The following is a 57,671-nucleotide window of genomic DNA, read 5'->3' as shown; positions in this document are numbered from 1 at the left end:
CCATGATTTAGGCCTTATTGCGCGCATGAAATATCGCACTTTTACTCTGCGTGAAGGACGTATGCTCGGTGGAGAACGTTCTACTGCTGGTGGGGAGACAATACGATGAGTAAAAAAGTGAATATTACTCAGAGTAAATTACCTTTAAGCGGTCGTATTGTGATGTTTTTTATTCGCCATGTGCAACAAGGCATGTCGAGTATGGGCGAACTTTGGCGCAGCCCTGTTTCATCCATTATGACCATGGCAGTATTGGGCGTGAGTTTAAGTTTACCGGCGGCATTGCAGGTACTGGTAAAAAATGCTGAAAACATCACTCAATCTTGGAACAGTGCCGCTGAAATTTCGTTATTTATTAATAAAGGCCGCAGTGAGCAATCCATTCAAAGTTTGTTGTCGCGTATCAAAGCATTCCGCGAGGTTGAATCGGTCACTTATATTAGTCGCGATCAAGCATTAGAAGAGTTTCAACGCTTATCTGGTTTTGGTGAGGCGTTGTCATATTTAGATGAAAACCCACTACCTGCAGTTGTTACTGTAACGCCTTCGCTTAAGTATTCTAGTCCCACAGGGGCGCGTGAGTTACTGGTAAAATTAGAACGTGAATCCGAAGTTAACTTTGGTCGTTTAGATATTGAATGGTTAGAGCGTCTGCAGGCATTACTTAAATTACTTGAAAAAACGGTGTTGGCTATTGCTGCCTTGCTGGTTCTTGCGGTGGTATTAGTTATTGGCAATACCATTCGGCTTGCGATTATGAACCGTCGAACCGAAATTGAAGTGATGAAGCTAGTGGGTGCAACCGAAGCCTTTATTCAACGTCCGTTTTTATATACTGGAATTTGGTATGGGGTCATCGGTGGCATTTTGGCTTGGCTCATTATTAATGTGTTAGTGTGGTATCTCGATGGTGCCTTAGCAGAGTTACTGGGATTATATGGCAGTGAATTAACCATCCAGTCATTAACATTTTCAGAGTTGATTAAACTGGTGTTATTGGCATCATTCTTAGGCTGGTTTGGCTCATATTTATCTGTACGACAACACTTACGTAGCATTGAACCGTCATAATTGCAGGCGTATGATGAAGCTTAAGCCTTAATAATGAACGTTTGTTCACTTGCATTGCGATAGCCTTGCGGTAAAAATGTTCATCTAGTAGAACCTTATTTGACATATGATGTCATATAGTTGATAGTTTATCGGCTAAATCGAGTTAGCTCTCTTGTGTTGTGAACCAAGAGACCTTATTCATCGTACAGAATAATCGTACCGAGTTAGCTGAAATATATTTTTGAATGTAGTAGGAGAGCGAATGACTTATCAAACGCAATCAATGGCGCTGGCGGTTCCGCATAATGCTAGTAGCCTAGAAGCGTACATCCAGTCTGTGACCAGCATCAATATGCTGGACGCCGATACAGAGTACGACATCGCCAAGCGTTTACAAGAAAATGGCGACCTACAAGCGGCAAAGCAATTAATTATGTCACATCTTCGTTTTGTTGTGCATGTTGCGAAAGGTTATTCAGGATACGGTTTACCACAGGCAGATCTTATTCAAGAAGGTAACATTGGCTTGATGAAAGCGGTTAAACGCTTCGATCCCGATGTTGGTGTTCGCCTTGTGTCTTTTGCTGTGCATTGGATTAAAGCTGAAATTCATGAATACGTGTTGAAAAACTGGCGTATCGTGAAAGTAGCTACCACGAAAGCACAGCGTAAATTATTCTTTAATATTCGTAAGTCTAAAAAGCGTTTAGGTTGGTTTAGTGACGCTGAAGTGACCATGGTTGCAGAGAATTTAGGCGTATCGAAAGCTGATGTGACCGAAATGGAATCACGGATGGCAGCCCAAGATCCGGCCTTCGACTTAACCAATGACAGCGATGACGATCATCATGATTTTGCCCCAGCATTATATTTAGAAGATCATTCTTCAGATGTGGCGGATCAGGTTGAGCACGCCAATTGGGAAGCAGACTCTCAAACACGTTTATTATCGGCCATTAAAACCTTAGACGAACGTAGTCAGCATATATTACGTGCGCGTTGGTTAGATGATACTAAAGTGACTTTGCAGGAACTTGCATCGACTTATGAAGTCTCTGCTGAGCGAATCAGACAGTTAGAAAAGAATGCCATGAACAAGCTTAAATCTTGTATGGAGTAACACTCCAGCGTATTCGATTTTGATAGATTAAAACCTGCTACGGCAGGTTTTTTTATGGCTGGAATTTGATAATTTGGCTGCGAAGCTTTATCAGCACTCATTGATGTTGAACTGAGATCAATCCAATGTAGACCCATTCACTTTAGAGTTAGCCAGTGTCGTATAGGCAAATTTCGAATAAGCGAATTTAGTGCCATCAAATAAGCCCGAAGCCACCGATGGTTAAGCGTTGTTGAGCAATCAATATTATTATGGTGCTATTTTTGCTGCGTCTATCTGGGTTTGAATGGCGTTGATGATGCTTTTTCTTGGCACTTTTAAACCACTGGTGACGACGTCTTTTGGCCAACCAAAAAATTGTCTAGGCCGCTTGAAACGCGCCAGTGTTGATTCAACTAACTGACTCAGCTGCAGGTTAATGTTGTCGACATCAATGGCTTTTAAATCAACAGTCTTTAAGTCAACAGCCTCCATGTTAACGGTCTCGAAATCAATTGAATTGGCATTAACGGTTTCGAGTTCAATTGCATTAGTACTATTGTCTGCGACACAATAATCAATAATGGCAGCAGGTAAGTGGCCAAAAATTGTATCGTCCAGGGCAAATACAATTGCTTGTGCGACATTAGGATGGGTTAATAACACCGCTTCAAGTTGTTCTGGATGAATGTTCTCACCGCCACAAATAAACATGTTATCCATGCGGCCTAAAATACTCAGCTGTCCCTCTGGATCTAATAGTCCTTTGTCGTGGGTACAAAACCAACCTTGATCATCTAATGGCAAGCTTAACCCCTGGTCGGTTAAATAGCCTAAAAATAAACACTCACCTTTTACCCAAATCACCCCGTCTTTCAACCTCAGTTGTCTTGAAGGCAAAGGACAACCATGATGGCCTAATAAATTGGCTTTAGCGGTGGTAATTTGTGAGCTCATCTCTGTCATACCATAGCTGGTATAAGCATTAATGTGCAGGTGTTGTAGTGCATCAATAAGAGCCGGTTCTATGGCTCCGCCGCCCAACAGTAATGCGCTTACATTGGCAAACGCCGCGGGATGTTGCTGGAGTATCTGTATCGCCTGGGTTGGCACTAATGACACATGGGTAATATGGCTACTTGTTAGCTGTTCGGCCAGTGTCAATGCGGGATCTCGCAATACAATGCAGGCTCCAGCCAAAGTGCAACGATGAATAATGGCCAACCCACCAATATGAAACAGTGGTAACGATAATAGCCAAGCGTCAGACGGCGCTAAAGCAATAAACGTTGCAGCCCCTTTGGCGCTGCTCAAATGGTTAGTTAAGCAATGTACCGCAGCTTTGGGTGTTCCACTTGAACCAGATGTGAGAATAATATTGGAAGCTTGATGTGGTGATACCTCAACAGCTTGGTTGCTTAGTTGATCTACTTTTTGAGGCAGTTCAATATCGAGCCAGTGGGCAATCTCAATCGCGGTTTTTCTGCTGACGTTATCGGTCCATAACCATTGGAGATCAAAGCGTTTGATAAGCTGATTAATCTGCACATCAGCCAATCGAGGTGACAAAGGTAAAAATATCCATCCCGCATCAATGCATGCCCAATATAGGCAAATCATGTCAATATTATTGTGTGACACACAAGCCACAATATCGCCATGCTTAACACCTTGTGATTGCAATTGTTGCGCTACGCAGTGAACTAAACCACTTAACTGAGCATAACTGACGCGAGTAGTGGGGCAAGTATTGTTGCAAGTCTTATTACCAGTAGTGATGCTCGGATTGACGGCTTTATGGCTACTTTCAATAGCAATAGCATCTGGATGATTTAATGCTGCTTGATGCAAAGGTGACATCATTATATATCAGCCTTGCCTGAGTCTTGTGGTTGGCCGATGTGAGTCAGTAATTGCAACACTTGATGATTTAGCCGTGGAGATAACCCAGAGGTGGCTAACAGCAAGGGTTTGCCAAAGGCGCTTAATGTATCAAGGCCTGGTGGTTCATCTGGTGTTAGTGCCTGGCTCACTATGCGTAAGTCGCTGATACCGAGGTCAGCTTCTAAGCTTGAACTTACTATACCGCGCACACCAGCAAGATGAGCTTGGCTAATCATGTTTTGCAATTTTTCCAGCGAACCCAATAACATGGGTTTGATAATTAATGCGCCTAAACCGGGTTGTTGTAATGCTAAATCGAGATCAAATTGAGATGAATTTAATGACTCATCTAAAGCATATTTTATTCCTAATTGCCGGTGTATTTGGGCATTATCACTGGGGTTAATACATGGCTCTTCAATATATTCAATTTTGTGTTTTGGTAAACACGCTAAAAAGTCGATAGCCTGTTCAAGACTAAAACCACGATTAGCATCTAAGCGTAATGTTACGTGAGGTGCGATTGCCAGCACTTGATAAATAAATTCGATTTCGCTTTCCATACTGGTTTGAGCGACTTTAATTTTTACGCTGTTGATGCTGCTCAGTGCCTGTAACTTTTGAGTAATAACGTGTGCTGACATTCCATCGTAAAGTAATGGCACCACAGCTAACTGAGTCTGTGGATTTTCGATGCGAACAGGCAATCGATGGGTTAGTTTTGCATCCAATAAGCTCAATGAGAATGCCAATGATGGCAGCGACATCTGCTCGGCAATATTGGCTAAAATCGCTAAGGGTTGATCGATCAAACTCGGTAATATTGACAACAGTTGTGATGTCACCTCTTCAAGCGACTCTTGGCTAAACCCTGTTATTGGTTGGCTATCAATATCGATGCCTGATAATGGGGCAATTTCAACCCAAGCCACTTGTTGATTACTGAGCTGGATAGCAAGCACTAACCCTTTACGAAAATCAATTCGTTGTATACCTACAGGTAAACTAGGGTTGAGCTCAATTTGATATTGATACAGAGTACAGCTGGTTATCGTTGAGTTATCTGATGACATTGTTACTCCTTTGGATCCGTTAACGGATCTAAGCACAATAACCCCAGTAAGGTGTCGGTAAACAATTGAGGATGCAGGCTGTGAATATTATGTCCTGCGGCGTGCAAAGGATGTAACTGCAAAGTGCCTAAACCAGACTCTGCCAGTGTCGCCTGCCAATCTATAGCCACATGAGCAAATTTTTTGTCATCAACCCCATACATAAAATGACATGGACACGTTAGCGACTCAAGTACAGTGCGGCAGTCTTGCTGCAAACTAAGAGACGTTGTCATGTAACAATTGGTTAAGCGTTGTGGATCATTGCTGCGGCGTATTGCAATAAGTTGCTGCTTTTGAGATTGACTCAAGTCATTAAAAACTGCTTGTTGATACCAAAGACTGAGAAAGTCCGCTATGGGCATATGCTGGAGTTTTTTCGCCCAGATACTATCGCTTTTAGCTCGCGCGGCTTGTTGCTGAGCATCTTGCAAGCCAGGATGAGCGGATTCGAGCGTTAAGCTCAAGAGCGAATCAGCATAATCATCTGCAATATGCAGCGCTATCCGTCCGCCGAGTGAGTAACCCAATACATGAAACTGCATATAACCCATGCTATGCATTTTACTCACAATAAGCTCTGCCGCTTGGTGTAATCCCGGTGAGTTTAAAGTGTCTACGTTAGCGCCATGGCCTGGTAAATCAATACAAATACAATGAAAATATTGGCTTAAACGTGGCATTAAAATAGACCAGTCGTCTTTACTACCCAAAAAACCATGCAGCATTAATAATGCTGGTAATTGTGGTTGGCCAAAGCGACTGATCATTACCATTAGTGTTGTTTCACCCATTGACTGATTTGTGCTATTTGGTCGCTGGCTTGAGTTGGGCTGACATTGACTTCAATCACTGAGGCACAATTAAACTCAAAGGCTTCTTGATACGCTTGATTAAACGACTCAATATCATCTGCTTGTCGATAGGCTAAACCAAACATAGCAGCGCCATAACCAAACTCTAAACCGTGGCTTAATCGATAAAAATCATTGCGCAGGCTTTCATTGGGTACAGGTAATAGATTAAAAATATTACCGCCATCATTATTAATAATAACCAGCACAAATGGTTGAGTCATTTGTTTTAACAGTGCCAGAGAATTGAAATCATGCAAACAGGATAGGTCGCCCATCACTAGGGTTGTAGGTGCATTTTTGTCTGCGGCTACGCCACAAGCGGTTGCAATTAGTCCATCAATGCCCGATGCCCCTCGGTTGGTATAAATTGCCGGTGTATTGGTGGCAATTGGTGCGTACATATCGTAGAGCCTGATAGGTAAACTATTACCGATAAACAGTATATGTTGATCTGTTTGAGCCAATGCTATGGCACGCACAACTTGGGCTTCACCAAAGGTTGTATTGTCGATTTGTTGTTTAAACAGGGACTCCAATGACTCATTTAGCGGTAATAATTGTAATGCCCAGTTGGCTTGTGATGAGCGTGGCCAAGGTAATTGGCATACCGCTTGAACACTTGCCTGATAAAATTCTTTAGATTGATGGCTCGGGTCTAAACGATCGCCGTATTTACTTACATGCCAGTAGCTATGCCAAGATTGTTGGGCAATATATTGAAGTAAACGTTTAGAAATAAAACGCCCACCAAAGACTAATATCCGCTCAGCTTGCTCGAGTTGTTTGTTGGCTTTCGGGTTTAATAATAACTGGTCAACGTGGCCTATTACGCCTGGATGCTGACGCAACTGTGATTGTGCATCAACTAATACTGGCCAGCCAAGCTTCTGTGCTAACGCGACGATTTGCTGTGGATTATCTTCAGGAGCTAAGGTACCAACCACTATCACGCCTTTACCGTGAACAAAGCGCATTAAGGTGTCTGTAGTGGGTAACTCTGCAGTCGTTAGGCTAGCATAGCGCGTCAGTGGTTTAGTGTTTTCAAACCACTGGTTTAATAGTGCAAGATAGGTTGCAGTTGTAAAGCTCGCGGTTTTTTTTACGTGAGCCAACGTCACCAATTCTGTTGGGTATAGCGGCTCACGGTACATACAGTTTATGTGAACCGGCTGGTGTTGGTTAGCTACAGCATGATCGATAGTACTCAATAATGCATTAGCCGGATAACCAAGATCAGGCGTTGGTAAGTTAACTTGTTTAGCATATTGAGCAAAAATAGCGGGCTGAATTATCGCTTGATTCGCACCACAATCAATCAGCTCTGGTGGTCTGTCACCAGATAAAATAATCAGCGGCACATGGGTTAACCACGCCTCAACAATGGCTGGATAAAGATTGGCCACGGCGGTGCCTGAAGTGGTAATGATGGCGACTGGCGCATTGCTGGCTTTTGCCAATCCAAGGGCCATAAACCCTAAACCACGCTCGTCAAAATGAATATGACGAGTGAGCTGGGTTTGACTAGCAGCGGCCAATGTTAGCGGAGTTGAGCGAGAACCTGGTGCCATACACACATGCTTAACCCCTAAGCGTGCAAGCTCTTCCAAGATCAATTGACCCCATAACAAATTCATATCGGCGCTGGTCTGTTGTTGCATATTGGCTCATATTACAAATAAATAAACGAATATTAGTGTAACGCCAAGTTAGCGTTATATCTAAGATTTAGCGCAGATTTTTATCCAAAATCTGCGAAATAAGTTGTTAAGGCTACAATCAAATATCAGCCTCATCCTCTCTTGCTTTATTTATGTTGTGCTAATGTTATTAATATGATTTATTTATTGTATTAAAAATAATAACAAGGACTCTCGTAATATGGAATCTGCTGCATTATTAAAAAGAGTTGATGAGTTACCTCGCTTACCCAAAGCGGTTAGTGAATTGTTAGATGCGGTTAATAATGAAAATACCACCGTAAAGAGTATTGCAGCCAAAGTGGCTCAAGATCCTCTTATTAGCGCTAGAGTATTGAGGTTAGCTAATTCAGCTCATTTTGGTCGCAGTCGTGAAGTGGGTTCTATTGACGAAGCTGTGATTCGATTAGGCATGCAAACGTTGCGGACGTTAGTGATTGCTTCTGCGGTTATTGGTGCAATTCCTAATGCAGAAGGGATTGATCTCGCCCAATTCTGGGGTGAGACTTTTGAGGTCGCCCTGTATTCACAAGAAGTAGCCAAACGTTGTGGCGTTGCACCAGATGAAGCTTTTACGTGCGCAATTTTACACAATATTGGTGATTTACTGATTGCCGTTGTTGAGCCTTCGGTCGCAGCACAAATCAGAGCCGCTGTCGCTGAAGGGGCAGATAAGCAACAGCTTGAAACGAGCTTATTAGGTTTCGACTCACCCTCTGTTGGTGCTCTATTAGCTAAAGCGTGGAAATTTACTCCTTCATTAGTGCAAGGGATCGAGCATCAACGCGCACCGCTTAATGCCAAGCCGGTTTCTAAGCTGGCTGCCGTTATCTATTTGTCGCACGAGGTGTTTGCCCATTGGGATGATCAACGAGATGACGAATCTTTTACCGCTTGGTTGGCAGATATAACGAATCACAAAGCCGGTATCATCAAAATGGATATGGCCGGATTAGCCGAAAAGCTCCTCGCGCTTAGAGGTAAAGGGTTAGAAATAGGTAAGCAATTAGCCTAGTAAAGGCACTTAACCATTGAGCTCTGTTTATACAGAGCTTTTTTATGCTTGGTTGTTTATCCATTCGCTCATGACTACATGGGTTTTAATTTTGACGATGTCAGCTTGAGCATCAATAAATTCGCGGATTTCATGTAATCGTTGCATAGAATTGGCATGCACATAAACCAATAAATCCATGTCGCCGGTAATGCCTTGGCAAGTTATCACTTCCGGTATGGTGGTGAAAATATGGATGACTTCGGCGCAACGGGCGCAACGATGCTGAATTTCAAAGTATGCCGACACGCCTTGTTTTTGCGACTCACTCAGTAAAACCTGATAGCCACGGATAACCCCCGTTTGTTCTAATTTCTTAATTCGCTCGGTGACAGCACTGCGCGATAAATTCACTTGCTCAGCAATAAACGAAATACTCTGTCGAGCATTGTGGCGTAATTCGTTTATAATCGCTTTATCAAATTTATCCAATGATTTATATCCCGATAATTGTGTGTCACACCTACATACTGTCATTATGACGGAAAGTTGCCTTTTATCCGTCATATTGTCGGTTTAGCAAAGCAACTTGAGCTCATTAACCCGCAGAATGTTTTACTGTTTGGCCTTATAATATCGCAATATATCACAGTAAGAATAAGATAATGAATCAAATGACCGCAACAATAGGACGCTGGCAAGGCGCTGGCTTAATGGCCACCACATTGCTAGGCACTGGGGTATTTATTTTACCGCAAATGACCATAGAGGTAGCAGGCTCAGGTTCGCTATTAGCATGGTTGTTATTAACGGTAGCCATTATTCCAGTCGCATTAGTATTTGGTTTGTTAGCGAGTCGATTCCCGCATGCAGCGGGTCCAGCTTACTTTATTGAAAAAGCATTTGGTGCTACAGCAGGCCGAACAATTGGGCTGATTTTTTTATTAGTGATCCCCATTGGTGCACCTGCTGCAATTTTAATGACCTTTCAATTTTTAGAAGCATTAATATCGATTTCTGGGCTAGGTCAATTAGTCGCAGAGTTATTGATTGTGGCTGTGTTATTGCTGCTGAATATTAAAGGTATTCAGGTGTCGGCAAAATTACAGTTTGCGTTAACCTTGTTGATTGTATCGGTAGTCGCAATATTATTTGGTGCCAGCGGGTTAAATGTCGATCAGCTACAAACCTTTGCGCATGGCAGTCATCCGCAGTTTAGTGGGGTGATGCTAGCAATGGGTATTGGTTTTTGGAGTTTTCTAGGCATTGAGGCCATGACACATCTTGCCAGCGACTTTCGCCAACCCGAAAAAGATTTGCTGCCTGCAATGATGATGGGCACCGTATTAGTGGGTGTTATTTATTTAGCCTGTACTTTTTTATTGCTAATGGTACCAACCGAGGGTGACGGCTTAGCGATGATATCGGCATTTGATTATTTGTTATCAAACACCTTTTTGGGTGGATATGGCGCGTATATCATCGGAGTATTAGGTATTGCCAGCGGGTTAGCAACCGTGAATGTGTATGCTGCTAGCGCCGCGCGTTTATTGTGGAGCTTCAGTAAAGAAGGCATTTTACCGCGCTATTTTGATAAATTAAACCCACACGGTGTGCCCTTTAGAGCCTTGTTTGCCATTTTGGGGGCTATGGCGGTGGTGATCATCGTGACCTTTTATAGCACTCAAGAATTAGAAGACTTAATCGCTTGGAGTAATGGCGTGTTTGTGATTATTTACTTATTGGCGATGTTGTCTGCAGCTAAGTTACTCAGCAAGCGGTATCTACCATTAGTGATTGCAGGTTGTTTGTTTTGTGTTGGTTTGGGCATCGCGCTTGGCAGTAATATGATTTACGCCATTGTATTGGTGTTGGTTATCGCCCCTTTTATGTGGTGGCAAAAAGCTCATCTTACGCGTAAGTATTTACTCAATAATAGCCAAGGCTAATTGGCTATTATTTAGCGAGTTTCCATGGCGATATTGCGCATTTGAATCAGTTCACTGTGCTTTAAATGCAGTAAATCAGCTGTACGGCGAATAATTTGGTCTTCATATTGCGACAATTCACCATCGGCATAAGCTAATTGCCACATTGACAGCAGTAATTTTTGTTTGTCATCAATACTAAATTGAGCATTGATTTCGGCGGTAAACTCAAATAGAGACGTAGCATTTTTACGGCTTTGATTTGCTTCTTCTATAAGGGTTATCGCTTCTTCTGGGTTAATGCCTAAAGTGCTGATGAGCACTTCGGGCAGTAAAGCAGCTTCAGCAGCAGCCAAATTTTCGTCGGCGTACACAACCTCTTGCAATAGGGTTGCCGCGGCTAGGTTGAGGTTTTTCTGTTTCTCTTCTGGGCTACTTTCTTGAGTATGCGATTGGAGAAATTGCTTTAGTTTGGCGATCATAATTATTCTGTCCAATGTTACTATTCATTTTTATGCTAGCAAAAATGCTAATCCCAAGCGAATGGCTTGGGATTAAATAATGTTAACGCGGGTGTTAGGGTAGCTTTAAGCCGTCTTAATAATGATTATAAGACTGAACCTAAGCCTTTCATTAATAAATCAACCGTACCGTCACCACCACTCTGTTGGAGATAGTTTTTAGCGATATCAACCATAGGGGTAATATATTCTTTTGAGATACCAAGCTTTTCAAAAGCATCATATACCATTGCGCTACCTTGTAACGCAGAGCCTAAATCACCTGCTTGTGACAATAATCCTGACATGCCATTGCCTGATGATAAAGCAGGAACTGCAGCCAGTAGACCGTCCGCATTTGGGATGCTGTTGCTTAATTGGCTAAAATCATTTTCACCTAAATTGGTTTGAGCCAAGCTAAGTAGTGAGCCTAACCCGCCTTCAGCTTGGGTTTGAGATAAGCCAAGTTGAGACATAACGTTACCCACTAAAGCACTTGATTGCTCAGTTGTTTCAGACAGTGCAATGGTTTTGGCTTGTTCAGTTGCTGGTTTTTTAGTTATTTCAGCAACGTTGTCTAACCAGCCCGCAGTTGCTGGCGCTGAGAATACGAAGACGGTAAACAGTACCGGTAATGCAGAAGCTAATTTCATAATGAGTGTCCTTTGATGTGGCTCAATGTCTAAACTTATGCATCATTTTACCCTGATTTACATAAATGCGACAGATGATCGCGATTTTTACACATTAGACTTGTGCAAAATGCATTTTTTTTGGGTATCCTAAGCGCAATATTCGTTGTTAATAGATTACTGGAACCCACATGTCATTGTTTGCAATTTTGACTGAAGCATTTAACTTTTTTCGAAACCACATCCGTCAGCTTGCCGTACTGACGCTGCCATTACTGTTAATCCAAGTCGCTATTCAACTTTGGCTAGGTAATGAAATGCTACAGGCTGATGCTGAAAACCCACAATTCGGTGCAGTACACGCTGCAGCAATGATGGTGTTATTGTTGGTGTTTTCGTTTTTAATTGCCGCATTAACTTTGTATTTAGAGCTACGCTCTCAAGGCCATGATCTTGCCCCGGCACAAATATTAAAGGCTAGTTTGCCTTTTGTACCGCCATTATTACTGGCTGGAGTATTTTCTGGTTTAGCCATTTTAGCGCCGGTGATGATCTTTGCTGCGTTTGGCCCACTATGGTTGATTGGCTTAATCGTGAGCTTGTACTTGTTTTCTCGCCTCGCCTATGTGAACTTTATGGTGGTGGTTGAACGTTTAACACCTTTAGAAGCGATTAAGAGTAGCTTTAAATTTAGCGGCCCTATAACGATTAAAACCATTGCGGTATTAATGCTGTACGTGCCATTGTCTCTATTAGCTGGCATGTTTTCACAAGTCGCGATGCAAGTTGGTTTTCCATTGCAACTGGTGGTTGAAGCAACGTTTTCGTTCTTAGGTTTGTTTGTTAATATTGCGTTATTTAGATTGTATATGGTTAATCGTAAAACACCGGATGCCGATAAAGCAGAGGGATAAATATTCAATCAACTCGCTAAAAGGAGAAACCATTGTTAAATGATATTGAGTTTATTAATGGTTTCTCTGCTGAGTTAAGCGACGATTACCGTTTAGCTAAAAGTTATGTACGCGATATTCCTACCCAAGCGTTAGTCTACATTCGCAGCTTTACCCATAAACTCGCCGCTCAATTAGCGGTGCAGCATGGAGTAACGTTTACCTCAGCAAACTTATATGATCGTATTGAGCAGCTGAATCAGCGACGTGTTATTGATGTTGCCGCAGTGCGGGCGTTACACCGATTACGCAGTGATGGTAATCGCGGCGCACATCCTGAAAAATATCATTTAACTCAAACTCAGCTTGTTAACATCGCGGAAAAGTCGATCCATCAAATTCTGCAGATAATTGAAAAGCTATATCCCTCTCTGCATCCAGGTGTTGCTCCGCATTATCAATTTGAAGCATTTGATTCATTTGCTGGCCGCGATTTATGTTATCGCGCAGTGATGAAAAATGATCCTGAAGCACAGTATTTAGTGGGGATGTCACTTAAAGTCAAAGGATTAATGCTACAAGAGCAAGAGCGCGCGTTGGCACACACCACTGACGATTCACTCTTAGCAAGTTCAAGTTCGGCATCATCAAGCTCAACATCCTCAAGTTCAAATTCAAATTCAGCAGAATCAAACACTCCAAGCCCAATATCAACCACGGTTGAACAAACGTCAGCGGATGTATTTGCCCAAGCAGCACATTGGTTTCATATTGCATCAGCTCATCATCAAGCGGCATTGTTTGAACATGGTGTGAGCTTATTGCACGGCTATAGTGGTGTGGAAAATCCTGCGACGGGCGAGGCGTTTATTGCGCAAGCGGCAGCACAAGGTATTGTTAATGCGCAGGCCTTGTTAGGTTTCTTTTATCTGGTGGGCAGTGATCAATTTGAAGTGGATATTAATCAAGCCGAAACATTGCTGACATTAGCCGCTAATGCAGAAGATGCTGAAGCAATGTCAAACCTTGGGGTGCTGTTTTATCAAAACCAACAATTTGAACAAGCTTACTTATGGGTAAATAAAGCAGCGCAAACCGGTTACCCGCATGCACAATATCATTTGGCACTGATGCTTGAACAAGGTGAAGGATGCCAAGTTGATATCGCTACGAGCCAACAATGGATGCAAGAAGCCGCCGAGCAAGGCCAGTTGGATGCGATGTTACGTTGCAGCAGTGATATCTTGCACGATGATGACGCTAGCCAAGAGCAACTTAATATTGCTGAACACTATTTGCATGAAGTGATTAAATACGGCCGTAATGTCACCGCGATGATTGAACTGAGTGTCGCCTTAGCCGACGGAATTTTAGGCCGTATCGATGTGGTACAAGCAGCATATTTACTACAACAAGCTAATTTGCACGCCAACGAGATTCAGCGCCAGGTCATCGAGCCGCTTTGGCAGTCGTTACTGATGCAAATTGACAGTGTGATTGCGCTTAATCCAACGGAAGATGAGTTAACTACCTTGCAACAGGCAAAGTGCTTACTCGCGTAAATGACATTTGCTTTGTTATGGTTGTTTTTAAGTTGGGGTTGTTACTCAGTGATGACTCACGCTAGATAAGTGTGTAGCGTGTCTCTTCAATTCGCTTTAGTTAGAAACAATGCCTAATATTTAACTGATATATATTCAACATATCTCAACCTGCTTTGAAGCGCTTTGTGGAAAAACTTCACAGCAAGCCTAGCCTTACCATGCTCATACCAATAGAAAAGGTTAACGACAGGTGACAGCAATTAATATAACGACTTTGCCACAGCTTCCTGATGCGCATGCACTGGCTGTGTTATTGCTTGTGTTGCTTGCCCTGTTTCTATTTACCAGAGAATCTATTGCCATTGAGACGTCGAGTCTGTTTATTCTGGCAATGCTGAGCATCGGTTTTACTGTTTTTCCTTACGTCAATTCGCAGGGGCAACATCTTGAGGCGTTGCAGTTTTTCAGTGGTTTTGGCCATGAAGCGCTGGTGGCAGTGTGTGCCTTAATGATTGCCGGAAATGGTTTAGTGCGCACCGGAGCGCTAGTACCTCTTGGTCGAATTCTGGCGCGCTTATGGCTTGTAAGCCCCGCATTGAGTATGTTGCTGACCTTGCTGGTTGGCGCTTTTCTGAGTGCATTTGTTAATAATGTACCTATAGTCGTATTGCTGCTGCCTATTCTAATCAGTGTATCGCTGCGAACCGGAGAGCCAGCTTCGGGGATGTTAATGCCAATGGGATTTGCCACTCTGGTGGGAGGAATGAGTACCAGTATTGGCACCTCGACGAATTTGTTAGTTGTTTCAGTTGCTGCAGATATGGGCTTAAGAAGACTGCAGATGTTTGATTTTTTTGTACCGGCAGCAATCGTTGCCGCTATTGCTATTGTTTATTTATGGTTGATTGCGCCACGCTTACTGCCTGCTCGTAAGGCCATACTCAGCGATACCTCCCCAAGAATATTTACTGCCCAACTGGTTATATTGGAAGACGGTTTTGCAGTCGGTAAGACATTGACCGAACTGATTGAAAAGAGCTCAGGTTTGCTGGAAGTATCACGCATTATGCGGGGCAGTGGAACCTATGTTGTACCGTTGCCCGATGCGCAAATTCAGGCTGGGGATCGGTTGATGGTGAATGACACTCCGGAAAATTTGAAGGAACTGGAAAGTGCTCTGGATGCCATGCTCTATGTTGGAGATACGCCTGTTGATGAAGAACATCCATTATCCGGTGAGGGACAGCAGATTGCCGAAATAGTCGTCATGCAAGGTTCACCTTTGCTTGGTATGACCTTGAGGCAGCTTAACTTTTATGATCGTTATCAATTAATGGTGCTGGCAATACATCGAGAGGGAAACTCAGTAGAGACGCTGCGTGAAAAAATAGCACAGGCCCGTTTGCGCATTGGTGATGTTCTTTTAGTTCAGGGAGATCAAGATACCATAGGCGAAATTAAACGTGCTGGTGAGCTATTAGTGCTCGATGCAACAGCAGATCTTCCGTACACGGATAAAGCGGTAACGGCTTTACTGATTATGGCGGCAATTATTCTTGTGTCGGCATTTGGGGGCGTTCCCATTGCGATAAGCGCCGTAGGGGGTGTGCTGCTTATGCTGGTCACACGCTGCTTAACCTGGCGTCATGCTTCTATGGCGCTAAGCACTCAGGTCATTTTGATTGTGGCGGCGAGTTTGGCGATGGGGGCGGCATTATTAAAAACCGGTGGTGCAGAGTATTTAGCACAAGTCTTTGTCGCGTTAACCGCAGGGGCTTCTCCGGCGGTTATTGTATCTGGACTGATGTTGCTAATGGCCATTATGACCAATATTGTGTCTAATAATGCTGCTGCAGTCATAGGCACTCCTATTGCTATCAGCATTGCGCAGCAACTGCAGGTTGATCCCGAACCCTTTGTTATTGCGGTGCTGTTTGGTGCCAATATGAGTTATGCCACACCTATGGCTTATAAGACTAACCTACTGGTAATGCATGCTGGCGGCTATAAATTTACCGATTTTGTCCGAGTGGGCGTCCCACTAACGATTATCGTTTGGGTGAGTTTATCGCTATTACTGCCAGTCATGTATTCGCTTAGCTGGTAATCTTTGATGTGGCGTAGTTATTTTTAATGTATGTAATGTGTTTTTTATTGTTCATAAATTATTTATATCAATAAGATATTAGGCAATGAAAGATATTGAGCAATAACTTAAATGGCCGACTTTATCGAGTGAACCGTCCAATTAGTTGTTGAATTAATAGTTGTTGAATTAAGCTGTAGCACAGAGCAATATGAGAATTCAGTTGAGTGTATTATGCTCATTGAATCAGCTAGAGTGAGAAAGATGTGATGGAGCACAATAATGACGATGGATTTTAATAAGAAACTTACTGACAACTCAGTATCAGTTATTGCAAATTTACTCGGTAACCCAGAGTCCACATCAACAATTAAATTCCTATTAGCAAATCAAACCAATTAACCTAAGCTAGCAATCGTTTAGGTTTAACAAGAGATTTGTGCTTTATAAACAATCCAATGCACAAATACTACAACGTAAGTAGCCAGAAAAGGTGTAAAGTAAATATGGACGTTTGGAAAAGATTATTGGTTATTTTTTTAGTGACGCTGTCATGCGTAGGTTGTGATCAAGGCACGAAGTTATTAGCGGCAGAACATCTTCCTAAATTTCAAATGACGAGCTACCTTAATGACCTTCTTAGAGTGGGTTACACAGAAAATATTGGTGCATTTCTAGGCTTAGGTAATAATCTATCTGAACAAGCTCGGTTCTGGTTTTTTGTTGTTTTGGTTGGTACGTTTTTATTGGCTTTACTGGTTTATTTAATTTCAAATGCCAAACAGCACCTTGTCCCTTTAATTGCATTATCTTTAGTGTTTTCAGGTGGTATGAGTAATTTCTACGACCGTGTTGTTAATAATGGGGCCGTTATCGATTTTCTAAATATTGGTATAGGCTCGATTCGAACAGGCATTTTTAATGTCGCAGACATAGCAATAATGTTTGGTGTCTTTCTGCTTATATTTGCTCAAAGTAAGCATAAACCTACGGTGTAAAAGTCGACTAACCGGTCATTCATTTGGTTTTGGTTAAGCCTACATGGATATGTTCGAGGAAGACCTATCAGGCTCACACATTCTGTTGTAAAGAGTCTTCAACGGCCTCAATTTCAGAGTTGAATTTGTACATTTTCAATTAAGGAAAACACGATGAAAAGGGATTTCAATGAAAAACTTACCTACTACTCAACATCAATTGATAAAAACTGCTCTGTAGCCCAGAGCCAGCATCAAAAAAAGCAAATACCAAAAGCATAAAGTGTACCTATAAATCTGGATTCGGTATCGGCCAAGTCCAACAAGCTGTTTATGCCATGCAAACAGCGCAACGCATAAATACTAAAACGTTAGGCATACAAGGAGATAGTGTGGATAATCTTAAAAATGGATTCTTATGGGGTTTAGGTTTTGGTCTATCAATAACCATCATCATTTTAATTACTCAATATGTTAATCCAAGTGAATATGAGAAAATGCAAAGTTACAATCCTACAAAAATAGAAAGTTTCGAGGTAACTAGTAAAGTCAGCCGCCTAGAAGGTTCTAATTATGTCGTCGCGGGTGAATACAAGATTACTCAGATGACTAATTTTGAAATGTATAAGATTGAAGTGGTAATTCGTGATGAAAAGGGAGTATTCCTACAGAGATGTAGCTCTGATGTAGATAAATATAATATTGAAACAGAAAAAACTTTCACAAAAGTAGTCGTCTGCCGTGATTTTTCTGATTCTAGCTCTGTATCATCAATAGAAATAAGCTTGATGGGTTACAAGTAGCACCTATCAAATAAGGATAGGCCGCGCGAAGCCGCGTCCTATCCCAAGTGTTGAACAAGCCCGCACACATGAGATGTTACTCTTTATTATGTCAATAACAGTTCGAGAAAACGCGCTGTTTGATGTAATTGGTATCTACCACTTTTCTGTAGTCAGCAATTTCCCTTAGCCTCTTTGCAAATTATTTAACTAGCTATATTTCAGTATCTTAAATTAATCGGTAATCCTCCCCTAAAAAACGGCCAGCGTTGTGCTGGCCTTAATGTTGTTTAAGTGTTTAAGTGTTTAAGTTTTTATGTGTTTATGGCGTTGTTAGGCGAATGCCTACTGAATGGATTAATTTAGGATATCAGTGAGGGATTTACTGCCATTAAATAATTCAAAGACTTTGCCGCCTAGCTGTAGTTTTTCTACAGCGTAAGTCAGTGCGCGAGCAACATCTTCTCTGTGAATGGTCATTTTTTCTTTGCTGCTCGGCCGTTGGGTTTGGACTTTACCTGTGGCACGATCATCGGTTAATGAACCCGGTCTAAATATAGTGTAGTTAAGCCCACTGCTGATCAAGTATTCATCGGCCATGTGTTTGGCAACTAAGTAAGGCTTCATTTGTTCTGAGCCTTGGTCGGGATCGTCAGCGCCGATAGAGCTGACCATAATGAAATGTGACACATTAGCCGCTTTTGCGTAATCAATGGCTTTACAGGCCGCCCATAAATCAATGAGCATAGTTTTGTCTGCACCTGTTTTACCACCTGAGCCAGCGCTGAAAATGACCTGATCGCAATCGTTAAATGCTTGGCTAAAGTCCTGTTCTAAATCCGCTTCAACGATGTCTAGCTTCTTATCGCTGGCGATATCAGCCAATTTATTTTTATCTCGCACTAACGCTATGACTGATTGGCCATCTGCTAATAGCTGCTTTGTCGCCATGTTACCGATCTGTCCGCTTGCGCCTAAAATGAGTGTCTTGTTCATTTTATCTTCTCCTCAGTATCGAATTTTTGGCTTATATTACTGGCAAATGTGGCAGCATCGTTTGCTACTCTATTTGCCCGCCTTCTAATAACATTGGGGTTTGATCTGCGCGATTCAATGCCTAAGAGGTGACTAGTGTTTAGCCGCTCTTTATGTTTTACATAAATAATAAACATAGCCAGCCGATATTTTTGGCGAATATTTAAGGTTTTACCGGCTTAGATATCGTTAATAGCTTGCAGGAATGACGACTAATGACGGTAATCTTAAGATAAACATAGCCAATACCAATTTGGAAAAATGGCTAGAATCGGTAAGGTTGTCACTAAACGCATCTAACGGTTAGTTAATCTGCCTGATGCTCAAATGTGCGACCAGTGTGTTGAGTTTGATTCGATTTAGGTCGGCTAAACATATCTGCGTAAGGTGCTGCTTGTTCGCGCTGAACATCAGCGCGGTCTTGGTAGATATCACCTTGTTGGGCTTGTGACTGGTTTCTTTGCAATATTTTTTTACCTAATAGCTGTAAAGTAATAAAACTTAATAAGCCCAGTAACAATATAAAGGGCAATAGCACAATCGTGGTGAATGCGATGCTAAAAAACATCAGTAATGCCAAAATGGGATTCATAGCCGAGAATCGACTTTTCAAATTGGCAGTGTGGAATGATTGATTAAATTTCATGGTAGCTCCTGAATGCGCTTGGTCTGAATATGGGTGTCTAAAGACGTTACCTATAAATTAGTAACGATGACTTAATATACAGCTTGCAACGTTTTGACATAATATGTCACGTTAAACCTAGTTAATGTTTTAAGTTTGAGAGCGAAAGTTATTGCCCACACAGACAATGCCAAAGGGTTAATCGAGACTAGATTTAGGCATACTGTTTATAAAATGCTTTTAGTGATGGTTACTTTCGCGGTCATGTTATAACGACTGCATGATGGTCAATAGGTGAGTCAATACTAACCTGTTATTTTTTAACTTTAGTTACGATAGTCCTGCAGATTTGGCATGACTCAAACGAGATTTCTGATTCGAGTTTTCTCGTTCAATATTTGGATGATCATGATAAATATCATCTTTGGGATTAGCTGTTGAAAGGGGTGATGATGCAGTACGATGCTGGCGCATGTATTGGCGGCTTAACAGTGTCATACCGATGAAACCTACAGACACTAACAGTAATATTAACGGTACTATTAACAGTAATATTAACGGTAATAATAGCAAGCCGCCGATCAAGACTGTGGCAACCGTTGTAAATGCTGCCAATGGTCGCATTTTTTGCAGACGTTGCATTATTTTGTGAGTGTAAATTGAACTGAACATCCTCTGATCTCCGAGGGTTTACCCTATTACATAATCCATCAGGTTGGCTTGATGGATTATTTGTCATCTAATCGTTTTATTTGAGTGTTGCGCGAGCTAAAAGTTCAATTTAGGCTCAATGTCAGCCGTTGTGTTTACTAATATGTTGGTTCGCGATGGCTTTATCGACGCTGCTGAAAATAATATTGCGAAACCATTGATGTCCAGGCTCTTGATTATTTCGTTCATGCCATAAAAACACATAAGCCATAGGCATAAACTCAAAGGGTAAGGGAATGGGCACCAGCGAATATAGTTTTTGTGCATGGTTAGCAAAGCTAGAGGGCAAGGTAAAAATTAAATCGGTATTGGCACAAACGCTGGCAGCACCATAAAAATCTGGCACTGTGGTCGATAGGTTACGATGTAAGCCCAAGTTGGCTAAGTGGTAATCTAGTGCCCACCAATCGTTACCTTCACATCTTACCTGTACATGAGACATGTTAAGGTAGTGAGCTTGATCCCAGCGACCATCTTTTACAGCCTGTAAAATAGGATGATTTTTACGCACTAAGCAAACTTGATGGTCGTTAAATAAGACTTGTGATTCAATGCCTTCAGGTACGTTGTCAATATTGACGTCGGTTTGAGGCAGAATATCTCGACCTGCAATGCCAAAATCTATTTGTCCTTGCTGTAGGTCTTGCATGGATTTTTCGGTCCAAACATAGGAATCTAATTTTATTAACGGTGCCTGTTGTAATAATGGTCCGATAAAATAGGGAATTAAGGTTTCATAAGCACTTTCGACCATCGAGAATGAAAATTGGCGGTTACTGGTCGCCGGATGAAAAGTTGGCGGTTGCGTAAGTTGATACAAGTTTTGTAATACTAACGGCAGTTGTTGTCTTAATGCATCAGCATGTGCGGTTGGCTTTAAGCCGTGTGCTGTGCGTTGAAACAGTGGATCGTCTAATGTTTCTCGCAACCGATTTAAGCTTTTACTGACAGCAGATTGACTCACATGCAAGCGATGGGCAGCCCGAGTGACGCTTTGCTCCTCAAGTAATACTTGTAGAATGACTAATAGATTAAGATCGATTCGAGCAAGATTGTCTAAATTCATGTGATATTCTCAAATGGAAATTCACTTCGGATTTTATATCATTTTCATTCATACCTCCATTTGACTTATTATAGCGCCCTATTAAGGGTGACCTTTGTGCATTAAAAATTTGAGAGAAAGAAGTTTATGCGTCGTAACTTATTGCCACTGTTAATGTTTATGGTGCTTTTGAGCCCGTTGGCTATTGATATTTATCTACCGTCTATGCCTGCAATGGCATTGGAGTACGGTGTATCAAACAGTGAAGTACAGTCCACCTTAGTGTTATTTTTATTTGCGATGGGCGTAGGGCAAATTTTAATTGGTCCACTCGCGGACCGTTTTGGCCGTAAACCTGTCGCATTATTTGGGATTGTACTTTATGGCATTAGTAGTTTATTAGGGGCTTATGCGGTTGAGTTTGAATGGTTGCAGGTTGCCCGTGTGTTTCAAGGCTTAGCGGCTTGTTCCACCTCTATTGTGGTATTTAGTGCGGTACGTGACTGCTATTCGCGCAAAGAAAGTGTGTCGATGTACAGTTATCTAAATGGTGCAATTTGTGTGGTCCCGGCACTGGCACCTACATTTGGTGGCTTATTAGCATTACAGTTTGGCTGGCGTTCTACCTTCATTTTTATGGCTTTGTATGCCATTTTTGTGTTGTTTTTGGTGGGGTTCCGTTTTCCGGAAACACGTCCGTTAAATACCGACAGTACAGGGCCTTTATACCGTTGGAGCCGCTATAAGCCGGTTATTGGCGACCCTCATTTTATGTTTTATGCCAGTTGTTGCATGATCGCGATGGCATCAATTTTATGTTACGTGTCTTATTCACCAGTATGGTTAATTGGTCATTTAGGCATTTCAGAATTAACTTTCAGCGGTTTATTTGGCCTTAATGCTGCGGTAAATATTGCCGCATGTTTTGCTGCCCCAGTGTTGGTTAAGCGTATCGGTAACCGTCCGGGAGTAGTAGTGGCATTATCGTTGATGTTGATTGCTGCTGTTATCGAAGCCGCGATGTACTTTGCTGGCCCTCAAGAAGGATTAGCCGCCGCAATAGCCTTTATGGCTCCGATGATGATTTTATGTATTGGCTTTGCTATTTTGCTTGGCCCAGCAACCAGTATGGCGTTGTCGGCTTTCGGTGAGCGCGCTGGTACCGCGACGGCGATGTTAGGTTGCATTCAAATGAGTGGGGCATCAATACTGACGGCGTTGATCCAGCTAACAGATATACCTGCACCTTATGCGATAGCGGTTGTTATGGGGGGCTTTAGTGCAGTATTGCTGATCATTATGGCAATGAACCGTTTAAGCCATCTGCATCAAGAACAGTTACAACATGACTAATTAGCTTTAGTAATATCACCTTTAACCCGCAGAATGCTAACCACATTCCGCGGGTATTTTTTTGCCTCAATATGATGAAATTTAGAAACGGGCGTTAATTGCTATGCCAACATTAGTTTCTGAATCACTATTATACTCACCATTATCGAAATAATGTTCTAGTGAAAACTTAGCCGAGAATACATCTGAAAAATGCCAGAAGTAACGTGTATTTAAACCCGTTTCAGTGATGTTGTTGCTGTGGCTACTTTTATTTGAGTCATCAATATTACTGCTGCTGAAATCAGTATTTACATCTGTCCGGTAGTAAGTCGCACCCACTGACCATGCGTTATTGATATACCAATCTGCAAACACTGCAACAGTATAAATGTCATTTTCAAAGTTTATTTTAGAATCTTGCACTATAGTCGGAGTTGAGCCATCAACTTGAGTGAGCATTTCGTTGTTGATATATTGTGGGTTTTGATAACCTACAGCCCCAGTTATAAACACTCCAGCGGTTGATTGTAATGGAATAAAATGTTCGTAAGTTAACGTGATAGCATCAATATTTTGGCTAAAATATGATTCAAATTCATATTCTAAATATGCGCCATTGTTAGATTCTGATTCTGAGTTGGTCGTGTAGTTCAAGGATAACGTTGAGTGTTCGCTAAAAAAATATCCAGCACTAATCTCGTATGTTGTGATGTCAAATACAGCATCATCTGCATTTAACTGGTTGACTCCAGCCCCCAAAAACCATTTTGAGTCAAAAACGTATTCTCCAGCGATGTGATATAAATCTTGGAAGTCAGTGGTGGCATAACGCGCAGAAACAGTTGAGCCTTGATTAAAGAATCCCGCCAATGCGTATGGCTTATCTGCTTGTTCAACCGCTTTAAAGTAATAGCGATAATTGGCGTTAACTAGGCCATCCGCTTCACCTGATGAGTCTAAAAAACCGATTTCTGCTTCGTGGTGATAGGTATTATCTTGGGCTGCATATGCAGGGATTGTGGCCAATGCGAGCATTAATGCCACAGACATCTTTGTTCTAGTCATAGTAATGGTTCTTCCTTGAGGTATTATGGTGTAGAGCGAAGTATATTGAACTCAACTTTACATATTTGCAACAACAGATTTGCAACAAAAATAAGACAAAAAATGAGCAGAAGTTATTGTATCCATTGTCAATACCCACAGTCGGCTTGCGTGTGTCATGCGCTCAAACCGGTGACGTCAAATACCGAGGTTGTGGTGATGCAGCATCCATCTGAAGTGGATCATGCTAAGAACACCGTGAGGTTATTGAAACTGGTGATGCCGCAGATGAAAATTTACGTGGGTGAATCTGCCGCGGACTTTATTGAGCTGCAACATTATTTAGCTGCGCAAACGAAGCCGATTTATGTGGTTTATCCAAATGAGCACAGTCAAACTGTAGCCGAGGCTGGAGCGAGTGAGGCTGCGATAATTATTTTAGTCGACGGTACTTGGCGTAAAGCATACCGAATGTTGCAGCTCAATCCGTGGTTACTTAATTACCCGTCACTGCATCTAGAATGTGAAGATGAGTCGCAATATATCATTCGTAAAGCGAAACGTAGCGACAGCTTGTCGACTCTGGAAGCGGTTGCCCACACGTTGATTGCGTTAAATCCCGCGGCTGATATCGCGCCAATATTTGCAGTGTTTAACGCAATGGTGCAACATAAGTTAACGGCTATGCCTGCTGTGGTTCGTGAGCGTTATAACGGCGATAAAATCAAAGGATAGACAAGATGAAACATCGGCTGATAAGCTCAGTTATTTTGCTCGTTACGGCGAGTACATTGGCATTTTTTACAGTAGCTAATGATAAGCCACATAAAACAATGACCTTGGCTGAAAAAGGCGAGCAAGCGCGCCAAGAGTCGGCTGAACTTGAGCAAACGCAATTGCAAAAAGCGCGTGAGGCAGCCAAGGCTACCTCGGAACGTGAGCAAGAAGTATTAGCTAAGTCGCAGCCAAACGATTGGGAAGCGCAGCAGCTCGAAAAAGCCCGTGCTCAATCGGATGAGCGTTTAACCCGTCAGCAAAAGTATTTACAACAGGCGCAAGAGGCCGCTACTCAAACCCGTAAAATCCCTAAAGACACCAGTATAGAGCCAGTTCAATCTGATTAGTCTTGCTGTTGATTGACCCATTCGGTTTATTTTGGAGTTCGCTTTGTCGTCTTGTCCTTTGTGTCACCATGAAACAGTTGCTTTTTCTCAAGATAAAAGTCGTCCCTATGTCCGTTGTCCGCAATGTTTTTTGGTATCGGTTCCTGCAGCATTTCATTTGGATCAAATAGCTGAAAAAGCCCATTATGATTGCCACAATAATGACGTTGCCGATGTGGGTTATCAACAATTTTTATCTCGTACTTTAACGCCATTAATCCCCCGTATTAAACCCGACGCAACAGGGTTAGATTTTGGCTGCGGAGAAGGTGCTGTATTAAGCCAAATGGCTGCAGCGCAAGGTATTAAGGTGGTTAATTATGATTTATTTTACCACCCAGATACTCAAGTACTCTCTCAGCAATATGATTTTGTTTGCTTAACTGAAGTGATAGAGCACATTGCCAATGCGCAGGCGTTGATGACGCAGTTAAGTACATTATTGTTGCCTGGCGGCATATTGGCAGTAATGACCAAACAAGTACCCAGCTTAGATAAGTTTAACAATTGGTACTATAAAATTGACCCAACTCATATCAATTTCTACTCTATAGAAACCTTTCAATGGTTAGCATTACAGCAAGGTTGGCAGCTTGAAATTATCGACAGCGATGTGGTGTTTTTTCACCTTCCAAAGTCGCCAGTTTAGTCGTGAGTGTTGGGTATTAATAAATAGATACAATTGACTTGTTAGCAAAGCGGTAAAAGATTTAACAAAAGCGTCATTTCAAGGTAGTTTTGTTGCACTAATTACTATAATAAATGGAATAAACATGCGCCTGACGTCTGTTGCTTTACTGCTTTCAAGTGTATTTGCCACCAGTGTTTACAGCACGACTACCGTGGCTAGCGTGCCCAATGCTGCAGAGCTAACCGCTCAAGTTGAAAGCAAAGTCATTGCATGGCGCCGCGATTTACATCAACACCCTGAATTATCTAATCGCGAATTTCGCACCAGTAAAGTGATTGAGAAACATCTTAAATCTCTCGGACTTGAAGTGCAGACGGGTATTGCTCATACCGGTGTGGTCGCCATACTAAAAGGCGGCAAGCCTGGACCATTAATTGGTTTACGCGCTGATATGGATGCGCTGCCCGTTACCGAAGTGGTTGATTTACCTTTTGCCTCTAAAGTAACTGACACTTATCGAAATCAAACAGTAGGTGTGATGCACGCCTGCGGTCATGATACCCATGTGGCCATGCTGATGGGCGTGGCTGAAAACCTCGTAAAAGTAAAAGACAGCCTAGCCGGTGATGTAATGTTTATCTTTCAGCCAGCCGAAGAAGGCGCGCCAGAAGGTGAGCAAGGCGGTGCGGAGTTAATGCTCAAACAAGGCTTATTTGCTAAGCGCAAGCCTGAGCAAGTGTTTGGTATGCATGTTACTTCAAGCATGCCTACAGGTATGATTGGTCTACGTTCCGGCCCTGCAATGGCGAGTGAAGACTCATTTACGATTAAAGTGATGGGTAAGCAAACCCATGGCTCACGTCCTTGGAGTGGTGTTGATCCTATCGTGGCCTCGGCACAAATTATTAATAGTGTACAAACCATTATTAGTCGTCAGGTGGATATCACCAAAGCACCCGCCGTGGTGAGTTTTGGGGCCATTAATGGTGGTATTCGATCGAATATTATTCCTGATGAAGTAGAGCTTATCGGTACTATTCGTACTTTCGATCAAGATATGCGCGCCGACATTAAAGTTAAATTGGCCGAAGTGGCAGCTAATGCCGCTAAAACAGTTGGCGCCATTGCAGTAACCGTGATCCAACCTGGTTATCCGGTTACGGTTAACAACCCAGAGTTAGTCAGCAAAATGCGCCCGGTTATCGCCTCTGTAGTGGGTGACAATATGTTGATTGAGCCAGGACTGATTACCGGTGCGGAAGACTTTTCTTATTACGCATTAGAAACACCTGGGATGTTCTTTTTCTTAGGAGTGACTCCTGCTGACCAAGATATCAATAACGTCGCCAGTAATCACTCTCCAGCATTTTATGTTGATGAAAGTGCCCTTAAGGTTGGCGTACAAACCATGACCCAAATTGCTTTAACCGCATTAAGCGCGGCACAATAGCCCTATTTAAAAACCAATTTTAATAATCCATTTTTAAAAAACCAATTTTAATAAACCATTGGACGATAGCTCAAAAGGAGCGAGATATGACCCGCAAGATAATGGCGTTGCTGATGACGTTAGGTGTACTGAGTGCACCTAATGTGTCAGCGACACAAGCTGAAGATATTAATAGTTTTACCTTAGATAATGGCATGAAGATTATGGTGTTGGAGGATAGTTCTATCCCTAATGCCAATATGTACATTTTTTGGAAAGTGGGTTCGCGCAATGAAGTACCAGGCATTACCGGTATTTCGCACTTTTTTGAACACATGATGTTTAACGGTTCTAAAAAGTTTGGCCCTAAAATGTTTGACCGCACGATGGAAGCGGCTGGTGGCGCCAACAACGCTTATACCAGTGAAGATTTAACGGTATATACCGACTGGTTTCCAGCCAATGGTCTAGAAACTATTTTTGATTTAGAAGCAGACCGCATCGCCAATTTAGACATCAACCCTGAAATGGTTGAGAGTGAGCGCGGTGTGGTGCAGTCAGAGCGTACCACAGGGCTTGAAAACTCTAACTGGCGTACGATTCAAGAAGCGCTTAAAAGTGTCGCCTTTGCGGCGCATCCTTATAGCTGGTCGGTTATTGGTTATGAGTCAGACATTGCAGCTTGGACATTAGCAGACTTACAGCAATACCATAAAACTTACTATGCCCCTAACAATGCGCTAGTGGTGATTACCGGTGATGTGAAGCTAGCCGAAGTGAAAGCCCTGGCTAATCAGTATTTTGCGCCAATTCCGGCCCAAGCCCCACCGAAAGCCGTACGCACGGTTGAACCGCAACAAAATGGCGAACGTCGGGTATTTGTTAAAAAAGAATCGGTAAGCACGCCAAACATTATGTTGGCTTATCATGTACCTGCAACTAGCCATGCCGACTACTATGCATTGGATTTATTAACGTCGATGTTAAGCGAAGGTAATAGCTCACGCTTTTATAAAGCGCTAGTCGACAAGCAATTAGCTGTCGCTGCCGACACTTACATGCCGATGTCGTTTGACCCTAACTTGTTTTATATCTTGGGTGTAGCGAATGCGGGAGTCAGTGCCGAGACTTTAGAAAAAGCCCTCATCGAGCAGATTGATCTAATTTCCGAGCAAGGTGTGACTCAGCAAGAACTTGAAAAAGTTAAAAATATTAAGTTAATGGACTTTTACCGCACGATGGAAACCATTAATGGTAAAGCCAATACTTTAGGCACATACGAGCTGTATTTTGGCGACTATGCAAAACTGTTTAACGCCCCAGAAGCCTATAACAAGGTCACTCCTGCTGATATTCAGCGTGTGGCGCAAACCTATTTAATTAAAGCGAATCGAACTGTCGGTGTGCTCGCTGCTACTGAGGAGTCAGACAAATGAAAACCGTAACTCACACACGCATTAAAATATCATTATCAGCAATCGCATTGGCCTGTAGCATAGGGATAAGTGGTTGTGCGACGACCCAGAAAACCACTGCCGACTCCGCCAACCCTGTTACCGCTAGCTTTGTTATGCCAAGCTACCAATCTGTTACCTTAGACAATGGCTTAAAGGTTAAGCTGATGGTGCAAAAAGAAGTGCCATTAGTGACCATTGATGCCGTAGTAAGAGCGGGAGCAGTCAATGATATTACCTCTGGTATGGCTTACATTACCTCACAAAGTTTACTGTTGGGTGCCGCGGGTCAATCAAAGGCCGACATCGAGCAGCAGTTAGATTTTATGGGTGCCAGCATAGACACCAACGCTGATTTAGAAGGCAGTTATATTCGTGCCAATATGATGAGCAAAGATGTTGATACCGTGCTCGATATTTTTAGCCACGTATTGCGTCAACCAGACTTTGATAGCGCTGAATTTGATAAACTAAAACAGCGCGAAATTGTGGGTTTATCACAGCAAAAAGAAAGTCCTCGAGCAGTGATTGGTCGCTACTTCAATAAGTTAGTCTTTGGTGATCATCCTTATGCCAATCCGGTATCAGGCAATAGTGACACCATAGCTAAACTTTCTGTTGAGGAGTTACGTGCTTTTCATAAAGGCTATTATCAACCAAACAACATGACCATTAACGTGGTGGGCGATTTTGATGTTGCCGACATGACCGCTAAACTGAATAAAGCCTTTGGCGATTGGCAGACCACTGAAACCGTGGTTCAGCCAGATTTAAGCCAACATTTACCAACATTAACCCAACCTCACGTACTGTTGGTCGACAAGCCTGACGCAATTGAAACCACCTTTTTAATTGGTGGCGTGGGGATCCGTTATGACAATCCTGATTATGTTGGGTTAACTGTAGTGAACACCATTTTAGGTGGTCGTTTTACTTCATGGTTAAATGATGAATTACGCGTCAATGCCGGATTAACTTACGGTGCCCGTTCTGGTTTTAGCCCTTATGCTCAATCTGGGGTATTCCAAATCAGTACTTTTACTAAGTCATCGACCACTAAAGAAGCCATTGATTTAGCCTTAAAAACCTATGCTCGTTTATGGGAAAAGGGCATTGATCAAGCCACTTTAGATTCTGCTAAAGCCTATGTTAAAGGCCAGTTCCCACCTAAATATGAGACTAGTGGACAGTTAGCCGGTTTATTGTCTGACATGTATCTGTATGGCTTTAATGATGATTTTATTAATCAATTTCAAGCTAAAGTAGATGGACTTACTCTCGCAGACACTCAACGTTTGATTAAGCAATATTTCCCACAACAAAACTTACAGTTTGTGTTGATTGGCAACGCTGAAAACATTGCTGATATTGCGGCGCAATACGGTGAAGTGACTAAAGTTGATATCACTGCGACGGGTTTTGGTCAGTAGTTATTAGTGGGTTAATGACTTATGCAATTAATGGCTTATTCAGTTAATGACTTAGTCTGTTAATTGCACTGTAGTATCATATGATGGCTCACATAAGTGGGCCATTTTTATGGTTAGATATCATGGTGTCACTCAGTGATTCAATGAGCTCGCTAAGCCAAGATAGGTGCAGGCAACATTAGCTATGTTGAGCTTGGGATCCGTTAAGTGTTAAACGCGATTGCGATAAGAGGATGGTTAATGATACATACATGCCGATTTATATTACTGCTAACGGCGATGTTGTTACTGACACATTCAACGTCATCTTATGCTGCGAAAGTAACTTTAGATGCGTTTTGTAGCCAACTAGTGGGTGAGTGGCAGGGCAGTGCAGCCAATCCGAATGTTGCGCCGAAGCAGGTAAGCACTTCGGTGATGTGCTCGGCAGATAAACGTAATTTATACATTAGTGTTAGCCGTGGTAGTCGCTTTTCGAACAGTGAAACTTGGTGGTTTAGGCAACAACAAGATCATATTTTATTGGTGTATGCCAATGGGATTACCGATGATATTTCGCAACAGTTAACGCTTTATGAGCAAGCGGGCAGTTACTCATTTTTAGGCAAGGGGGAAATTAATCAACGTCCGGCCTTAGTACAATTGCAGTTCGATCCCATGATGAGTGATACCAAACCGTCAACAGCAAGATGGCAATGGCAGCAAAGCGCGCACTATTTGGATGACGACAGTGAGCAGTATCAAGTCATTAGAGCCATTAGTCTGCTTAAACCATCGGCAAAGAATACTCTGCCGACAGAATAAAATGAGTGCTTCTTAACACCCACTGTGACTTAGCGATAAAACAAATAAGCGGCAAACAATGCCCAACTCAATAGCAGTAACCCCAGCAACGACCATGTTAAAGGGTTGAATCGACTCTCTGGTTCAATGTAAGACATATCAGAATCGTCATCATTTGAGCTTGTCGCGCTTTTAGATTTTTGCTGCTGTTTACGGGCTTTATCTCGTTCGCGAGCCTTAGCCTTCTCACGTTTTTTGTATTCAGCAATCCCCTTTTCAACGCCCGCAGCAATCAGCTTGGTTTGTTCTTTAACTTGCCCAGGTTTTTGGGTTGCTTTAGCAATGGCTAAAGCATCTTGTTGGGTTTCAGGTGATAGCGTCTTTTTCATTACTCAGCGCCTGCAAAACCCAGCTGACGCCATGCTTCATAACTAATAATGGCAACTGAATTGGATAAGTTTAAGCTACGGCTATTGGCGGTCATTGGGATACGTAAGCGCTGCGCAAGTGGCGTCGCATCAATAATATCCATTGGTAACCCACGGGTTTCGGGGCCAAATAATAATACATCATTTTCTTGGAAAGCAATTTGCGTATGAGGACGGCTACCTTTAGTGGTGCAAGCAATAATACGCTTTCCTGCCATGGCCTCTAAAAAAGCGGCATAGTTTTTATGGCGAGTCACACTGGTTAGATCCGAATAATCGAGTCCCGCGCGACGTAATTTCTTTTCTTCGAGATCAAAACCTAACGGCTCAATCAAATGTAACTGCGAGCCATTGTTGGCGCATAGACGAATGATGTTTCCGGTATTTGGAGCGATTTCGGGTTCATAAAGGGCAATATGAAACATAGCAACCTTAGGTACGAAGCATAAAAAGAGTGGCAAATTATACCCTAACCAAGGTTTGACTGCGAGGCGTTATAAACGCTGACGTTATCAAAATGGGCGATACAGCCCTGATGATAATTGCTGGTTGGGCGCTGACACATAGGCAATAACAACCTGATAAAATACTGGCTATTTTATTGATGCCTTCGCGCTATAGTTCGCATATCGAGAAATAAAAATTCCATGCTTATTCCTCAACCAACATAAGAGCTTAGATAATATTGGCGCCACTTTCAGGATCTCGTGATTGTGCCGCTTGTTGACGTATATCATCGGTATCGCTGCTGATGTCATCGCTAGTTTCATTATGGGCATCTTCTAATGACTCTTGGGCTTTGTTGCTGTTGTGCTCAGTGCTCTGTATCGTATTCAGAGGTGTTTCACCTTGCTGATGTCCATTGGTGACTAATTGTATCCCTTGAGGGAAAATACGTTCGCGGGCGTCGTCAGGCAAGCTTATCTGATTCGCTTCATAAGCGCGCACCAGCAAGCGCATTAAAATTGAAGCCACTTTTGGAACACTGTGAGTTTCAGCATTGACCCAAAAATACACTTGTAGATTAATCGTCGATGAACCAAGGTTTTTTATCAGCACCTGCGGCTCGGGATCTGCGAGTACGCCGTGATGATCGGCCATGATCTCCATAGCGATGTCCTGAGCCTTACGGATACTTGCATCATAGCCAATGCCAATGACAAAATTGCCACGCATTCTCGGGTTGGCGGTAAGGTTTTTAATCACGTTTTTATAGATAGTGGCATTGGGTATTTGGATATGATTTCCGTCGTAATCGACTAACGTGGTGGCTCTTGCTGTGACTTGCTTTACCACTCCCAAATTCCCTTCGACGGAGATTACATCACCTAATTTGAACGGACGCTGCACACTGAGTAATAAGCTGGAAATAAAGTTTTCGGCGATGTCTTTAAAGGCAAAACCTAAAATCAGCCCAATGACACCAGTGCTGCTAATAATAGCGACCGCAAACTGCGTTAAGCCCGCGAGACGCAAGAATATATACAGCCCTAACAATATGATTAATATGCTGATGCTGCGCTGCATCACTAAACGGATCAACTCACTTTTTGTCACCCAAGCTAAGGGACTAATCAATAAGCGAGCTAAAGGATGTGAAAGCCAAAATAGGAGTAAGAAAATTGATAACCCTAAAGCCAAACGCGGTAAATAGAGTAAGGCTTTGGCCCAAAATTGCTCAGCATCTTGCTTCAGGGGAGCCAAAGATAAGGGCGCAATAGGTTGCAAGTGAATATTATCGACAACCTGAGTTACACCAGGTAAAGCGGCTATAGTTTGCAGTATGCGCTCTTTACTCGCTTGCTCCGTGGCAGAGCCGTTTAGATTGACGACAGAGCCTTGTATTTCAATGTCTATTGCGCTGCTTGGGTCGTTAATCTGTATCAGTTGCTTCACAGTGTTGGGCGAAGGCGCAGCCTGGGCATCAGTAGACACAAAGTTGGTAAGGCAACCAACAGTGACTAAACTCCATAGTAGAATCCATCGACTTAATCTTGGGGATGATCGCTGATTGCAGCGAGGAAAACGGTTTAAAAAAAATCGACAAATCATAAGATTATCCGCAAGGTATTAGCCTGTCATTATTCAATATTAGCAAATAAACTTCAAAGGCACCAAAGGTTGTGAGTGTTATCTGCTAATGTTTTTAGAGTATGCAAAAAGGGCTTTTTTCACTTCTAAAGGCATACTAATAGGTCAATATATGGGGTCGTGTAGTTGCTTAAAAACCGATGCTGATTAAGATCTAGAACAGCAACATTAGAAATAGTGGTCTGGTAATTGCTTTGTATATTATGAAAGTGAATACAAATCAGTTCATACACGCTGGGGTAATTGCTAACCTCGGCTCATTCAAAATGGAGAATATCATGGATTTATTACGTATTTTAATCGCAATCTTACTGCCACCTCTTGGGGTTTTCCTGCAAGTGGGGCTAAGTAAGACCTTATTATTAAATATAATTTTAACCTTGCTAGGCTACATTCCTGGGATAGTGCACGCGGTATGGGTGATTGCTAAGCGCTAGTGGCTGCCAAGATGATTATCCCTAATGGTGAAGCGGCTCAGGCTGCTCACATTTATCGGAAAATGTTGCCAGTTAGGGGTAATTTTTACCTAGTCATGACATGTTTATCAATAATGTGCTTTACGCTGTGTCGTCTATTAAGCTGAGCTAGCTGTTTATTGATACTCGTTTATTCCCTGCGTATGCAGGGGTTATGGATAATGCCATTACTCAGTCCGATTAGAATATAAGTGGTTGAAGTTTATGTTTTTTATATCGACTAGTTAACCGGTAAACTGATACTGAGCTTAAGGCCTTCGCGCTTTCCTGTTGGGCCGATAAGGTTTTCTGCCACTATACTGCCTTGGTGTAACGTAATGGCGGCTTGAGTGATTGCCAAGCCCAAACCCCAACCGCCGCTTTGCCTATCTCTGGCAGTGTCGGGGCGATAGAAAGGTTTAAATATAGCTTCGAGTTCTTGTGGCTCTATACCTGGACCGTCGTCTTCCACCGTTATCAATATGTGCTTGCCAACTTGGGCTGCACTAATGGTTATCTGACTATTGGCATAGTAAATCGCATTACGCAGCAGATTTTCTATGGCGCGCGAGAGTGTCTTTGGGTGAAAAGGTAACAGTAGCGCCTCTGGTATATCAATTTGTAATAGTTTGCCTTGCTGCTCGGCTTCAAATTCGGCGTCATCTAACACTTGGCTTAAAGATTCTGCTAATTCGAGTACGACTTTATTTTCATGGCTGGCCAAGCTTACCCGAGATAGAGTGAGCAACTCGCTTATTAGCGCTTCAAGTTGTAAGGCTTCATAGCCGATACGTTCTAGCTCTTCACTTTGCTGCCCTTTTTTACGGCCTAACGCTAAGGCTAATTGCAGCCTAGTGAGCGGTGTGCGCAGTTCATGAGATATGTCGCCCATTAATCTTTGCTGATTGTTAATCATGGTTTGTACGGCATCGGCCATGCCGTTGAAAGCTTGTGCCAATTGGCCCATTTCATCGCGACGATTTGCGGTAGCGGCATCAACTCTGCTAGATAAATCACCTCTAGCGAGGGCATTGGCACTGTGCTTTAGCGAACGTAATGGCTTACCCAAATACCATGCGAGTAAACCGCATAATAAGCCTGACAATAATATGGCTAAGCCTGCGGTCAGTAATTTATTGTCGGCAAAGAAGAAGAACCACGGCCGTGGATGATTATCGGGGAAACGACCAAATAATTGATACGGTTTGCTGTTGACCTCAAAAGAATACGGGCCAAAAATAAGCTCATCTCTAAATTGATGGCTGATCGGTTGGTCTGCTTCTTCTGCCATGAGTTGAAAACGTCTAAATCCACGCGAGACTCGTTTGGTATTTAATACTTGGCCTTCGCCGTCGGTTAAATATAAACGCAATGGGCCGCCATTATGGTTTCTATCACCTTCTTTATTGCGGCTACGGTGCAGACGTTGAAGGTTTTTACCTTCGAGCAATTGAGGTTGCTCTTGTATCCGTTCTGCAACGTTTTTAAGCACTCGCTCAAGGCTGGCAGGTAATGGCGAACGATCATGGTTTTGTTGCAGTAATGGCAATAAAGACACCAGTGCAATAATCAATGAACTGCATAGCCAAAAGCCTAACAATAATTTAAAAAATAGCCCGTTAAATGGATTGTTCTTTAGCATTACGGTATCCAAATATAACCTTTACCGCGCAGGGTTTTGACGCGTGGACGGCCATCTTGGCGCTCTGGTAGTTTCTTGCGTAAGTTAGACAAATGCATATCTAAGCTACGATCAAATGGCATTAACTTTTTGCCTAATACGTTTTCGCTTAATGATTCTTTGGTGACCAGTTCGCCTGACTTTTCGATTAAATGAAACAGCAGTGAAAATTCGGTGCCAGTGAGAATGATTAGTTGCTCATTGCAATAGGTTTCTTGGCGGGTAGGGTCGAGACGTAAATCACCAAACTGCATCATTTCATTGGCTTGGCTATCTTGCTGAGTCGTTTGTGCTCGACGTAATATGGCTCTAATTCGAGCCACTAACTCGCGGTCATTAAAGGGTTTTGGCAAATAGTCATCGGCACCAATTTCAAGGCCGACAACTCGGTCAATTTCATCACCGCGAGCGGTTAGCATTAATACCGGTGTTTGCTTGCGTTGGCGTAAAGCACGCAAGACTTCAAAACCATTCAGTTTAGGCAGCATCACGTCAAGAAGGATTAAATCGAAGTCTTGCTGTTGCGCCATCATCAGCCCTTGCTCACCATCATAAGCTTGGGTTAGTACAAAGCCTTCCAACTCAAGTAATTGGCTGAGTAGATCGGATAAACCAATATCATCGTCGATCAGTAAAATACGATTCATAACTTTCCTCTGGCACAAAGAAAATCTGTATGTTGAAGCTAACATACAGATTTTTCGATCAATTAAGCTTATCTTATGCCAAGATTAAATCATATCAACATTGCACAGTTTTACATTTATCCTGCTTTATTTTGCACTATGTAGCGTTTAATTCTGGCAATAATAAAGGTCAGTACAATAGACCCCAAAATCAGACCTACAGAAAAGACCGCATTTTGCAGTGAGTTAGGGTTAAACACTAACATGCTGCCTAAACCTAACATCATAATACCTGACATCAGTTTAAGTACTTCGCCTTCTTTTTCGGTCAGTTTGCGTTTACCTAAGGTCATTGAGAATACAATCACAATAGCGGCAAGTGGAATAACGTAAACCACATTATAAGCGATGAGGTATAAGTAACGCTGCATGGTATCGAGATCTGATAACGACAATACTGAGGTGTAAATCATTGGAAAACCTGCGGTGCAAAGCAGTTCATAGGTGTTAGCTAAAATAGCCAGAATCGTTGAGCCTAAAATCATTGTCGGTAACGAGCTGGCTTTAGATAATTTGCCCATCCGTTTAATAAGCGAACCACGATTTTCAACTGACATTGAAAGGCTAACGTCGCCACGGCCGTAAAAGTAATCTTTTATATTCACTATGGCCGCAATCAATGCCAATACCCCCGCACAAGTGATAATGATACCGCCATCACCGCCGCCAAGTAGTTGGAATAAGTTAAGCCAGGCGCTCATAAATATAAAGTAGATAAAGCCTGAGAAGAATACAAAAATACCGCCTACCAATAACATACGTTTGCGGCTGCCTGCATTAACCATGATGCTCAGTAAAAACAGCAACACGAAAAATGCGCAAGGATTAAAAGCATCGACACCAGCGAGTACTAAGGTGAGCACTGGCAATGACATTTCTTCAGGGTGCACTGCACCAATGAGTGGAATGTCGACAGGCTGAACAGTTGGTATAGGGGTAATGTCACTGGCTTGGTCAAATGACATGCCACACGAACCTTCGGCTTCTGGGTCGTCACTCGTGTCACTACAGGTTTCAAATAGTGGTTGGCTTACCACTGGCGTAGCGCCTAAGAAATCATCGAGCTTATTACCAATGTCAGCTTTACCACCTTGGCGTTGATAGCAGTTAACTAAGCGCTCTAGGATGTAACGCCCTGTGACATCATGGCTGTTATAGCCAACAACGGCCTCGCCACAAATGGCAAAGTAGGGCACCGATTTAGGTTCAACACCAGTGTGTTGGCCCATTTCCATGAGTTTATCGACATTGCCGGGTTCGCTAATGGCGTAGTCGTGTAATTCTATCCAGTCAAAACGTTCGCCTAAAGCATCAATAAAAGGATGCGCTTCACGACAATGAGGACAGGTTTTAGACCAAAAGAAATGCAGTTTAACCACAGGCTGCTGGTTTTGCTGAGTATACCAAAGTGAGTCGTCTGTTGAGGCCGCGGTACTGGCTATTGAGCTGGGTGCCAATATCAGTACACAAAGAAGTAACAGTAATTGGCCAATCAATCGGTTCATAATGTATTCCATTAAAGCGCTAATAGTTAGATTTTATGCCCTAATATGAATACTGTAAGGATCAAGTCTGAATTACGTTAACTGGCTCGCATTACTGCGATTTTTATCATTCAATATGCCAACTTGATCATGAATTACTGGCGCTAAAGTGCTATGAAAACGTTCTTTACATAGGTTTACTCAGTCTTAACCCTCATTGACATTGCATTCGGTAAACTGAGTATCAAATCTGCTAAGGCAGAAAATAAATCCCATTCATACCGAGGTACTTAACAATGAAAACATCATCAATCATCAAAACGAGTTTAGTTGCCTTAGTGGCAAGCTCGGCTTTATTAGCTGGCCAGTTATATGCAGTTGATGCAGCTGATAACACTGTAAAAACTGAAAATGTTGCCGCTAAAGGTGACCGACATCATGGTCACAAAGGTGGCATGCATAAAATGCTTCGTAAGCTGGACTTAACTGATGCCCAAAAAGTTCAAGTAAAAGCCATCTTCGATAAGTACAAAGCTAACCGTCCTGAGCGCCCAACTAAAGAGCAGCGCGCTGAGCACCGTACAGAAATGTTAGCGTTAATCACTACCGCTGGTTTTGACGAAGCAAAAGCAACTGCAATGGCTGAAGCAGAGCAACAAAAGCATTTACAAAAGATGCTGACGCATTTGAAAATGCAAAACGAAATTTATCAATTATTAACGCCTGAACAGCAACAAACGTTTCAAGATAAATTTAAGCTAGGCAAAGGCCACAAACCGCGCCGTTAATGATTAACTGATACAACATCAGGTTAAATAGATAAAAGCCATTACCTTGGGGTAATGGCTTTTTTATTCATGCAAGTTTGCTAATGGTCACACTTTGCATAAGACCAGCAGCGACTTTAGTAAACTTTATCCTAATCGAGCAATGAACTTGCTATAGTAATAGCAGATAAATCATCAGTTAAATGAGCCGACAATTCTTATATGAGTACCTCTTCTGAATATGACTTTTGGGTCAAATTAGCTAGCCGCGCGTCGGTAGCTACTGCGCTGTGTCTTATTGTGATTAAGTTAATCGCTTGGTTGTACTCTGGCTCGGCCAGTATGTTGGGCTCATTAACGGATTCATTTGCAGATGCACTTGCTTCGATTGTTAACTTTATTGCTATTCGGTATGCCATTGTTCCCGCGGATAAAGATCATCGTTATGGCCATGGCAAAGCTGAACCATTAGCAACGTTAGCCCAAGCGGCCTTTATTTTAGGTTCGGCGTCGTTATTATTATTGTATGGCGGCGAAAAGCTGATTCATCCAGTGGCAGTCACCAATGCTATGAGTGGCATAGTGGTGTCGATTATTGCCATTGTGCTGACATTTGCACTCGTTTTACTGCAACGACATGCGTTGAAAAAAACCAATAGCTCTTTGGTTGAAGCCGATTCATTGCATTATAAATCTGACTTGTTATTGAATGCAGCGGTGTTGTTTGCGCTAATATTAGCGCAATATGGCTGGTGGTGGGCCGATGGTTTGTTTGCGGTGTTTATTGCATTGTTTATTGGTAATCAAGCACTCGGTTTAGGTTATCGTTCAATTCAGAGTTTACTTGACCGCGAGTTAGACAACGAGACTCGTGACAAGATTAAAGCCTTGGCCAAGCAAGACCCTCGGGTTCAAGGTATTCACGATTTACGTACTCGCCAAGCAGGTAAAACCACATTTATTCAATTGCACATGGAATTAGCCGGTAACTTGTCTTTGCATGATGCTCATGAAATAGCAGATAAAGCGGGTATGACGATTAAAGCGGCGTTTGATGATGCTGAAGTGATTATTCACCAAGACCCGGTGTGATAGAGATGAATGGGGATGACAAATGCCAGCTCAGCAATACGTGCGATTAAGCTGACACAGGTTAGATATAGAGATTAAAATCCCAGAGCGTTAAATTGCGCCAAAGCCTGCTTTACTATGTCTGTAATACTGGCGTTAATATCGACAGTCACCACTAATGGCTCATTAGTGGGTTCTTCTAATGTGGCAAACTGGCTGTCGACCATGTTTTGTTTCATAAAGTGACCTTTTCTGGCCATTATTCGTGCCAAAATCAATTCATAGCTACCCTGCAAATATAAAAAACCGACCTGTTGATTACCTTGCCGAATTAGATCCCGATAGGATTTTTTTAGTGCAGAACAACCAATAATCACGGTTTTATTTTGGTTGTTAAATTCTAAAGCTAGATCACCAATACGCGATAACCAAGGTGCTCTATCAGCATCATTTAGAGGTTCTCCTCGGGCCATTTTTTCTATGTTGGCCTGGGGGTGAAGATCGTCACCATCTACAAAAGTGGCATTCATCATTTTTGCTAACAGTTCACCTACGCTGCTTTTACCACATGCGCACACACCCATTACAATAATGCATTTTCCTGTCATTCTCTTACCATTCCTTAATATAAGCTTATATAATTAAAGGCTTATTTTTTCGTAACTCAGTTTATAACTTGAGTTTACTGATCTCATTAAGGTTTGTGAATTCGAATTAGCACTCTCATTAATCACTTTGGAATATAGTATGGACACAATGGTACAAATCGCAGACCCGACCTACTTGTTGATGATAGCTGCACTCGCCATTATCGCGTTATTGATCCTAATTATTAAAATGAAATTGCATGCTTTTGTATCGTTAACATTAGTCTGTGTGGCCACTGCACTGGCAAGTGGCATTAGCAGTGATCAAGTAGTGCCGACTATGATGGCGGGTTTTGGTGGCACCTTGGCTTCAGTTGCCTTATTAGTCGGCCTTGGCGCTATGATAGGTAAGATTTTAGAGGTCACTGGCGGTGCTAAAGTGCTTGCCGATACCTTGATTAGCCGCTTTGGTGAAGATAAAGCGCCGCTAGCGTTAGGTATCGCTTCGCTGTTGTTTGGTTTTCCAATATTTTTTGATGCTGGCTTAATGGTAATGATGCCTATTATTTTTAGCGTGGCTAAACGCTTTGGCGACTCACCACTTAAGTATGCTTTACCGTCTGCGGGTGCATTTGCGGTGATGCATGCTTTTGTACCGCCACACCCTGGACCGGTAGCGGCTGCAGACTTACTTGGCGCCAACATTGGTTTATTGCTATTTGTTGGCATGATGGTAGCAATCCCTACATGGTATATCGGCGCTTACATATTTGGTTTATATGCAGGCAAAAAATTTGATATTCCCGTATCGAAAGTTTTCTTCAGCACCGCACCTATTATCGATGTCGACAAGATCCCCAAGTTTGCTACAGTGATGTCGATTCTGGTGTTACCTGTGATACTCATTTTTATGGATACGGGGTTAAATACCTTAGCGGTAGCAGGAGTTATTGATGGTAAGTTGCCATTAGTTCAATTACTGCGAATGCTGGGTAAGACGCCCATCGCATTGCTGATTACCTTATTAGTGTGTTTGGTGGTCTTTGCTAAAGACTACGGCATGCAACCGCTTGAAAAACTGTGTGGCGATTCATTAGGGCCAATTTGTGCGGTGATATTAGTCACGGGTGCTGGTGGCATGTTTGGTGGTGTGTTACGTGCCAGTGGTATAGGCCAAGCGTTAGCAGATGCATTATCCGATACCGGTATGCCGTTAATTGTGGCCGCATTTGTTATTGCCACCTGTTTGCGGGTGGCGCAAGGTTCTGCAACTGTGGCATTAACCACTACAGCTGCATTAATTGCGCCCATGGTTGCGGCAACGGCTGGATTAAGCGCTGCTGATTTATGTTTTATTGTGATTGCCATTGCTGGTGGTTCAACGGTGTTATCGCACTTTAATGATTCCGGTTTTTGGCTGGTAGGGCGTTTGATGGAAATGGACGAGAAAACCACGTTAAAAACATGGACAGTGATGGAAACCTTACTCGGCACCATAGCTTTTATCATTGTTGGTATTTTGAGCATACTGTTTTAAATATCAATCGGTTATCATTAACAGTGATGAATTGACGTTTTAATACTAACAAAGCCGCAATAGCGGCTTTTGTTAGCCAGAATATTGGCTTAATTTAGTGTATTTATGATTCTAGGTTATGCAAACACTAGCTGGCTAGTGATTTGTGATCGGGCTTGTTCTAACGCTGAATCTGCACGCAAAATAAGGCGGTCGATAGTGTCGTCAGCTTGCCAGTTAGATAACCCGACACAGGCACTAAAGCGAATGTGCTTACCGCTTTCTGGTTCGATTAGCTCCGTATGTTCGATACTATGACGAATACTCTCGGCTATTTTTAGTGCAATATTTTTGCTGCTAGCTTGAATGATGGCAATAAATTCATCACCGCTCCAACGGGCGATTAAGTCAGTTTCAGCAAGCTTACTTTGGCAATGCTGAGCAAAGTGAATTAACGCTTTATCACCCATATCATGGCCAAACAAATGGTTAATTTGCTTTAAATCATCTATACCCATTAAGACACAATAAAGGTGTTCATGCACAAGGGTGCTATGGGTCATTAATTGCTGACTAAAATGGATTAACCCTCGTCGATTAAGGGCTTTTGTGAGGTAATCAACATAGATTTGTTTATCGAGTTTGTCTTTTAATAAATAAGATTCGGTGACATCGATCATGGTAACTTGAATAGCGGGTTGCTGCTCCCAACTGATCACCGTCTCAATTAATTTCACCCATATGATACGACCGCTAAGGTGTAGGCATTTGATTTCAACAGGATGAGGTTTAACTTTATTCGCGAGTAACGCAGCGTTAGCGTCTAGGCGCTGTTCTTGATAGCTTGGTTCAATCACATCCAAAATTGAGGCGAGTGACATAATACTTTGAGTATTAGGGTAACCGAATAGTTGTGCTAATGTCTGATTGCAATATAGCGGGCTAAAGTTGCGATGTACTAATACGCCTTGTACAGATCCATTGACTAATTGCTGATAGCGACTTTCACTTTGTACTAAAGCTTGTTTAAGTGTTGTAGATTCAGTTAAATCCACAATCGTGATTTGTAGGGCTGATCGTCCTTGCCATTCAACTATATGTTCAATAGCTAATATATTGAGTTTCAAACCTAAACGGTTACGGTTAACGTAGCTGCGTACCTGAGGTTTTTCTATACCACTCATTAATGCGTAGTAAGTGTGTGTGGCTACATCCTGTAGTTCGGGATCGATTAACTCTAGAACACTCTTTAGCGCTAAAATATCTTGAGCTGTATTATAACCGAAGATTTTTGCATAATTATCATCGGCATAAAGTGGTATAAAATCTTGATGAATAACTACACCATAATGAGCATCAAAATCCAAAATCGTTCCTTGTTTGAATGTTATATTTTAATGTAGCATTTTTACTCGATAAATATTCTAGCGCTTTTGGTTATTTGTACCCTGATGTGATGTGTAAACTGGGTAAACTCGGCAATATGAGATCATCTTCGCACTTACCGTTGTTAAGATCATAGCATTTTCATAAAAGTGTCATTGCCATAATGTTATTACATCATTATGGCTCCCCTGCGTCGTTTCGTTTTTAGTCCATCGACAGTTCTTTTAATTTACGCGTTAGGGTATTACGACCCCAACCTAGACGTTTAGCGGCTTCTTGTTTATGGCCTTGAGTATGTCTTAGTGCTGTTTCAAGTAAAATACGTTCAAATTCAGGTTGCACTTCAGTGAGTAAATCACTTTCACCTGCAGCCAGCTTTTCATCAATCCAATCAGTTAATGCGGTTTGCCAGTCACTTGCTCCAGCTTGTTTCTGCTGGGTTGCTACTGGGTCTTTAAGCAATTCTGGTGGTAAATCTTGCGGTAAAATTTCTTGTCCGGACGCCATTACGGTTAACCAACGACAAGTATTCTCAAGTTGACGAACATTACCCGGCCAAGGAAGGTTAGCCAATTTTACCGCGGTTTCTTTAGTGAGTATTTTGGGTTCAACGCCAATCTCTTTCGCTGCGGTGCTTAAAAAGTGATTGGCGAGTTGGGCAATGTCTTCACGGCGCTGCGATAACGGCGGTAAGTGTACTCTGATCACATTGAGGCGATGAAATAAATCTTCGCGGAAGGTGCCTTTTTGCACCTGCACCTCAAGATTTTGATGCGTCGCAGCAATAATACGTACATCAACTTGCACTGCTTGATGACCGCCGACACGATAGAACTGGCCGTCGGCAAGGACTCGTAATAATCGCGTTTGCACATCGATTGGCATGTCACCGATTTCATCTAAAAATAGCGTGCCACCATTGGCTTGTTCAAAACGACCTTGGCGCACGTTGGCGGCACCAGTAAAGGCGCCTTTTTCATGGCCAAAGAGTTCAGATTCAATCAAATCTTTTGGGATGGCAGCCATATTTAATGCAATAAAGGGTTTGTCCTTACGCGGGCTGTGTTTGTGCAATGCACCAGCGACTAATTCTTTACCAGTACCAGATTGGCCATTGATGAGCACACTGATAGATGAGCGAGATAATCGGCCTATGGCACGAAACACTTCTTGCATTGCCGGGGCTTCACCAATAATTTCAGGGGTTTTTATGGTGGTATCAATAACGGGTTGTGGTGCTTGCTCTGTTGCATGTGTGAGTGCGCGTTCAACTAAATTAATGGCTTCATCAATATCAAATGGTTTTGGTAGGTATTCAAATGCACCTGCTTGATATGCGCTCACGGCACTGTCTAAGTCTGAGTGGGCGGTCATGATGATCACTGGAATATGCGGATAATGCAGTTGTAAGCGATCAAGCAAGGTTAAGCCATCAGTACCTGGCATGCGGATGTCTGAAACGATGACTTGAGGTTGTGATGCTTCTAAAGCTTGCCACAAGGATTCTGCAGCAGCAAAGCTAGCCGTTGACAGTGATGCGCCTTTAAGGGCTTTTTCGAGTACCCAACGGATCGAACTATCATCATCGAGGATCCAAACTTGTTCACTAATGTTCATGTTACTACCTCATTCTGCCTACAAAGGGCATGCTAGTTATTGTAATGGCAGGTTAATAATAAATTCGGTATGGCCTGGTGCCGAAACACAATCAATGCGACCGCCGTGTAATCGGGCAATGTTATGCGCAATGGATAATCCTAACCCTGAACCCTCGTCACGTCCGGTGACCATAGGGTAGAAGAGGGTATCCATTAACTCAGCAGGAATACCGGGGCCGTTATCAATAATGGATAAGGCGAGTACCACTTTATAGCGCTGTGTTCCAATGGTGACTTGATGTTGAGTGCGAGTGCGAATGACAATATCGCCACCACAATGTTCTAACGCTTGTATCGCATTTTGCACAATATTCAATACGGCTTGCTGCATTTGATCTGGATCCATCTGAATATCTGGAATCGATGGATCATAATCTCGTTTTAAGCAGATATTGTCTGGCAGTGCCATTTCGACTAACTTAAGCACTTTTTGAATCACTTGATGGATATTGTGTTCAGCATGCTGCGTTGGTCGTTGTGGGCCAAGTAAACGGTCGACTAAATTACGTAATCTATCTGCTTGTTCGATAATCAGACTGGTAAATTCTTTTAATTCGGGCGAGTCGAGCTCTCGCGATAACAACTGCGCAGCGCCTCTAAGGCCGCCCAGCGGGTTTTTAATTTCATGGGCTAAATTACGTACCAAAAACTGTGCAGCTTGCTGTTGGGCGTCCATATTAAGCTGCTGATGAATGCGACGTTGTTGGTCTACTTGACGTAATTCTAAAATGCTGAGGTTATTGTCATTTTCAATTGGCATCAAGGTGATATCAATGGTGTGATGTTGGCCGTCTAGGGTGATTAATGCGGCGGTATTGACCGTGAGTCCCTGGCCGGCATTAATGGCATCGCGTAGTAATTGTGGCTCAACCCCCATCAGTTGATAAAGCTCAGGAAGCGTTTGCTCGAGTAGCTTATGGTTACCTACTCCCAATAATTGTGCGGCCGCGGCATTAGCATAGCTCGGCTTGAGCTCGTTATTAATAACAAGCACTGCGGTGACTAAGTGATTGAGAAGGTTATTTGTGTCCATTAGCCGTCCTAGTATAGGGTTGCACCATTATAATGCACCACTTTGGTGCATATCACAACCCGGAACACACAAGCACTTTGTAAGATAAATAGTCACGCAAAATTTCATAAGCTAATGAATAAACTGATTTTTATCTTCATCAGCTAGACTTTTTTGCAGGTCCAAATACAGATGCTTGGTGAAGGAATATCTTTCTAGGAGAGCTTGATGCAAGGACTTTGCCGCTTTGTGTTACAGCGTTAACAACCAACGAGTGTTGACCTCTATTAATGCCCGTTAATTGGAATATATTCGATGCTTGAGCTGGGGCAGTGATAATACCATCGACTAATAATGTCATTAGCACGCCACGAGGTAATTGAGGGGTGACGCTCACTGACACGGTAAATGCGCCATTATTGTCACGCACAGTAGCTTCTTCTTGGGGAGAGGTAATCGAAATCGTGTAGTTAATTGATGCTTCTGTTGTTGGGATGACATTGATTTTTGTTGGGGTGTCAATCGTCATGTTGTTTTGGGTGTTTTCATTTAATTCAACAGCTTCGGCATTATTTTTTTGTTCATCTGAGTAATGAACTTTGCCATTTTCATCTACCCAACGGTATACGGTAGCAACACTTTGGGCGCTCAATAATAGCAAACTAATAAGTATGATAAGGCGCATGATGTACTCCATAAAACGACAGTTTTAATAGAGTAGACGTTTTTATAAAAAAAATCAGCTTAAACTGTTTAGTTAAGCTGAATCGAAGCGGCAATATTAAACCGCTATTGTTTATTTAGGTGCAACAACACTAGATGTATTGGCAGCAGTATTCTGAAATTTGATCTGTTCGGATACTGAAGCTCACATTTGGTGCAAGCTCAAACTGGCTTGCTTCAGCATATGCAACCCACTCAGTTTTACCCGGTAATAACACGTCAAACTTGCCAGAAATAACCTGCATTATTTCACCTTGAGCCGTAGAAAACTCATATTCACCAGGCAATACCACACCAAAAGTTTGTTTACTACCATCAGCTAATACTACGCTTCTGCTTATCACTTTACCGTTAAAATACACATTGGCTTTTTTAGCGACGCTTACCTGTTGCAACATACTCATATATTTTCCCTAAAAATGATCTTGGTTTGAATCTATCTGCGTTTACGTAAAATATCTAGTTAAATGTTTTCATGTTGTATCACGAGAGCCGCTTCGCTGCTAGGGCGGACTGCGTCCTGCTAGAGTCGCTTCGCTGCTAAGCTGTTGACTTTATAGCCTCTAGCCGCGGAGCGTACTAGCAGCGCAGCGTCCTAGGCTCTTTCGCTCGTCACCGCTTGCTACCAATATTTTTAGCCTCCTGTATAGACTAGACAACAAAAAGCCCAGATGCATGCATCTGGGCTTTTTAGATCTCAATGAGTGGCAGACGTTGCCACTCATTGATGGTAATTAACTGCGGTTATTACGCTTACGCTCATTCTCAGTTAAGAATCTCTTACGAACACGGATGTTCTTAGGAGTTACTTCAACTAATTCATCATCATCGATGAATTCAAGAGCTTGCTCAAGAGTCAATGTGATAGGCGTAGTCAATACTTGTGCTTCATCAGTACCTGATGCGCGCATGTTAGTTAGCTGCTTACCTTTCAAACAGTTTACTGTCAAATCGTTAGAGCGAGCATGAATACCCACTACTTGACCTTCATACACTTCAGCAGCGTGACCAATAAACATACGACCACGGTCTTGCAAAGCAAATAGAGCGAATGTTAGTGCTTTACCTGTTGCGTTTGAAATCAATACGCCGTTAGCGCGTTGACCAATATCGCCACCTTTGTGTGGACCGTAGTGATCAAATGAATGATAAATTAGACCAGTACCAGATGTTGCTGTTAAGAATTCGGTTTGGAAACCAATTAAGCCACGGCTTGGGATAACGAAGTCGATACGTACACGACCTTTACCATCAAGCTGCATGTCTTTCATTTCGCCTTTACGAACACCTAATTTTTCAATTACGGTACCTTGATGATCTTCTTCAACGTCAACTGTTACAGTTTCGTATGGTTCATGTAGCTCACCATCGATTGTTTTTAGAATAACTTCTGGACGAGATACGGCTAATTCATAACCTTCACGACGCATGTTTTCAATTAAAATCGATAAGTGTAATTCACCACGGCCTGAAACGCGGAAACGGTCTGGACTTTCTGTTTCTTCAACGCGAAGTGCTACGTTGTGAACTAATTCAGTCTGTAAACGTTCAAGAATGTTACGTGAAGTAACATACTTACCTTCTTTACCCGCGAACGGAGAAGTGTTTACTTGGAATGTCATCGTTAGTGTTGGTTCATCAACAGTTAACGGTGGCATTGCTTCTACTGCATTCACTGCACAGATAGTATCAGAGATTTTAAGCTCGCCTAAACCTGTAATAGCAACGATGTCACCAGCATTTGCAATTGGCACTTCAGTACGGTCAAGACCCATGTAACCTAATACTTGGCCCATTTTACCGTTACGTGTCTTACCGTCAGCGCCAATAATGGTCACTTGTTGGTTAGTCTTAACGCTACCACGAGTAATACGGCCAATACCGATAACACCCACGTATGAGTTATAATCGATTTGAGAAATTTGCATTTGGAATGGAGCTTCTGCATCAGCATCTGGGAAAGCTACTTTCTCAACGATAGTTTGGAATAGCGGCGTCATATCATCGCTTGCTACATCTGGATCTAACGTTGCAAAACCATTTAATGCCGAAGCATAAACGATTGGGAAATCTAGTTGTTCGTCAGTGGCACCTAAGTTAACGAATAAATCGAATACTTGGTCAATAACCCAATCTGGACGAGCACTTGGACGGTCAATTTTGTTGATAACAACAATTGGCTTAAGGCCTTGAGCGAATGCTTTCTTGGTTACAAAGCGAGTTTGTGGCATTGGGCCATCAACTGCATCAACCAACAATAATACTGAGTCAACCATAGATAGAACGCGTTCAACTTCACCACCGAAATCGGCGTGGCCAGGAGTATCTACGATATTAATACGGTAGTCGTTCCACTGGATGGCAGTGTTCTTTGCCAGAATGGTGATCCCACGTTCTTTTTCAAGATCGTTAGAATCCATAACCCGCTCAGTAGCTTCTCCACGAGATGCAAGGGTTCCTGACTGCGCCAACATTTTGTCAACCAAGGTTGTTTTGCCATGGTCAACGTGGGCAATAATGGCGATGTTACGTAAATTCTCTAGCACGGATAAACCTCTAAACCAGCAAATAAAAAAAAAGGATCTAACAGTAGTTATAGATTATAGCTACTGTAAAAAAGCGTGCCATTCTACTTCACAGCAGCTTTTGTAGATAGGATTATTTTTGAACACTTGTAAATCTATCGCTTGCTATGGATTAATAAACAGCATAAAACGTATATATATGAAGCATAACCATGGTGTAAGACAAAACTGTGACATTGGCTAAAACAGCAACATTAACATGACGCACCATTATGGACTTTTGCACCATGATGAAACATAGTGGTGCACGAGGTTGGTGCAAGGTTATGATTTAGAAGATTTGGAAACTTTCTCATCTTCATAAAATCAATTAGTTAGCGATCTGGCATGAATATCGCTTTATTGCTGATAATTATGAAAAGATTCGTTTTCCAGGTGCATCATCTGGCGAATAGCAAAATTATTTAAGGGACAACCCTTTACCCTACCGGAGGCTTGAGAATGTCAGTTGAATCAGTTTTAAAACAACTTGTAGAGTTAGAAGTTAAGTTTGTAGACTTACGCTTTACCGACACTAAAGGTAAAGAGCAGCACGTTTCTATTCCTTCTCATCAAGTAAATGAAGATTTCTTTGAAGACGGTAAAATGTTTGATGGCTCTTCAATTACAGGTTGGAAAGGCATTAATGAATCTGACATGGTGCTAATGCCAGATCCAACCACTTTCGTATTAGACCCTTTCACAGAAGAAACAACAGCGCTTATTCGTTGTGATATTTTAGAACCTGGTACTATGACAGGTTATGATCGTGACCCACGTTCAATTGCTAAAAAAGCTGAAGCTTACCTAATTTCTACTGGTATTGCTGACACAGTATTGATTGGTCCAGAGCCAGAGTTCTTCTTATTTGACGATGTCCGTTTTGGTACCGACATGTCAGGTTGTTTTGTTAAGATTGACGCAAAAGAAGCATCATGGAACTCGGCTAAGAGCTATGAAGAAGGTAACACGGGTCACCGTCCAATGGTGAAAGGTGGTTATTTCCCAGTTGCACCAGTTGATTCTTCACAAGATTTACGTTCGGCAATGTGTTTAGTACTTGAAGAAATGGGTCAAGTAGTTGAAGCGCATCACCACGAAGTAGCAACAGCGGGTCAAAACGAAATCGCAACACGTTTCAACACGTTGACTAAGAAAGCTGATGAAATTCAAATTCTAAAATACGTTGTTCATAACATGGCGCATGCTTATGGTAAGACAGCGACATTTATGCCAAAACCAATCGTTGGTGACAACGGTAGCGGCATGCACGTGCATCAGTCTTTAGCTAAAGACGGCGTAAACTTATTCGCAGGTGATAAGTATGCTGGTTTGAGTGATTTAGCGCTTTATTACATTGGCGGCATTATTAAGCATGCTCGTGCATTGAATGCGTTCACTAACCCAAGCACTAACTCTTACAAGCGTTTAGTGCCACATTTTGAAGCGCCTGTAATGCTTGCATATTCTGCACGTAACCGCAGTGCTTCAATTCGTATTCCAGTGGTACCAAGCCCTAAAGGCCGTCGTATCGAAGCGCGTTTCCCTGATCCACATGCAAACCCATACTTAGGTTTCTCAGCATTACTTATGGCTGGTCTTGATGGTATTCAAAACAAGATCCACCCAGGTGAAGCAATGGATAAAGATTTATATGACTTACCTCCTGAAGAAGCTGCTGAAATTCCACAGGTTGCAACGTCATTAGAAAACGCACTTGAACATTTACAAGCTGACCATGAGTTCTTGACTAAAGGCGGCGTATTCAGCGAAGACTTTATCCAGTCTTATATCCAACTTAAAACGGCTGAAGCAGAACGTGTTGCACGTACTACTCACCCACTTGAGTTTGAGATGTACTACAGCTTGTAATTCTTGAATACAATTGCTTAAACAAGCAAACCAATAAAAAACCCGATAATTGATTATCGGGTTTTTTTTTGCTCAAAAGAGGTGAGAATGATAGTTTTCAGCAAATGTCAGAAGAGGTGATAAACAGCCGTGAAGAGTTATCTCAACGAGTCAGAGATCGCACTGCAGATTTAGTTATTGCCAAAACTAAAGCGTTACATTTAGCCAATCATGATGTGGTGACTGGACTCGCTAATCGGTTGTCGAACAGGCAGGCAACTGAGCGTTTACGGGATAAAAAACAGCCGTTCTCAATCCTTTTTATCGATCTCGATGGATTCAAAGTCATTAATGATACTTACGGGCACGGCATTGGCGATGCTTTGCTAGTCAAAATTGGTTAACAGGTAAGTAAGCATTTGTTTCCGAGTGAAATTCTTGCGCGTTATGGTGGTGACGAGTTTGTATTACTTTTACCGAATGATATCGACAGTGACGCTGTTATGGCCACTGCCAACAGTGTTCTTAAACTGATCAAACAACCTTTTCAAATAGGCTCACATTCTTTAATCATTAGTGCATGTATTGGCGCTGCCATTTATAATGGTGTTGATAGCGATACAGATAGCTTAATCCATCGTGCTGATGTTGCGATGTATCAGGCTAAACATGCCGGCAAAAGTCAGGTGATACTGGCTGATTAATATTTTAGAATAGAGATTAATGTTATTTTTTATTTGGCTGCAGGATGTCTAAATTGATACATACATGCTCATTTAATCATGGTTGTTTTTCGTGGCGTAAGCCGCAAGGGTTTAGCTTAATAGAACTTGTGGTAGTGATTATTATTTTAGGCATTCTTGCTGTCGTGGTTGCTCCGAAATTTATCGATTTAAAAAGTAATGCTTACGCGAGCAGTATGCAGGGTGTTGCAGCAGCAATTAACAGCGGTAAAACTTTGGTCTATTCAGCTTGCGTGATAAGCGCCAGTTGCGATGAAACGGCCCCTGGAGCCAGTAATGGTTTGGGCAATAGTATTACAGTACAAGGCCAATCAGTGACTCTAGCTTACGGATATCCGCGTCATACCTCAGCAGGTATCATCAGGATGATTAACATTGCCGACAACGGTAGCGGTGGTGAATTTAACATCACAACATACGATGTTAATAATCGAAGCGGGTTACGTATTCGTCCTAATGCGGATTATGCTGCGAATAAATGTGAAATTAGATACTCTCAGCCACAAGTTGCAGGAGAGTCACCTTTAGTTGTCGTCGATATTGACGAGTGTTAAGTGCTCTTGTTATTCGCGAGTATCACCTCAAATTACCCTCTTTAGACAAATGCCATGTTAACTTTATGGCATTTATTGTTTTGTGGCTCCCATTTGCTTGAAATATTTGTGATTAACGTAAATTTGTAGAGGATTTCACTCAGGAATATGATATTTATACCGTTAATCACTCACTAAAAAGCGATTTGTTCAATGGATAAGAAAGACCTCAAGCTATTAGAAATTTTACAACGTCAGGGCCGGATGGCTGTTTCTGAATTAGCCGATAAGGTTAATATGTCGGATACTCCTTGTTTACGACGAGTCAAAAAGCTTGAACAAGATAAAGTGATTTTAGGCTATGGTGCCCAAGTTGACCCTTTTAAAGTGGGTCTTAATGTTGTGGTTTATACATCGATACGCTTAACGGAACATACTGATCAATCGACAGCGTTATTTGAGTCAACCATGGCACAATTACCTCAAGTGATGGAATGCGCCGTGGTAACTGGATCTTATGATTATATGCTCAAAATAGTCGCCAAAGATTTGGTTTCTTATGAGCAATTTATCAAAAAATCGCTCGGCAACCTCAAGTTTGTCGCCAGCATTGAAACTACAGTAGTTTTGAAGCAAATATTTAGCCGTACGGCATTGCCAGTGGACCAGTCACCGATCGAATAAGCACAAATACGCAAATAGGCACATATAAATACCCAAAAGCAGCACCTAGGCCGTCATAGACTATGACAGCATAGGTTACCGCTAAGGGCGTTAAGTTGATAGGTTAGGTAAGGTTTAACCTTGTTCCATTGAGGCAATAAACTTGTTCGATTCGGCAATCGATTTGTTCATTTCTTTAATCAGGCTAGAGATATCAGTCTGTAAATTGGCAAACTCACCTTTAATTGCACCAATAGCCTGCGCATTTAGGTTATGTTTTAAATACAGCATATTATCTTTCATCGCAGTTAGAATGGGTGGCATTTTTGCTTCTGCACGACGCATGCTTCTCACTAGCGTTTTATATGAACGCTTGGTTTCATTGAGCTTGCTGGTGCTGTTACGACGTAAACTGGCTTTGCTGATTTCTTCGATTTCAGTTTGCCATTCGTCAAATAATGCATCCGCGACATCTTCGACTTTCTCGATGCGATGACTCACTTCATCTGCTGCAGATTGAGCAGACTCATATTCATCTTTCGCTTTATTATAAGCATCTTCTAAATCGCCACCATCAAATGCCAAAAGCGCCTGCATTTCTTCCAATGCAGAGCTAAATTGCTCTTGTGCTTCTTCCTGCGACTCTTTAGCCTCTTGAACTCTATCGACCATAATGTCGCGTTTGTGGTAGCCGACTTTTTCCATTGCACCGTAATAGGCGCTTTGACAACCGCTCAACAGTAAACTGCTACTTAATAGTGCCAGTGATATCCATTTTTTCATCAATGTGTCTCTTTTATTGTGTGAGGCGAAAAGTGTCCTCGTTGAGGTTAACTACCTTATGAGTTAACTGCCTGATTTAAATTTTGCTGCGTCGATGATGCTCCATAAATGGAATAAACCACCGATAATGGCTGGGATGACCAACACAAAAAAGAAATAGCAAACAGCAGTAATGCAGAAGAATAACAAAGCCGCTAATATACGCCCTTGTAAAAGCTGACCTAGGCCTGGGAAAAATAAGCTCGCGACAGCTGCGAGTATATTACCCGCCGAACCTTGTTGTGACATCAATTTGCTCCATTATTCGATGACTAATATGTTATAACATTGTACGAAGTTAGTGACTTAATACAAATGTTATCTCCACTAACATGGTATGAAATAAGGATTATTATGCCCAAAAAGTTTGATTACAGCCCTATTGCGGCTTTTTTTAGTGGGATTTGGCAGTTTCTACTCCATCTCAAACAACGGCTTGCTGAAGACCAAATTAATATACGAGCAGGTCATTTGGCCTATGTGACCTTGTTGTCATTGGTGCCTATGTTGGCTGTCACCATGTCGATGTTATCGGCCTTTCCGGTGTTTAAAGGTATTCGCGGCAATATTGAAGGCTTTATATATAATAATTTTATACCTGCAGCGGGTGATACGGTGCAAGTGCATATCAACGAGTTTGTCGCTAATGCATCTAAAGGCACCTTTGTCGGTATTGTTGCGTTAGTGTTTGTTGCCATTATGCTGATTTCAGCTATCGATAAAGCATTGAATAACATTTGGCGAATTACCGAAAAGCGCTCTTACGTGGTGTCATTTTCGATGTACTGGATGGTGTTAACTCTAGGTCCTGTACTCATTGGTGCAAGTTTAGTGGCCACCTCTTATGTTGTTTCATTAGAGGTGGTAACAGGCAGTGAGTTGTCTGGATTAGTCCCGTGGATTGTTGAGCGTCTACCATTGCTGTTTTCTGTGGCATCTATATTACTGCTGTATATGGTCGTGCCTAACAAGAAAATCCATTTTTTACATGCTCTATTGGGAGCGATTGTAGCAGCGGTATTATTTGAAGCAGGCAAAAAGGGTTTTGCGTTTTATGTGACCCAATTTCCGAGTTATGAAGCCATTTATGGTGCACTGGCAGTAGTGCCGATTTTATTTGTATGGGTATATTTATCGTGGATGATTGTATTACTCGGTGCAGAAATTACTGCCGCACTGCCAGAGTATCTGGAAAGTTTAGCGGTCATCGCGGATGATCTTAAAGCTGAAATTTTTACAGAGACTGAGACTAAAAGCCAGAATCTCAATAATGTGCACGATCCTCTAGTGGTCGATAAATCCATTTCGTCGTCTGATAAATCTTAAGTGGCATTGGTGTTCTACGCCAATGTATTCAGTAACAACTAGTCTGTATGGGCCACAAGTAGCAAGTTATGTTGCTACCTGTGGTCTCTCAGTTGGCCTTGTTTTATTTTCTTCAATAAGCATCATCAAATAGCATAGTTTAAGGCAGTTATGATTGCATTAATTCAACGAGTTAAACGCGCGTCAGTGGCGGTCGACAATACAATAGTCGGCAAAATTGACCAAGGCTTGTTAGTATTACTAGGCATAGAGCGCGAAGATAATATTGATAAAATGGTTAAGTTAGCTACAAAAGTCATTAATTATCGGGTGTTTAGTGATGAAAACGGAAAAATGAATCTTAATCTGGCTCAAGTCGGTGGACAATTATTGGTGGTGTCGCAATTTACCTTAGCAGCAGATACCGGCAAAGGCTTAAGACCCAGTTTTTCGAGCGCTGCAACTCCTGAACAAGCCGATCGCCTTTATTTGGCTTTTGTCGAATATTGTCGCCAACAAGGGGTTATGACACAGACAGGACAATTTGGTGCAGATATGCAGGTCGAGTTGGTCAATGATGGCCCAGTGACCTTTAATCTGCAGGTATAAGGCCTTAATTTATTACCATTCTATTATTGTCAGTAGAGGTTAACCAGTCATCATCGGAGGGATGCCGTTATGTTTGATATTTCATTCACAGAAGCGCAATCAGATGCCAAGGTCAATGCTTTACTGCAGACCTTGTGTGAAACTTGGCATAGTACGATTCCTGTTAGTCAATTTATGGGCATTAAACCAGTGTTGTTTAATGGAGATAGCCTACAAGTCACTGCACCTTTAGAGCCCAACGTTAACTTACATCACACCATGTTCGCTGGCAGTATTTATACCTTAATGACATTAACAGGCTGGGGAATGGTGTGGTTACAGCAGCAATTGTCACAAGCCCATGGTGATATTGTATTAGCTGATGCAAAAGTCAGGTATTTAAAACCGGTGACTAAACAGCCCTATGCCAAAGTTATTTGGCCCTATACTGATTTGAACCCATTAAACCGAGGCCGGCGAGTCAAAATCACCTTAGAAGTGGCGTTATATTGTGATGACATTATGTGTGCTACGTTTACCGGCCAATTTGTGTCTTTACCGCCAAAAAATGGTCGCGTTGATTAACATATTCGCGTTGAACAAGTAAATATGTTTCGATTTTATCGAATATAATTGCATAATTATTGCGCTATTATTCTTTTTTATAGGTCAATATACTAGCTACATTGGTCAGGCACATAGCATATGACCCAACAAACATATGGGTGAGACTTAACAATGGCAAAAGTATTAATTTTAAAATCAAGCATTCTAGGCAGTTATTCACAGTCTTCAGCATTAGTTGATTATTTAAATCAGCAATGGAGCAGTAAAGGTGCACAAATTACAGTGCGTGATTTAGGTAAAAATACCTTGCCAATGTTAGATGGTGAGCTAGCTTCTGGTTTACGTGGCGGCGATAACCTTTCCGAACGTCAATTATCTGCAGTGGCACTATCGAATGAATTAGTCGCTGAAATTAACGATCATGACACCATTGTTATCGCAGCGCCGATGTACAACTTCGGCATACCGACAACGTTAAAAAATTGGATCGATTTTATTGCTCGTGCCGGTGTAACGTTTACTTACACCGATACAGGACCCGTTGGATTAATCAAAGGTAAGCGTGCCATTATTGTGACGACTCGTGGTGGAGCGCATAAAGGCGGGTCTACAGATCATGTTGTACCTTACTTAACAACTGTGTTGGGCTTCATTGGAATTAACAACGTCGAAACCATTTATGCTGAATCATTAAATATGGGCCCAGATGCAGCCGAAGCAGGTATTAGCCAAGCTAAGCTTGATATTGATGCAATAGCACTCTAATCATTTTATCGATGTTTAGATAACGCCACGAATTCGCATACTTAACGCTTAATGAGCCTTTGACATTTAAAGGTTCATTAAGCGTTTTTTTATTTTGTGTTTTGTTGTTATTTTATTAATCCAAAAAAGTATTTACTGCGTATAATTAATACAACCAGTATCTAGATTGATGCCAATTTTACTTTTCAAAAATGTAGTTTCATTAACAAAAGCCTACGGGTTTACCGTTGAAAAGCCGTCATACTGTCATTTATTTTTTATGAAATTCAGAAAAATTGTCATCGCGTCAGTATTAATCTTGCTCGCTTTGAGTCTTATGCCTATATTGATGCTGATCAATCAGTGGGCTTCAGATACAGAGGCTTATGGCATTACCGGAAATGACGGCCAACAGATTCATTTTCGGTGGCAAGACGTTAATCAACAAGTTCACCAGTACCCTGCGTCCGCGGGAACATATACCTACTTATTTTTAGGCTTCTTGTCGTGCTCAGAAATTTGTCCAATACGCATTGAGCAATTAGATCAACTTGAGCAACGAATAGAGCAGGATGCTTCGATAAATAAAGCTGAGGTTCAATTTATGTTTGTGACTATCGATCCTGATAACGACACATTAGCCGTGCGCCAAGCGGTGATCGATGCACGATCTAAACGTTTTGTCAGTGCGTCATTGTCCGAGTCAGATTTACATCAACTTGAGTTACGCTTATCTGACAATATCAATCGACAACTCGTAACTATAAATCATGTAGGTAATCTATTTTTGTTGGATCCTTACGGAAAAATCGCGCGTATTTACACTGCTAAGCAGCTTTCAACATCCAAAATGCTCATCGACCTAAACCATATTATTTCAACTCAACACTAGGGATATGTATGAATGATAATCAAACAGTAACACTGCTTAAAAAAAATGATTCATATATATATCGATTATTGTTGCTGCAGGCTCCACTACTAGCAGCGAGTGGTTTTATCGGCGCTAAAATGCTGACATTT

The 57,671-nt window shown here is 42.1% G+C and carries 58 protein-coding genes and 1 pseudogene (2 of these 59 cut by a window edge); 32 read left to right on the top strand and 27 right to left on the bottom strand.

The genetic code is table 11. The features are described from left to right. The 3 genes from ftsE to rpoH form a co-directional block, all read left to right on the top strand. A protein-coding gene (gene ftsE / locus H5125_RS01795; RefSeq protein WP_101084900.1) for a cell division ATP-binding protein FtsE crosses the window boundary here: on the top strand, window positions 1-109 show its 3' portion. 581 nt of this gene lie to the left of the window's left edge; 109 of the gene's 690 nt are visible here — the last part of the coding sequence; its start codon lies beyond the left edge, outside the window; it ends in the stop codon at window positions 107-109. Continuing rightward, on the top strand, window positions 106-1,071 hold the full coding sequence (ftsX, locus tag H5125_RS01790; RefSeq protein WP_101084901.1) for a permease-like cell division protein FtsX: 966 nt from the start codon (window positions 106-108) through the stop codon (window positions 1,069-1,071). Before ftsE ends, ftsX begins: the two co-directional genes overlap by 4 nt. Before the next feature lie 244 nt (window positions 1,072-1,315). After that, a complete protein-coding gene (gene rpoH, locus H5125_RS01785) occupies window positions 1,316-2,173 on the top strand; it encodes an RNA polymerase sigma factor RpoH (RefSeq protein WP_011635768.1) in 858 nt (285 codons plus the stop codon). A 249-nt stretch (window positions 2,174-2,422) separates the two neighbouring features. On the opposite strand, the gene menE is transcribed toward rpoH, so the two are convergent. The 4 genes from menE to menD are packed head-to-tail and all read right to left on the bottom strand — an operon-like array spanning window position 2,423 to window position 7,663. Continuing rightward, on the bottom strand, window positions 2,423-4,015 hold the full coding sequence (gene menE, locus H5125_RS01780) for an o-succinylbenzoate--CoA ligase (protein WP_182743349.1): 1,593 nt from the start codon (window positions 4,013-4,015) through the stop codon (window positions 2,423-2,425). After that, window positions 4,015-5,109 (bottom strand): o-succinylbenzoate synthase, encoded by a 1,095-nt coding sequence (menC, locus tag H5125_RS01775; RefSeq protein WP_182743347.1) that lies wholly within the window; start codon window positions 5,107-5,109, stop codon window positions 4,015-4,017. Before menC ends, menE begins: the two co-directional genes overlap by 1 nt. Before the next feature lie 2 nt (window positions 5,110-5,111). Beyond that, a complete protein-coding gene (gene menH / locus H5125_RS01770; RefSeq protein WP_182743345.1) occupies window positions 5,112-5,924 on the bottom strand; it encodes a 2-succinyl-6-hydroxy-2,4-cyclohexadiene-1-carboxylate synthase in 813 nt (270 codons plus the stop codon). Further along, on the bottom strand, window positions 5,924-7,663 hold the full coding sequence (gene menD / locus H5125_RS01765) for a 2-succinyl-5-enolpyruvyl-6-hydroxy-3-cyclohexene-1-carboxylic-acid synthase (protein ID WP_182743344.1): 1,740 nt from the start codon (window positions 7,661-7,663) through the stop codon (window positions 5,924-5,926). The genes menH and menD overlap by 1 nt, the downstream gene beginning before the upstream one ends. A 220-nt stretch (window positions 7,664-7,883) precedes the next feature. Here menD and H5125_RS01760 point away from each other — a divergent pair, with 220 nt between their 5' ends. Continuing rightward, complete coding sequence (locus H5125_RS01760) at window positions 7,884-8,717, top strand: HDOD domain-containing protein (RefSeq protein ID WP_182743342.1); 834 nt, start codon at window positions 7,884-7,886, stop codon at window positions 8,715-8,717. Between the two features lie 42 nt (window positions 8,718-8,759). On the opposite strand, the gene H5125_RS01755 is transcribed toward H5125_RS01760, so the two are convergent. After that, window positions 8,760-9,188 (bottom strand): Lrp/AsnC family transcriptional regulator, encoded by a 429-nt coding sequence (locus tag H5125_RS01755; RefSeq protein ID WP_101084907.1) that lies wholly within the window; start codon window positions 9,186-9,188, stop codon window positions 8,760-8,762. A gap of 173 nt (window positions 9,189-9,361) precedes the next feature. Here H5125_RS01755 and yjeH point away from each other — a divergent pair, with 173 nt between their 5' ends. Then, window positions 9,362-10,645, top strand: a complete 1,284-nt coding sequence (gene yjeH / locus H5125_RS01750; RefSeq protein ID WP_101084908.1) for an L-methionine/branched-chain amino acid transporter — start codon at window positions 9,362-9,364, stop codon at window positions 10,643-10,645. A gap of 11 nt (window positions 10,646-10,656) precedes the next feature. On the opposite strand, the gene H5125_RS01745 is transcribed toward yjeH, so the two are convergent. Next, on the bottom strand, window positions 10,657-11,106 hold the full coding sequence (locus H5125_RS01745; protein ID WP_101084909.1) for a TerB family tellurite resistance protein: 450 nt from the start codon (window positions 11,104-11,106) through the stop codon (window positions 10,657-10,659). Window positions 11,107-11,231: 125 nt separating this feature from the next. Beyond that, window positions 11,232-11,777, bottom strand: coding sequence for a DUF2780 domain-containing protein (locus tag H5125_RS01740; protein WP_182743340.1), 546 nt, complete (start codon window positions 11,775-11,777; stop codon window positions 11,232-11,234). A gap of 170 nt (window positions 11,778-11,947) precedes the next feature. On the opposite strand from H5125_RS01740, the gene H5125_RS01735 reads away from it, so the two are divergent. The 5 genes from H5125_RS01735 (at window position 11,948) to H5125_RS01715 (ending at window position 18,059) form a co-directional block, all read left to right on the top strand. Beyond that, entirely contained in the window at window positions 11,948-12,670 is a 723-nt protein-coding gene (locus tag H5125_RS01735; RefSeq protein ID WP_101084911.1) for a hypothetical protein, read from the top strand. A 32-nt stretch (window positions 12,671-12,702) separates the two neighbouring features. Beyond that, complete coding sequence (locus H5125_RS01730) at window positions 12,703-14,211, top strand: DUF4145 domain-containing protein (protein ID WP_182743338.1); 1,509 nt, start codon at window positions 12,703-12,705, stop codon at window positions 14,209-14,211. A 232-nt stretch (window positions 14,212-14,443) separates the two neighbouring features. After that, window positions 14,444-16,300 (top strand): SLC13 family permease, encoded by a 1,857-nt coding sequence (locus tag H5125_RS01725; protein ID WP_182743336.1) that lies wholly within the window; start codon window positions 14,444-14,446, stop codon window positions 16,298-16,300. A gap of 485 nt (window positions 16,301-16,785) precedes the next feature. Next, the gene (gene lspA / locus H5125_RS01720; RefSeq protein ID WP_101084914.1) at window positions 16,786-17,277 is read left to right on the top strand and encodes a signal peptidase II; all 492 of its coding nucleotides are present in this window, start codon (window positions 16,786-16,788) and stop codon (window positions 17,275-17,277) included. A gap of 371 nt (window positions 17,278-17,648) precedes the next feature. Then, a complete protein-coding gene (locus tag H5125_RS01715) occupies window positions 17,649-18,059 on the top strand; it encodes a hypothetical protein (RefSeq protein WP_157822753.1) in 411 nt (136 codons plus the stop codon). A gap of 336 nt (window positions 18,060-18,395) precedes the next feature. Here the strand turns inward: H5125_RS01715 and H5125_RS01710 are convergent, their stop codons facing one another. From H5125_RS01710 to H5125_RS01695, 4 genes are all read right to left on the bottom strand, one after another. Beyond that, entirely contained in the window at window positions 18,396-19,034 is a 639-nt protein-coding gene (locus H5125_RS01710) for an NAD(P)-binding oxidoreductase (RefSeq protein WP_182743334.1), read from the bottom strand. Between the two features lie 346 nt (window positions 19,035-19,380). After that, the gene (locus H5125_RS01705) at window positions 19,381-19,719 is read right to left on the bottom strand and encodes a hypothetical protein (protein WP_182743332.1); all 339 of its coding nucleotides are present in this window, start codon (window positions 19,717-19,719) and stop codon (window positions 19,381-19,383) included. Between the two features lie 309 nt (window positions 19,720-20,028). Continuing rightward, window positions 20,029-20,370: a hypothetical protein gene (locus H5125_RS01700; RefSeq protein WP_182743330.1), complete on the bottom strand. Its 342-nt coding sequence runs from the start codon at window positions 20,368-20,370 to the stop codon at window positions 20,029-20,031. Between the two features lie 121 nt (window positions 20,371-20,491). Further along, window positions 20,492-21,475: a LysR family transcriptional regulator gene (locus H5125_RS01695; protein WP_101084919.1), complete on the bottom strand. Its 984-nt coding sequence runs from the start codon at window positions 21,473-21,475 to the stop codon at window positions 20,492-20,494. Window positions 21,476-21,601: 126 nt separating this feature from the next. Between H5125_RS01695 and H5125_RS01690 the strand changes: the two genes are divergently transcribed. After that, window positions 21,602-22,807: a multidrug effflux MFS transporter gene (locus H5125_RS01690; RefSeq protein ID WP_101084920.1), complete on the top strand. Its 1,206-nt coding sequence runs from the start codon at window positions 21,602-21,604 to the stop codon at window positions 22,805-22,807. A gap of 81 nt (window positions 22,808-22,888) precedes the next feature. Here H5125_RS01690 and H5125_RS01685 read toward each other — a convergent pair whose 3' ends face one another. Next, on the bottom strand, window positions 22,889-23,854 hold the full coding sequence (locus tag H5125_RS01685; protein ID WP_182743328.1) for a putative porin: 966 nt from the start codon (window positions 23,852-23,854) through the stop codon (window positions 22,889-22,891). 102 nt (window positions 23,855-23,956) lie between these two features. On the opposite strand from H5125_RS01685, the gene H5125_RS01680 reads away from it, so the two are divergent. The 7 genes from H5125_RS01680 (at window position 23,957) to H5125_RS01650 (ending at window position 30,744) form a co-directional block, all read left to right on the top strand. Continuing rightward, a complete protein-coding gene (locus H5125_RS01680) occupies window positions 23,957-24,568 on the top strand; it encodes a tRNA-uridine aminocarboxypropyltransferase (RefSeq protein ID WP_182743326.1) in 612 nt (203 codons plus the stop codon). A 5-nt stretch (window positions 24,569-24,573) separates the two neighbouring features. After that, entirely contained in the window at window positions 24,574-24,957 is a 384-nt protein-coding gene (locus H5125_RS01675) for a hypothetical protein (protein WP_182743324.1), read from the top strand. 43 nt (window positions 24,958-25,000) lie between these two features. Further along, window positions 25,001-25,645, top strand: coding sequence for a class I SAM-dependent methyltransferase (locus tag H5125_RS01670; RefSeq protein WP_182743323.1), 645 nt, complete (start codon window positions 25,001-25,003; stop codon window positions 25,643-25,645). A 124-nt stretch (window positions 25,646-25,769) separates the two neighbouring features. Then, window positions 25,770-27,077, top strand: a complete 1,308-nt coding sequence (locus H5125_RS01665; RefSeq protein WP_182743321.1) for an amidohydrolase — start codon at window positions 25,770-25,772, stop codon at window positions 27,075-27,077. Window positions 27,078-27,178: 101 nt separating this feature from the next. Then, on the top strand, window positions 27,179-28,492 hold the full coding sequence (locus tag H5125_RS01660; protein WP_409085803.1) for a M16 family metallopeptidase: 1,314 nt from the start codon (window positions 27,179-27,181) through the stop codon (window positions 28,490-28,492). Further along, complete coding sequence (locus H5125_RS01655) at window positions 28,489-29,940, top strand: pitrilysin family protein (protein ID WP_182743319.1); 1,452 nt, start codon at window positions 28,489-28,491, stop codon at window positions 29,938-29,940. The genes H5125_RS01660 and H5125_RS01655 overlap by 4 nt, the downstream gene beginning before the upstream one ends. Before the next feature lie 240 nt (window positions 29,941-30,180). Next, window positions 30,181-30,744 carry a hypothetical protein gene (locus tag H5125_RS01650; protein ID WP_182743317.1) on the top strand — a complete coding sequence of 188 codons (564 nt, stop codon included), beginning with the start codon at window positions 30,181-30,183 and terminating at the stop codon, window positions 30,742-30,744. A 29-nt stretch (window positions 30,745-30,773) separates the two neighbouring features. On the opposite strand, the gene H5125_RS01645 is transcribed toward H5125_RS01650, so the two are convergent. From H5125_RS01645 to H5125_RS01635, 3 genes are all read right to left on the bottom strand, one after another. Continuing rightward, on the bottom strand, window positions 30,774-31,112 hold the full coding sequence (locus H5125_RS01645; protein WP_101084929.1) for a DUF2956 domain-containing protein: 339 nt from the start codon (window positions 31,110-31,112) through the stop codon (window positions 30,774-30,776). After that, the gene (trmL, locus tag H5125_RS01640) at window positions 31,112-31,576 is read right to left on the bottom strand and encodes a tRNA (uridine(34)/cytosine(34)/5-carboxymethylaminomethyluridine(34)-2'-O)-methyltransferase TrmL (RefSeq protein ID WP_059745837.1); all 465 of its coding nucleotides are present in this window, start codon (window positions 31,574-31,576) and stop codon (window positions 31,112-31,114) included. Before trmL ends, H5125_RS01645 begins: the two co-directional genes overlap by 1 nt. 250 nt (window positions 31,577-31,826) lie before the next feature. Further along, window positions 31,827-33,203 carry a mechanosensitive ion channel family protein gene (locus tag H5125_RS01635; RefSeq protein WP_182743315.1) on the bottom strand — a complete coding sequence of 459 codons (1,377 nt, stop codon included), beginning with the start codon at window positions 33,201-33,203 and terminating at the stop codon, window positions 31,827-31,829. Between the two features lie 317 nt (window positions 33,204-33,520). Between H5125_RS01635 and H5125_RS01630 the strand changes: the two genes are divergently transcribed. Continuing rightward, on the top strand, window positions 33,521-33,679 hold the full coding sequence (locus H5125_RS01630) for a YqaE/Pmp3 family membrane protein (protein ID WP_011635799.1): 159 nt from the start codon (window positions 33,521-33,523) through the stop codon (window positions 33,677-33,679). A gap of 259 nt (window positions 33,680-33,938) precedes the next feature. Here H5125_RS01630 and H5125_RS01625 read toward each other — a convergent pair whose 3' ends face one another. The 3 genes from H5125_RS01625 to H5125_RS01615 form a co-directional block, all read right to left on the bottom strand. Then, window positions 33,939-35,339 (bottom strand): ATP-binding protein, encoded by a 1,401-nt coding sequence (locus H5125_RS01625; RefSeq protein WP_182743313.1) that lies wholly within the window; start codon window positions 35,337-35,339, stop codon window positions 33,939-33,941. After that, window positions 35,339-36,025, bottom strand: coding sequence for a response regulator (locus H5125_RS01620; protein ID WP_059745835.1), 687 nt, complete (start codon window positions 36,023-36,025; stop codon window positions 35,339-35,341). Before H5125_RS01620 ends, H5125_RS01625 begins: the two co-directional genes overlap by 1 nt. A 116-nt stretch (window positions 36,026-36,141) precedes the next feature. Continuing rightward, on the bottom strand, window positions 36,142-37,569 hold the full coding sequence (locus H5125_RS01615) for a thioredoxin family protein (protein ID WP_259395372.1): 1,428 nt from the start codon (window positions 37,567-37,569) through the stop codon (window positions 36,142-36,144). A 275-nt stretch (window positions 37,570-37,844) separates the two neighbouring features. On the opposite strand from H5125_RS01615, the gene H5125_RS01610 reads away from it, so the two are divergent. Then, window positions 37,845-38,336 carry a Spy/CpxP family protein refolding chaperone gene (locus tag H5125_RS01610; protein WP_182743309.1) on the top strand — a complete coding sequence of 164 codons (492 nt, stop codon included), beginning with the start codon at window positions 37,845-37,847 and terminating at the stop codon, window positions 38,334-38,336. A gap of 201 nt (window positions 38,337-38,537) precedes the next feature. Next, a complete protein-coding gene (locus H5125_RS01605; protein WP_101084934.1) occupies window positions 38,538-39,407 on the top strand; it encodes a cation diffusion facilitator family transporter in 870 nt (289 codons plus the stop codon). A 74-nt stretch (window positions 39,408-39,481) separates the two neighbouring features. On the opposite strand, the gene H5125_RS01600 is transcribed toward H5125_RS01605, so the two are convergent. Continuing rightward, window positions 39,482-39,994: a gluconokinase gene (locus H5125_RS01600; protein ID WP_182743308.1), complete on the bottom strand. Its 513-nt coding sequence runs from the start codon at window positions 39,992-39,994 to the stop codon at window positions 39,482-39,484. Between the two features lie 139 nt (window positions 39,995-40,133). On the opposite strand from H5125_RS01600, the gene H5125_RS01595 reads away from it, so the two are divergent. Next, window positions 40,134-41,510, top strand: coding sequence for a GntP family permease (locus tag H5125_RS01595; protein ID WP_182743306.1), 1,377 nt, complete (start codon window positions 40,134-40,136; stop codon window positions 41,508-41,510). A 116-nt stretch (window positions 41,511-41,626) separates the two neighbouring features. Here the strand turns inward: H5125_RS01595 and H5125_RS01590 are convergent, their stop codons facing one another. The 6 genes from H5125_RS01590 to typA all read right to left on the bottom strand — a co-directional run bounded on the left by H5125_RS01590 (window position 41,627) and on the right by typA (window position 48,814). Beyond that, window positions 41,627-42,856 (bottom strand): sensor domain-containing diguanylate cyclase, encoded by a 1,230-nt coding sequence (locus H5125_RS01590; RefSeq protein ID WP_182743305.1) that lies wholly within the window; start codon window positions 42,854-42,856, stop codon window positions 41,627-41,629. A 223-nt stretch (window positions 42,857-43,079) separates the two neighbouring features. Next, the gene (gene glnG / locus H5125_RS01585; RefSeq protein ID WP_101084937.1) at window positions 43,080-44,492 is read right to left on the bottom strand and encodes a nitrogen regulation protein NR(I); all 1,413 of its coding nucleotides are present in this window, start codon (window positions 44,490-44,492) and stop codon (window positions 43,080-43,082) included. Window positions 44,493-44,528: 36 nt separating this feature from the next. Next, window positions 44,529-45,566 (bottom strand): nitrogen regulation protein NR(II), encoded by a 1,038-nt coding sequence (gene glnL / locus H5125_RS01580; RefSeq protein ID WP_101084938.1) that lies wholly within the window; start codon window positions 45,564-45,566, stop codon window positions 44,529-44,531. Between the two features lie 139 nt (window positions 45,567-45,705). Then, on the bottom strand, window positions 45,706-46,230 hold the full coding sequence (locus H5125_RS01575) for a DUF4124 domain-containing protein (RefSeq protein ID WP_182743303.1): 525 nt from the start codon (window positions 46,228-46,230) through the stop codon (window positions 45,706-45,708). A gap of 130 nt (window positions 46,231-46,360) precedes the next feature. After that, window positions 46,361-46,672, bottom strand: a complete 312-nt coding sequence (locus H5125_RS01570) for a pyrimidine/purine nucleoside phosphorylase (protein WP_011635813.1) — start codon at window positions 46,670-46,672, stop codon at window positions 46,361-46,363. Window positions 46,673-47,002: 330 nt separating this feature from the next. Further along, complete coding sequence (gene typA, locus H5125_RS01565) at window positions 47,003-48,814, bottom strand: translational GTPase TypA (protein ID WP_101084940.1); 1,812 nt, start codon at window positions 48,812-48,814, stop codon at window positions 47,003-47,005. A 480-nt stretch (window positions 48,815-49,294) separates the two neighbouring features. Between typA and glnA the strand changes: the two genes are divergently transcribed. The 4 genes and pseudogenes from glnA to H5125_RS01540 all read left to right on the top strand — a co-directional run bounded on the left by glnA (window position 49,295) and on the right by H5125_RS01540 (window position 52,643). Continuing rightward, complete coding sequence (glnA, locus tag H5125_RS01560; protein WP_101084941.1) at window positions 49,295-50,704, top strand: glutamate--ammonia ligase; 1,410 nt, start codon at window positions 49,295-49,297, stop codon at window positions 50,702-50,704. A gap of 104 nt (window positions 50,705-50,808) precedes the next feature. Beyond that, a pseudogene (locus H5125_RS22100) lies at window positions 50,809-51,387 on the top strand (diguanylate cyclase domain-containing protein). Between the two features lie 44 nt (window positions 51,388-51,431). Continuing rightward, entirely contained in the window at window positions 51,432-51,980 is a 549-nt protein-coding gene (locus H5125_RS22325) for a type II secretion system protein (RefSeq protein WP_162022113.1), read from the top strand. Window positions 51,981-52,172: 192 nt separating this feature from the next. After that, window positions 52,173-52,643, top strand: a complete 471-nt coding sequence (locus tag H5125_RS01540; protein ID WP_101084943.1) for an Lrp/AsnC family transcriptional regulator — start codon at window positions 52,173-52,175, stop codon at window positions 52,641-52,643. A 114-nt stretch (window positions 52,644-52,757) separates the two neighbouring features. Here H5125_RS01540 and H5125_RS01535 read toward each other — a convergent pair whose 3' ends face one another. Further along, entirely contained in the window at window positions 52,758-53,405 is a 648-nt protein-coding gene (locus tag H5125_RS01535; RefSeq protein ID WP_011635819.1) for a DUF2959 domain-containing protein, read from the bottom strand. Between the two features lie 63 nt (window positions 53,406-53,468). After that, window positions 53,469-53,693, bottom strand: a complete 225-nt coding sequence (locus H5125_RS01530; RefSeq protein ID WP_101084944.1) for a hypothetical protein — start codon at window positions 53,691-53,693, stop codon at window positions 53,469-53,471. Between the two features lie 105 nt (window positions 53,694-53,798). On the opposite strand from H5125_RS01530, the gene H5125_RS01525 reads away from it, so the two are divergent. The 6 genes from H5125_RS01525 to H5125_RS01500 all read left to right on the top strand — a co-directional run. Next, a complete protein-coding gene (locus H5125_RS01525) occupies window positions 53,799-54,770 on the top strand; it encodes a virulence factor BrkB family protein (protein WP_101084945.1) in 972 nt (323 codons plus the stop codon). A gap of 150 nt (window positions 54,771-54,920) precedes the next feature. Further along, a complete protein-coding gene (gene dtd / locus H5125_RS01520; RefSeq protein WP_101084946.1) occupies window positions 54,921-55,358 on the top strand; it encodes a D-aminoacyl-tRNA deacylase in 438 nt (145 codons plus the stop codon). 69 nt (window positions 55,359-55,427) lie between these two features. After that, entirely contained in the window at window positions 55,428-55,922 is a 495-nt protein-coding gene (locus H5125_RS01515; protein ID WP_101084947.1) for a thioesterase domain-containing protein, read from the top strand. Between the two features lie 153 nt (window positions 55,923-56,075). Beyond that, the gene (locus H5125_RS01510; RefSeq protein WP_101084948.1) at window positions 56,076-56,669 is read left to right on the top strand and encodes an FMN-dependent NADH-azoreductase; all 594 of its coding nucleotides are present in this window, start codon (window positions 56,076-56,078) and stop codon (window positions 56,667-56,669) included. A gap of 316 nt (window positions 56,670-56,985) precedes the next feature. Continuing rightward, window positions 56,986-57,540, top strand: coding sequence for an SCO family protein (locus tag H5125_RS01505; protein WP_182743301.1), 555 nt, complete (start codon window positions 56,986-56,988; stop codon window positions 57,538-57,540). A gap of 8 nt (window positions 57,541-57,548) precedes the next feature. Further along, window positions 57,549-57,671, top strand: partial view of a methyl-accepting chemotaxis protein gene (locus H5125_RS01500; protein ID WP_182743299.1) — the start only. 1,380 nt of this gene lie beyond the right edge of the window; the window shows 123 of its 1,503 coding nt (coding positions 1-123); it begins with the start codon at window positions 57,549-57,551; the stop codon falls past the right edge of the window.

It is taken from the genome of Shewanella sp. SR44-4, from assembly GCF_014163715.1.
In the GTDB taxonomy this organism is placed as follows: domain Bacteria; phylum Pseudomonadota; class Gammaproteobacteria; order Enterobacterales; family Shewanellaceae; genus Shewanella.
The sequence above is the reverse complement of the archived record's forward strand: the minus strand, read 5'-3'. Positions and strand labels throughout refer to the sequence as shown.

What these genes read in the sequence shown, in the direction of transcription:
- ftsX (WP_101084901.1), top strand. Translation starts at nt 106, where the DNA reads ATGAGTAAAAAAGTGAATATTACTCAGAGTAAATTACCTTTAAGCGGT.
- rpoH (WP_011635768.1), top strand. Translation starts at nt 1,316, where the DNA reads ATGACTTATCAAACGCAATCAATGGCGCTGGCGGTTCCGCATAATGCT.
- menE (WP_182743349.1), bottom strand. Translation starts at nt 4,015, where the DNA reads ATGATGTCACCTTTGCATCAAGCAGCATTAAATCATCCAGATGCTATT.
- menC (WP_182743347.1), bottom strand. Translation starts at nt 5,109, where the DNA reads ATGTCATCAGATAACTCAACGATAACCAGCTGTACTCTGTATCAATAT.
- menH (WP_182743345.1), bottom strand. Translation starts at nt 5,924, where the DNA reads ATGGTAATGATCAGTCGCTTTGGCCAACCACAATTACCAGCATTATTA.
- menD (WP_182743344.1), bottom strand. Translation starts at nt 7,663, where the DNA reads ATGCAACAACAGACCAGCGCCGATATGAATTTGTTATGGGGTCAATTG.
- H5125_RS01760 (WP_182743342.1), top strand. Translation starts at nt 7,884, where the DNA reads ATGGAATCTGCTGCATTATTAAAAAGAGTTGATGAGTTACCTCGCTTA.
- yjeH (WP_101084908.1), top strand. Translation starts at nt 9,362, where the DNA reads ATGAATCAAATGACCGCAACAATAGGACGCTGGCAAGGCGCTGGCTTA.
- H5125_RS01745 (WP_101084909.1), bottom strand. Translation starts at nt 11,106, where the DNA reads ATGATCGCCAAACTAAAGCAATTTCTCCAATCGCATACTCAAGAAAGT.
- H5125_RS01740 (WP_182743340.1), bottom strand. Translation starts at nt 11,777, where the DNA reads ATGAAATTAGCTTCTGCATTACCGGTACTGTTTACCGTCTTCGTATTC.
- H5125_RS01735 (WP_101084911.1), top strand. Translation starts at nt 11,948, where the DNA reads ATGTCATTGTTTGCAATTTTGACTGAAGCATTTAACTTTTTTCGAAAC.
- lspA (WP_101084914.1), top strand. Translation starts at nt 16,786, where the DNA reads ATGGACGTTTGGAAAAGATTATTGGTTATTTTTTTAGTGACGCTGTCA.
- H5125_RS01710 (WP_182743334.1), bottom strand. Translation starts at nt 19,034, where the DNA reads ATGAACAAGACACTCATTTTAGGCGCAAGCGGACAGATCGGTAACATG.
- H5125_RS01705 (WP_182743332.1), bottom strand. Translation starts at nt 19,719, where the DNA reads ATGAAATTTAATCAATCATTCCACACTGCCAATTTGAAAAGTCGATTC.
- H5125_RS01700 (WP_182743330.1), bottom strand. Translation starts at nt 20,370, where the DNA reads ATGTTCAGTTCAATTTACACTCACAAAATAATGCAACGTCTGCAAAAA.
- H5125_RS01695 (WP_101084919.1), bottom strand. Translation starts at nt 21,475, where the DNA reads ATGAATTTAGACAATCTTGCTCGAATCGATCTTAATCTATTAGTCATT.
- H5125_RS01690 (WP_101084920.1), top strand. Translation starts at nt 21,602, where the DNA reads ATGCGTCGTAACTTATTGCCACTGTTAATGTTTATGGTGCTTTTGAGC.
- H5125_RS01685 (WP_182743328.1), bottom strand. Translation starts at nt 23,854, where the DNA reads ATGACTAGAACAAAGATGTCTGTGGCATTAATGCTCGCATTGGCCACA.
- H5125_RS01680 (WP_182743326.1), top strand. Translation starts at nt 23,957, where the DNA reads ATGAGCAGAAGTTATTGTATCCATTGTCAATACCCACAGTCGGCTTGC.
- H5125_RS01675 (WP_182743324.1), top strand. Translation starts at nt 24,574, where the DNA reads ATGAAACATCGGCTGATAAGCTCAGTTATTTTGCTCGTTACGGCGAGT.
- H5125_RS01665 (WP_182743321.1), top strand. Translation starts at nt 25,770, where the DNA reads ATGCGCCTGACGTCTGTTGCTTTACTGCTTTCAAGTGTATTTGCCACC.
- H5125_RS01660 (WP_409085803.1), top strand. Translation starts at nt 27,179, where the DNA reads ATGGCGTTGCTGATGACGTTAGGTGTACTGAGTGCACCTAATGTGTCA.
- H5125_RS01655 (WP_182743319.1), top strand. Translation starts at nt 28,489, where the DNA reads ATGAAAACCGTAACTCACACACGCATTAAAATATCATTATCAGCAATC.
- H5125_RS01650 (WP_182743317.1), top strand. Translation starts at nt 30,181, where the DNA reads ATGATACATACATGCCGATTTATATTACTGCTAACGGCGATGTTGTTA.
- H5125_RS01645 (WP_101084929.1), bottom strand. Translation starts at nt 31,112, where the DNA reads ATGAAAAAGACGCTATCACCTGAAACCCAACAAGATGCTTTAGCCATT.
- trmL (WP_059745837.1), bottom strand. Translation starts at nt 31,576, where the DNA reads ATGTTTCATATTGCCCTTTATGAACCCGAAATCGCTCCAAATACCGGA.
- H5125_RS01635 (WP_182743315.1), bottom strand. Translation starts at nt 33,203, where the DNA reads ATGATTTGTCGATTTTTTTTAAACCGTTTTCCTCGCTGCAATCAGCGA.
- H5125_RS01630 (WP_011635799.1), top strand. Translation starts at nt 33,521, where the DNA reads ATGGATTTATTACGTATTTTAATCGCAATCTTACTGCCACCTCTTGGG.
- H5125_RS01625 (WP_182743313.1), bottom strand. Translation starts at nt 35,339, where the DNA reads ATGCTAAAGAACAATCCATTTAACGGGCTATTTTTTAAATTATTGTTA.
- H5125_RS01620 (WP_059745835.1), bottom strand. Translation starts at nt 36,025, where the DNA reads ATGAATCGTATTTTACTGATCGACGATGATATTGGTTTATCCGATCTA.
- H5125_RS01615 (WP_259395372.1), bottom strand. Translation starts at nt 37,569, where the DNA reads ATGAACCGATTGATTGGCCAATTACTGTTACTTCTTTGTGTACTGATA.
- H5125_RS01610 (WP_182743309.1), top strand. Translation starts at nt 37,845, where the DNA reads ATGAAAACATCATCAATCATCAAAACGAGTTTAGTTGCCTTAGTGGCA.
- H5125_RS01605 (WP_101084934.1), top strand. Translation starts at nt 38,538, where the DNA reads ATGAGTACCTCTTCTGAATATGACTTTTGGGTCAAATTAGCTAGCCGC.
- H5125_RS01600 (WP_182743308.1), bottom strand. Translation starts at nt 39,994, where the DNA reads ATGACAGGAAAATGCATTATTGTAATGGGTGTGTGCGCATGTGGTAAA.
- H5125_RS01595 (WP_182743306.1), top strand. Translation starts at nt 40,134, where the DNA reads ATGGACACAATGGTACAAATCGCAGACCCGACCTACTTGTTGATGATA.
- glnG (WP_101084937.1), bottom strand. Translation starts at nt 44,492, where the DNA reads ATGAACATTAGTGAACAAGTTTGGATCCTCGATGATGATAGTTCGATC.
- glnL (WP_101084938.1), bottom strand. Translation starts at nt 45,566, where the DNA reads ATGGACACAAATAACCTTCTCAATCACTTAGTCACCGCAGTGCTTGTT.
- H5125_RS01575 (WP_182743303.1), bottom strand. Translation starts at nt 46,230, where the DNA reads ATGCGCCTTATCATACTTATTAGTTTGCTATTATTGAGCGCCCAAAGT.
- H5125_RS01570 (WP_011635813.1), bottom strand. Translation starts at nt 46,672, where the DNA reads ATGAGTATGTTGCAACAGGTAAGCGTCGCTAAAAAAGCCAATGTGTAT.
- glnA (WP_101084941.1), top strand. Translation starts at nt 49,295, where the DNA reads ATGTCAGTTGAATCAGTTTTAAAACAACTTGTAGAGTTAGAAGTTAAG.
- H5125_RS22325 (WP_162022113.1), top strand. Translation starts at nt 51,432, where the DNA reads ATGTCTAAATTGATACATACATGCTCATTTAATCATGGTTGTTTTTCG.
- H5125_RS01540 (WP_101084943.1), top strand. Translation starts at nt 52,173, where the DNA reads ATGGATAAGAAAGACCTCAAGCTATTAGAAATTTTACAACGTCAGGGC.
- H5125_RS01535 (WP_011635819.1), bottom strand. Translation starts at nt 53,405, where the DNA reads ATGAAAAAATGGATATCACTGGCACTATTAAGTAGCAGTTTACTGTTG.
- H5125_RS01530 (WP_101084944.1), bottom strand. Translation starts at nt 53,693, where the DNA reads ATGTCACAACAAGGTTCGGCGGGTAATATACTCGCAGCTGTCGCGAGC.
- H5125_RS01525 (WP_101084945.1), top strand. Translation starts at nt 53,799, where the DNA reads ATGCCCAAAAAGTTTGATTACAGCCCTATTGCGGCTTTTTTTAGTGGG.
- dtd (WP_101084946.1), top strand. Translation starts at nt 54,921, where the DNA reads ATGATTGCATTAATTCAACGAGTTAAACGCGCGTCAGTGGCGGTCGAC.
- H5125_RS01515 (WP_101084947.1), top strand. Translation starts at nt 55,428, where the DNA reads ATGTTTGATATTTCATTCACAGAAGCGCAATCAGATGCCAAGGTCAAT.
- H5125_RS01510 (WP_101084948.1), top strand. Translation starts at nt 56,076, where the DNA reads ATGGCAAAAGTATTAATTTTAAAATCAAGCATTCTAGGCAGTTATTCA.
- H5125_RS01505 (WP_182743301.1), top strand. Translation starts at nt 56,986, where the DNA reads ATGCCTATATTGATGCTGATCAATCAGTGGGCTTCAGATACAGAGGCT.